General features: G+C 71.5%; 46 protein-coding genes, 1 rRNA gene, 5 pseudogenes and 1 riboswitch. Of the genes and pseudogenes, 15 read left to right on the forward strand and 37 right to left on the reverse strand.

Annotation, left to right across the window (positions count from 1 at the left end; all coding sequences use genetic code 11):
• Window positions 1-243: pseudogene (locus tag JFN87_RS11725) on the forward strand (hypothetical protein); the annotation flags it as partial.
• Window positions 244-318: 75 nt separating this feature from the next.
• Here JFN87_RS11725 and JFN87_RS11730 read toward each other — a convergent pair.
• The 7 genes from JFN87_RS11730 to JFN87_RS11760 form a co-directional block, all read right to left on the reverse strand.
• Window positions 319-759, reverse strand: coding sequence for a hypothetical protein (locus JFN87_RS11730; protein WP_209339934.1), 441 nt, complete (start codon window positions 757-759; stop codon window positions 319-321).
• A gap of 82 nt (window positions 760-841) precedes the next feature.
• Window positions 842-1,516, reverse strand: coding sequence for a uracil-DNA glycosylase (gene ung, locus JFN87_RS11735; protein ID WP_209339973.1), 675 nt, complete (start codon window positions 1,514-1,516; stop codon window positions 842-844).
• A 160-nt stretch (window positions 1,517-1,676) separates the two neighbouring features.
• Entirely contained in the window at window positions 1,677-2,438 is a 762-nt protein-coding gene (locus JFN87_RS11740; protein ID WP_209339935.1) for an SDR family oxidoreductase, read from the reverse strand.
• A gap of 13 nt (window positions 2,439-2,451) precedes the next feature.
• Window positions 2,452-3,213: a 3-oxoacyl-ACP reductase FabG gene (gene fabG, locus JFN87_RS11745; protein WP_209339936.1), complete on the reverse strand. Its 762-nt coding sequence runs from the start codon at window positions 3,211-3,213 to the stop codon at window positions 2,452-2,454.
• 234 nt (window positions 3,214-3,447) lie between these two features.
• A complete protein-coding gene (locus JFN87_RS11750) occupies window positions 3,448-3,831 on the reverse strand; it encodes a DUF3037 domain-containing protein (protein WP_209339937.1) in 384 nt (127 codons plus the stop codon).
• Window positions 3,828-4,676, reverse strand: coding sequence for a HipA family kinase (locus JFN87_RS11755; RefSeq protein ID WP_209339938.1), 849 nt, complete (start codon window positions 4,674-4,676; stop codon window positions 3,828-3,830). The genes JFN87_RS11750 and JFN87_RS11755 overlap by 4 nt, the downstream gene beginning before the upstream one ends.
• Window positions 4,677-4,782: 106 nt before the next feature.
• On the reverse strand, window positions 4,783-5,097 hold the full coding sequence (locus JFN87_RS11760) for a tyrosine-type recombinase/integrase (protein WP_372449219.1): 315 nt from the start codon (window positions 5,095-5,097) through the stop codon (window positions 4,783-4,785).
• Between the two features lie 126 nt (window positions 5,098-5,223).
• On the opposite strand from JFN87_RS11760, the pseudogene JFN87_RS34630 reads away from it, so the two are divergent.
• Window positions 5,224-5,340: pseudogene (locus JFN87_RS34630) on the forward strand (helix-turn-helix domain-containing protein); the annotation flags it as partial.
• A gap of 568 nt (window positions 5,341-5,908) precedes the next feature.
• Here JFN87_RS34630 and JFN87_RS11765 read toward each other — a convergent pair.
• The 8 genes and pseudogenes from JFN87_RS11765 to JFN87_RS33625 form a co-directional block, all read right to left on the reverse strand.
• Window positions 5,909-8,158 (reverse strand): hypothetical protein, encoded by a 2,250-nt coding sequence (locus JFN87_RS11765; protein WP_209339939.1) that lies wholly within the window; start codon window positions 8,156-8,158, stop codon window positions 5,909-5,911.
• Window positions 8,158-9,012, reverse strand: coding sequence for a hypothetical protein (locus JFN87_RS11770; RefSeq protein ID WP_209339940.1), 855 nt, complete (start codon window positions 9,010-9,012; stop codon window positions 8,158-8,160). Before JFN87_RS11770 ends, JFN87_RS11765 begins: the two co-directional genes overlap by 1 nt.
• Window positions 9,013-9,037: 25 nt before the next feature.
• Complete coding sequence (locus tag JFN87_RS11775; RefSeq protein ID WP_209339941.1) at window positions 9,038-9,880, reverse strand: vWA domain-containing protein; 843 nt, start codon at window positions 9,878-9,880, stop codon at window positions 9,038-9,040.
• A 476-nt stretch (window positions 9,881-10,356) separates the two neighbouring features.
• Entirely contained in the window at window positions 10,357-10,527 is a 171-nt protein-coding gene (locus JFN87_RS33620; RefSeq protein ID WP_245179247.1) for a hypothetical protein, read from the reverse strand.
• Window positions 10,528-11,361: 834 nt separating this feature from the next.
• Entirely contained in the window at window positions 11,362-13,578 is a 2,217-nt protein-coding gene (locus tag JFN87_RS11785; protein WP_209339942.1) for a GDSL-type esterase/lipase family protein, read from the reverse strand.
• Window positions 13,579-13,779: 201 nt separating this feature from the next.
• On the reverse strand, window positions 13,780-14,724 hold the full coding sequence (locus tag JFN87_RS11790) for a VOC family protein (protein ID WP_209339943.1): 945 nt from the start codon (window positions 14,722-14,724) through the stop codon (window positions 13,780-13,782).
• Between the two features lie 8 nt (window positions 14,725-14,732).
• The gene (locus JFN87_RS11795; RefSeq protein ID WP_307865410.1) at window positions 14,733-16,319 is read right to left on the reverse strand and encodes a cytochrome P450; all 1,587 of its coding nucleotides are present in this window, start codon (window positions 16,317-16,319) and stop codon (window positions 14,733-14,735) included.
• Window positions 16,299-17,072: pseudogene (locus tag JFN87_RS33625) on the reverse strand (terpene synthase family protein); the annotation flags it as partial. The pseudogene JFN87_RS33625 and the gene JFN87_RS11795, both read right to left, overlap by 21 nt.
• 268 nt (window positions 17,073-17,340) lie before the next feature.
• On the opposite strand from JFN87_RS33625, the gene JFN87_RS11805 reads away from it, so the two are divergent.
• Window positions 17,341-18,132, forward strand: a complete 792-nt coding sequence (locus tag JFN87_RS11805; protein ID WP_209339946.1) for an aldehyde dehydrogenase family protein — start codon at window positions 17,341-17,343, stop codon at window positions 18,130-18,132.
• Here the strand turns inward: JFN87_RS11805 and JFN87_RS11810 are convergent.
• Both JFN87_RS11810 and JFN87_RS11815 read right to left on the reverse strand, forming a co-directional pair.
• Window positions 18,126-19,322 carry an MFS transporter gene (locus tag JFN87_RS11810; RefSeq protein ID WP_209339947.1) on the reverse strand — a complete coding sequence of 399 codons (1,197 nt, stop codon included), beginning with the start codon at window positions 19,320-19,322 and terminating at the stop codon, window positions 18,126-18,128. The two genes, JFN87_RS11805 and JFN87_RS11810, sit on opposite strands and share 7 nt — an antisense overlap.
• A gap of 84 nt (window positions 19,323-19,406) precedes the next feature.
• A complete protein-coding gene (locus JFN87_RS11815; RefSeq protein WP_209339948.1) occupies window positions 19,407-21,446 on the reverse strand; it encodes a heavy metal translocating P-type ATPase in 2,040 nt (679 codons plus the stop codon).
• 94 nt (window positions 21,447-21,540) lie between these two features.
• Here JFN87_RS11815 and JFN87_RS11820 point away from each other — a divergent pair, with 94 nt between their 5' ends.
• From JFN87_RS11820 to JFN87_RS11840, 6 genes and pseudogenes are all read left to right on the forward strand, one after another.
• Window positions 21,541-21,954, forward strand: a complete 414-nt coding sequence (locus tag JFN87_RS11820) for an ArsR/SmtB family transcription factor (protein WP_209339949.1) — start codon at window positions 21,541-21,543, stop codon at window positions 21,952-21,954.
• A 59-nt stretch (window positions 21,955-22,013) separates the two neighbouring features.
• Window positions 22,014-22,265: pseudogene (locus tag JFN87_RS33630) on the forward strand (hypothetical protein); the annotation flags it as partial.
• Window positions 22,262-22,441, forward strand: a complete 180-nt coding sequence (locus JFN87_RS11825) for a hypothetical protein (RefSeq protein WP_209339950.1) — start codon at window positions 22,262-22,264, stop codon at window positions 22,439-22,441. The pseudogene JFN87_RS33630 and the gene JFN87_RS11825, both read left to right, overlap by 4 nt.
• Window positions 22,442-22,444: 3 nt before the next feature.
• Window positions 22,445-22,585: pseudogene (locus JFN87_RS11830) on the forward strand (N-acetylmuramoyl-L-alanine amidase); the annotation flags it as partial.
• Between the two features lie 116 nt (window positions 22,586-22,701).
• Window positions 22,702-23,835 (forward strand): lactonase family protein, encoded by a 1,134-nt coding sequence (locus tag JFN87_RS11835; RefSeq protein ID WP_209339951.1) that lies wholly within the window; start codon window positions 22,702-22,704, stop codon window positions 23,833-23,835.
• A gap of 109 nt (window positions 23,836-23,944) precedes the next feature.
• Window positions 23,945-24,442 (forward strand): Rieske (2Fe-2S) protein, encoded by a 498-nt coding sequence (locus JFN87_RS11840; protein ID WP_209339952.1) that lies wholly within the window; start codon window positions 23,945-23,947, stop codon window positions 24,440-24,442.
• Between the two features lie 36 nt (window positions 24,443-24,478).
• Here the strand turns inward: JFN87_RS11840 and JFN87_RS11845 are convergent, their stop codons facing one another.
• Window positions 24,479-25,813, reverse strand: coding sequence for an aminotransferase class I/II-fold pyridoxal phosphate-dependent enzyme (locus JFN87_RS11845; RefSeq protein ID WP_209339953.1), 1,335 nt, complete (start codon window positions 25,811-25,813; stop codon window positions 24,479-24,481).
• Window positions 25,814-25,848: 35 nt separating this feature from the next.
• Between JFN87_RS11845 and JFN87_RS11850 the strand changes: the two genes are divergently transcribed.
• On the forward strand, window positions 25,849-26,571 hold the full coding sequence (locus JFN87_RS11850; protein WP_372449220.1) for a pyridoxamine 5'-phosphate oxidase family protein: 723 nt from the start codon (window positions 25,849-25,851) through the stop codon (window positions 26,569-26,571).
• On the forward strand, window positions 26,571-27,227 hold the full coding sequence (locus JFN87_RS11855) for an FMN-binding negative transcriptional regulator (RefSeq protein WP_209339955.1): 657 nt from the start codon (window positions 26,571-26,573) through the stop codon (window positions 27,225-27,227). The genes JFN87_RS11850 and JFN87_RS11855 overlap by 1 nt, the downstream gene beginning before the upstream one ends.
• A gap of 78 nt (window positions 27,228-27,305) precedes the next feature.
• Here JFN87_RS11855 and JFN87_RS11860 read toward each other — a convergent pair whose 3' ends face one another.
• From JFN87_RS11860 to JFN87_RS11880, 5 genes are all read right to left on the reverse strand, one after another.
• Complete coding sequence (locus JFN87_RS11860; protein ID WP_245179253.1) at window positions 27,306-28,274, reverse strand: DMT family transporter; 969 nt, start codon at window positions 28,272-28,274, stop codon at window positions 27,306-27,308.
• Between the two features lie 271 nt (window positions 28,275-28,545).
• A complete protein-coding gene (locus JFN87_RS11865) occupies window positions 28,546-29,589 on the reverse strand; it encodes an EamA family transporter (RefSeq protein ID WP_209339957.1) in 1,044 nt (347 codons plus the stop codon).
• A gap of 49 nt (window positions 29,590-29,638) precedes the next feature.
• On the reverse strand, window positions 29,639-30,178 hold the full coding sequence (locus tag JFN87_RS11870; protein WP_209339958.1) for a Clp protease N-terminal domain-containing protein: 540 nt from the start codon (window positions 30,176-30,178) through the stop codon (window positions 29,639-29,641).
• A 156-nt stretch (window positions 30,179-30,334) separates the two neighbouring features.
• Window positions 30,335-31,003: an O-methyltransferase gene (locus tag JFN87_RS11875; protein WP_209339959.1), complete on the reverse strand. Its 669-nt coding sequence runs from the start codon at window positions 31,001-31,003 to the stop codon at window positions 30,335-30,337.
• A gap of 173 nt (window positions 31,004-31,176) precedes the next feature.
• Complete coding sequence (locus JFN87_RS11880; protein ID WP_209339960.1) at window positions 31,177-31,812, reverse strand: PadR family transcriptional regulator; 636 nt, start codon at window positions 31,810-31,812, stop codon at window positions 31,177-31,179.
• 138 nt (window positions 31,813-31,950) lie between these two features.
• Here JFN87_RS11880 and JFN87_RS11885 point away from each other — a divergent pair, with 138 nt between their 5' ends.
• Complete coding sequence (locus tag JFN87_RS11885) at window positions 31,951-32,784, forward strand: PhzF family phenazine biosynthesis protein (protein WP_209339961.1); 834 nt, start codon at window positions 31,951-31,953, stop codon at window positions 32,782-32,784.
• Window positions 32,785-32,818: 34 nt separating this feature from the next.
• Here the strand turns inward: JFN87_RS11885 and JFN87_RS11890 are convergent, their stop codons facing one another.
• On the reverse strand, window positions 32,819-33,622 hold the full coding sequence (locus JFN87_RS11890; RefSeq protein WP_372449221.1) for a CPBP family intramembrane glutamic endopeptidase: 804 nt from the start codon (window positions 33,620-33,622) through the stop codon (window positions 32,819-32,821).
• Window positions 33,623-33,733: 111 nt separating this feature from the next.
• A complete protein-coding gene (locus tag JFN87_RS11895) occupies window positions 33,734-35,266 on the reverse strand; it encodes a glutamate-cysteine ligase family protein (protein WP_209339962.1) in 1,533 nt (510 codons plus the stop codon).
• 654 nt (window positions 35,267-35,920) lie between these two features.
• Here JFN87_RS11895 and JFN87_RS11900 point away from each other — a divergent pair.
• The gene (locus tag JFN87_RS11900) at window positions 35,921-36,523 is read left to right on the forward strand and encodes a hypothetical protein (protein WP_209339963.1); all 603 of its coding nucleotides are present in this window, start codon (window positions 35,921-35,923) and stop codon (window positions 36,521-36,523) included.
• 353 nt (window positions 36,524-36,876) lie between these two features.
• Window positions 36,877-37,083 carry a DUF5999 family protein gene (locus JFN87_RS11905; RefSeq protein WP_209339975.1) on the forward strand — a complete coding sequence of 69 codons (207 nt, stop codon included), beginning with the start codon at window positions 36,877-36,879 and terminating at the stop codon, window positions 37,081-37,083.
• Window positions 37,084-37,197: 114 nt separating this feature from the next.
• Here JFN87_RS11905 and gcvP read toward each other — a convergent pair whose 3' ends face one another.
• Window positions 37,198-40,083 carry an aminomethyl-transferring glycine dehydrogenase gene (gcvP, locus tag JFN87_RS11910; protein WP_209339964.1) on the reverse strand — a complete coding sequence of 962 codons (2,886 nt, stop codon included), beginning with the start codon at window positions 40,081-40,083 and terminating at the stop codon, window positions 37,198-37,200.
• A gap of 177 nt (window positions 40,084-40,260) precedes the next feature.
• Window positions 40,261-40,357, reverse strand: a riboswitch (glycine riboswitch).
• A 157-nt stretch (window positions 40,358-40,514) separates the two neighbouring features.
• On the opposite strand from gcvP, the gene JFN87_RS11915 reads away from it, so the two are divergent.
• Window positions 40,515-40,913, forward strand: coding sequence for a PRC-barrel domain-containing protein (locus tag JFN87_RS11915; protein WP_209339965.1), 399 nt, complete (start codon window positions 40,515-40,517; stop codon window positions 40,911-40,913).
• 43 nt (window positions 40,914-40,956) lie between these two features.
• Here the strand turns inward: JFN87_RS11915 and JFN87_RS11920 are convergent, their stop codons facing one another.
• The 11 genes from JFN87_RS11920 to rrf form a co-directional block, all read right to left on the reverse strand.
• On the reverse strand, window positions 40,957-42,321 hold the full coding sequence (locus JFN87_RS11920; RefSeq protein ID WP_209339966.1) for a DNA polymerase IV: 1,365 nt from the start codon (window positions 42,319-42,321) through the stop codon (window positions 40,957-40,959).
• Window positions 42,322-42,374: 53 nt separating this feature from the next.
• Complete coding sequence (locus JFN87_RS11925) at window positions 42,375-42,941, reverse strand: MerR family transcriptional regulator (protein ID WP_209339967.1); 567 nt, start codon at window positions 42,939-42,941, stop codon at window positions 42,375-42,377.
• Window positions 42,942-43,152: 211 nt separating this feature from the next.
• Window positions 43,153-43,626 carry a bifunctional nuclease family protein gene (locus JFN87_RS11930; RefSeq protein ID WP_006123076.1) on the reverse strand — a complete coding sequence of 158 codons (474 nt, stop codon included), beginning with the start codon at window positions 43,624-43,626 and terminating at the stop codon, window positions 43,153-43,155.
• 53 nt (window positions 43,627-43,679) lie between these two features.
• Complete coding sequence (gene ftsR, locus JFN87_RS11935; protein ID WP_209339968.1) at window positions 43,680-44,426, reverse strand: transcriptional regulator FtsR; 747 nt, start codon at window positions 44,424-44,426, stop codon at window positions 43,680-43,682.
• Between the two features lie 14 nt (window positions 44,427-44,440).
• The gene (locus JFN87_RS11940) at window positions 44,441-45,325 is read right to left on the reverse strand and encodes a double zinc ribbon and FHA domain-containing protein (RefSeq protein WP_245179255.1); all 885 of its coding nucleotides are present in this window, start codon (window positions 45,323-45,325) and stop codon (window positions 44,441-44,443) included.
• Between the two features lie 148 nt (window positions 45,326-45,473).
• The gene (locus JFN87_RS11945) at window positions 45,474-46,235 is read right to left on the reverse strand and encodes a DUF881 domain-containing protein (RefSeq protein WP_209339976.1); all 762 of its coding nucleotides are present in this window, start codon (window positions 46,233-46,235) and stop codon (window positions 45,474-45,476) included.
• Between the two features lie 5 nt (window positions 46,236-46,240).
• A complete protein-coding gene (locus JFN87_RS11950; protein WP_030901291.1) occupies window positions 46,241-46,573 on the reverse strand; it encodes a small basic family protein in 333 nt (110 codons plus the stop codon).
• A complete protein-coding gene (locus JFN87_RS11955; RefSeq protein ID WP_209339970.1) occupies window positions 46,570-47,487 on the reverse strand; it encodes a DUF881 domain-containing protein in 918 nt (305 codons plus the stop codon). The genes JFN87_RS11950 and JFN87_RS11955 overlap by 4 nt, the downstream gene beginning before the upstream one ends.
• Window positions 47,488-47,580: 93 nt before the next feature.
• Entirely contained in the window at window positions 47,581-50,076 is a 2,496-nt protein-coding gene (locus JFN87_RS11960) for a mannose-1-phosphate guanyltransferase (RefSeq protein WP_209339971.1), read from the reverse strand.
• 108 nt (window positions 50,077-50,184) lie between these two features.
• Complete coding sequence (gene clsA, locus JFN87_RS11965; RefSeq protein WP_209339972.1) at window positions 50,185-50,793, reverse strand: cardiolipin synthase ClsA; 609 nt, start codon at window positions 50,791-50,793, stop codon at window positions 50,185-50,187.
• A gap of 143 nt (window positions 50,794-50,936) precedes the next feature.
• Window positions 50,937-51,009: ribosomal RNA gene (gene rrf, locus JFN87_RS34635) — 5S ribosomal RNA — on the reverse strand; the annotation flags it as partial.

The raw sequence follows: 51,009 nt of genomic DNA on the forward strand, positions 1-51,009 counted from the left end.
GGTGCCCTTCCGATCTCGGCCGGCCCGGGCCCCGCCCCCGTGCACCGCAGCGACGGGACGCCGCACACCTCCGGCTCAGGACGTCTCCATGCCGGCGGCCGGGACCGCCGGCAGGCCGAGCCCCCGGTGGCGCCGGCGCTCCCGGACGGCGCCTCCGGCGTCTGCGCGCTGGGCGAGGCGTACGGCCACTGGCCCGCGGGCAGCCCACAGGCCCGGATCTGCCACCAGGCGTACGGGCACTGAGCCCGTCCGGCCCCGCTCGGACCTGGCCGGATCCCCTCGGACCCGTCCGGTCCCGCTCGGACCCGTCCGGCCCCCTCAGGCCGGGGAGAGCTGCCGCGCCACCCGCGCGATGGCGGCGCGCACCCCGTCGCCGTACCCGTCGTCCGCCAGCACGTGCGCCGAGGCCCTGGCCCGCTCCAGGTGGAGCCGTGCCGCGTCGGGACGGTGCAGCTTCACGTAGTCGGCCGCAAGGTCCGCGTGGAGGGCCGGGCGCAGGGCCACGACCTCCGGCGCCTCCCCGTCGGCTGCCGTCAGGGCCCTGAGGTCCCAGGCCAGCTCGTCGCCGGGGTCGTCCTGGGCGTCGGCGATGTAGTGCGCGAGCGTGCAGCGCTGGAACGCGTCCCCCGCCTCCCCCAGCTCCGCCCACAGGTCGCCCATGCGGTTGCGCGCCTCCTCGCGGTCACCGCCGTGGAGCAGGATCACCGCCTGGCCGATCCTGGTCATGAGCGACTCCCCGGACGACTGCCGCTGCTCCATGCGTGGCCCCTCCACCGCTGCGTAATGAAAATCCGACAAAACGCTCAATGAAGACGCTAGTCGCGGTCGGCCGTGATCGCCTTCAGGCTCGGCCCAGGTCGGGGATGCGCCAGTCGATCGGCGTGTGGCCCTGGGCGGCCACCGCCGCGTCGATCCGGGTGAAGGGCCGGGAGCCGAGGAACTTCTTCGCGGAGAGCGGTGACGGGTGGGCACCCTTCACGACGGCGTGCCGCGACTCGTCGATGAGCGGCAGCTTCTTCTGCGCGTACGCGCCCCACAGCACGAACACGGCGGGGTCCGGCCTCCCCGAGACGGCCCTGATGACCGCGTCCGTGAACTTCTCCCAGCCCCTGCCCTTGTGCGAGTTGGGCTCGCCCTCGCGCACCGTGAGCACCGCGTTGAGCAGCAGGACGCCCTGCCGCGCCCAGGGCATGAGGTGGCCGTTGTCCGGCACCGGGTGCCCCAGGTCCTCCTTCATCTCCTTGTAGATGTTCCTGAGCGACGGTGGCGTCCGCACGCCCGGCCGTACCGAGAAGCACAGGCCGTGGCCCTGGCCCGCGCCGTGGTACGGGTCCTGGCCGATGACGACCACCTTCACGTCCTCGTACGGCGTGGCCGCCAGGGCGGCGAACACCTCGTCCTCCGGCGGGTGGACGGGACCGTTGGCACGCTCCTTCGCCACGAACTCCATCAGCTCGGCGAAATACGGCTCGCTCAGCTGCCCGCCCAGCGCTCCGCGCCAGGACTCGGGCAGCATGTCGGTTTCGGTCACGTCAACATCCTCCGGGGTTCGCCAACTCGTCGGCCGTTCACGAACCTACCGGGCACCACTGACAACGGCGGCGGCCGGCCCGCCCTCACGGGACGGCCAGCCGCACACGGCACGGCACACGGCACACGGGCGCGGTGCCTGCCGCTCACACCCCCGCGTTCAGGAACAGCCCGCCGTCGACGACGAGCGTCTGCCCGGTGATCCAGCCGGCCGCGTCCGAGCTGAGGAAGGCGGCCGCGCCGCCCACGTCGTCCGGCGCACCGAGACGCCCCATCGGGTACCCGGCGGCGGCCTCCTCCTCGCGGCCCTCGTAGAGCGTCCGCGCGAACTTCGTCTTCACGACGGCCGGCGCGATCGCGTTGACCCGGACGACGGGCGCGAACTCGTGCGCCAGCTGCATCGTCAGGTTGATCATGGCGGCCTTGCTCATGCCGTAGGTGCCCATGAACGGCGACGCGCCGAGCCCCGCGATGGAGGCGATGTTCAGGATCGTGCCGCCGTGGTCCTTCTGCCACGCGTGCCACGTCTTCTGCGCGAGACCGAGCGCGGACAGCACGTTCGTCTCGTACGTCTTGGCGGCGACCGCCAGGTCGAGGTCGGCCAGCGGCGCGAAGACCGGGTTCGTCCCGGCGTTGTTGACGAGGTGGTCGATCCGCCCGTACGCGCCCATCACGCCCTCGACGACGGCGGCCTGGTGCGCCGGGTCGTGCGCCTTGCCGGCGATGCCCATGGCCCGGTCGGCGCCGAGCCGCTCGACGGCTTCCCCCAGCGCGTCCTCGTTGCGCCCGGTGACGCACACGCGGTCGCCGCGCGCGACGAGTGCCTCGGCGATGGCGTAGCCGATGCCCCGGCTCGCGCCGGTCACCAGGGCGACCTTGCCGCTGTCGGGTGCCTGCTGCTGTGTCATGGCTGTCCTCGGTTCAGTTGAGCGGGCCGCCGGCCACGTACATGACCTGCCCGGAGACGAACCCCGCGTCGTCGCCGGTGAAGAAGGCGATGGCGTTGGCGACGTCCTCGGGCCTGCCGGCGCGCTGCACGGGGATCTGGCTGACGGCGGCCGCCTCGAAGTCCTCGAAGCTCATGCCGACCCGGGCGGCCGTCGCGGCGGTCATGTCCGTGGCGATGAAGCCGGGCGCCACGGCGTTCGCGGTGATGCCGAACTTGCCGAGCTCCTTGGCGAGCGTCTTGGTGAAGCCCTGCAGCCCCGCCTTGACCGAGGCGTAGTTGAGCTGGCCCCTGTTGCCGAGCGCGGAGGACGACGAGAGGCTGACGATGCGGCCCCAGCGGGCGTCGACCATGTGCTTCTGGCACGCGCGCGACATCAGGAACGAGCCCTTGAGGTGCACGTTCATCACGGTGTCCCAGTCGGACTCGGACATCTTGAACAGCAGGTTGTCCCGCAGGACACCCGCGTTGTTGACGAGGATCGTCGGGGCGCCGAGCTCCGCGACGACCCGCCCGACGGCCGCCTCCACCTGCGCGCTCTGCGAGACGTCGCAGCCGACGGCGAGCGCCTTGCCGCCCGCCTCCGTGATCGCGCCCACGGTCTTCGCACAGGCCGCCTCGTCCAGGTCGAGTACGGCGACGGCGCGGCCCTCGGCCGCGAGCCGCACGGCGGTCGCGGCGCCGATCCCCCGCGCCGCCCCGGTAACGACGGCGACTCGCTGCTCGGTGGTGGACATCCCTGTTCTCCTCGCCCTAGGAAACCTCATCGACTGAGCGACCGCTTAGTCTCTTGGCAGGACGACGCTAGAAGCCCTGGCACGCGGTGTCAACGGGCCGGGCCAGTGGCGGTCGCCTCACGGGCCGCGGGTACCGCCGAACGGTCCTCGCGGCGCCCGCGTGCCGACGTCACAGCGGTCGGTTGATCAACTCATCGATGCGTCGACGCGTCGACAAAGCGGCAATCGAGATGATCAGCGCACCAGCAGATCGAGCAGCCGCTCCGCCTCCGCCTTCGGATCGGCCGTCAGCCCCGTGTGGACGGGCCCCGGCTGCACGACGGTGGAGCGCGGCGCGATCAGCCATCGGAACCTGCGCCCCGCGTCGTCCCGCCCCGCCTGGCCCGCCGAGGCGCCTCCGTCGCACACGGACTCGACGGCCGCGAGCGCGGCCCGCACACCCGCCAGGTCGACCGACGGATCGAGCGCCGTCACGCGCGCCTCGTCCAGGTGGGTCCTCGCGGCGATGAAGGACTGCGCCCGGCAGTACACGATCACCCCGGCGTTGCAGCACTCGCCGCGCTCGACGCGCGGAACCACGCGCAGCAGCGCGTACTCGTAGACGTCCCGCACGCTCATCGGCCGCCCTCCCGTCCGCGCGGGCCCCGGGCGCCGTCGTCCGAACGGCCGGTGAGCCATCCGGGCGCACGCGAGAGACCCTTCCTGGTGGGCGCGTCCATGACGATGCGCTCGTGGATGGTCGCCGCCCGGGCCAGCAGCGGCGCCGCGTAGGCACGCCGCAGCTCACCGGTCGTCGCGAAGCCGGGCTCGTCGACCAGCCACTCGTCCGGCACGGCCGCGGTGACCTCCGCGAGCAGGTCCTCCGTCACCAGCGGCGCGAGCGCGGCGGCCGCGGCCGCGACGTCCGGCGAGAACGGCGCGAGCGCGTGGTCGGATGCGTTGTAGGGCTTGGCCGCGGAGGCCTGCGCGGTGGGCCAGTTGTGGTGCCAGATCATGGTCGCGCCGTGGTCGATGAGGTAGAGGTCTCCGTGCCAGACGAGCATGTTCGGATTGCGCCAGGAGCGGTCGACGTTGTTGATCAGTGCGTCGAACCAGACGACACGGCCGGCCTCTTCAGGCCCGACCTCGTAGGCGAGCGGGTCGAACCCTATGGACCCCGGCAGGTAGTCCATGCCGAGGTTCAGCCCGCCGCTCGCCTTCAGCAGCTCCTGGACCTCCTCGTCGGGCTCCGACAGGCCGATGACGGGGTCGAGCTGCATGGTGACCAGCTCGGGCACCCGCAGCCCGAGCCGGCGGCCGAGCTCGCCGCAGACGACCTCGGCCACGAGCGTCTTGCGCCCCTGGCCGGCCCCGGTGAACTTCATGACGTACGTGCCGAGGTCGTCGGCCTCGACGATCCCGGGCAGCGACCCGCCTTCACGCAGGGGCGTGACATAGCGGGTCGCGACGACCTCTCTCAGCACTTTCCCAGGCCACCCATCTCTTCAGCCTTACAATCCACGGAATGCTCTCCCGGGGTGCCGGGGCGCGAATCGCCCGTCAACGACGCTGGGGAGAATCTGGGGAGTTTCAGCTGGCGCTCTGGTCTCCCCGCTCCCCAAGCATATTGTCGAGGGTGCTGCGCCCCTTGCTGCCAGCTTCCGGCATGAAGTGAGCATAGTAACCGAGGGTGATCGCCGGAGACGAGTGTCCGAGCCACCGAGCCAGGGTCACGACGGACTCACCGGCTTCCAGCATGATCGAGGCGTAGGTGTGCCGAAGCACATGGAAACCGTCCTTCGGGGCCGCCGCCCACTGCCAGGCTTTCGCCCCCTCAGCACGCGGCGGGATGACTCCGGCCTTCGCCAAGGCGGGCTTCCAGGCATAGGTGTTCCATGTGTTCACCGAGACGGGGTTGCCGAAGCGCGTGGTGAGTACTGAACTTGATCGGGTGATGTCGGGCTGTTCGCCAGACAGCGTGAAGGTGACCTCGGTAGTCCTCCTTCGGTGAGATATGCGTAGGGCGGCGGCTTGACCGACATCGGGAGAGACGCGCGGGAGCGGGTCCGGCGCCAGGCCGTGACGTGCTTTGAGGTTGGCGGGAAGAACCGGGAGATCGCTGCCATGCTGCGGGTCTCGCGTCCCTCGACGGGTTCTGTCCTGCCCACGACGGCACCATGGAACCTGTCATTGGTCGGGACCCGGAACATAGGCACGAGCACAGGCTGCCGCCGACAGGGCCGCTGGATAAACGCGGCCGTGCGGGCATCGGCTCGCGAAGGGAGGGAAAGCGCGCACGTCAGCGGACCGTATGGCGCACCTTGACCGGGTGATGGGGCGCTTCAGCCCCGTCAAGTGTGCTCGGGGAAGCCGGGCAAGTTCTCGACCTCGGTTGTAGTGGTGAACGCACCGCCGACGAAGATGGCGCCGCCGAAGACGAGCGGCTTGAGCTCTGGCGCGGGCGGTGTAGAGGGCGGGGTGAATCCGGCGCGGCCGGAGTTACTGAGCGCTGGAGCAGCCACCACACGGGCACTTGGAAGAACCACCTACGACTGTGACTTGCGTAGTGAGGCGAACGAGGCACCAGGACCGCTTCCTGCATGTTCGTGCAGATCTCACCCGTAGTTTCTGGGGCTCCTGTGTACCTGGTACCGCTATCTACCTTGCCCGCGCGCACCCAACTCTGCCCACGCTGCATACTCCTCTTGGGCCTGGTTCAGTGGCCCGTCAACAGGAATGTGACGTATTTCCGGACACCGAGGTTGCGCCGGGTCTCCGTCCGTGCGGTGCTGAGTTCGCCCGTCACCCTCGCTCGCTCCGCCTCGGCGCCGCTCAGCTGCTTCTGACGTTGCAACAGGTCAGCACGCTTGCGCTGGGTCTCCATAGCACGCTGCTGGCGGTCGGCCGTGAGCCGCTGCCGTGCGTCGGTGATCTGCTTTTGGAGGACGTCCCTGTCCTGCTGGGCCTTGCTCTCAGCCTGCTTTATCTCCCGGTCGTACTGCGTCCGCAGCGTGGCGATCTCTGCGCGGATCCTCGTCAGGGCTGACCCAGGCAGCTTCGCGGGTGCGGATGCCCTTGCCCGTTGCTCCAGGGACCGGCGCCATGCGTCGAGGGCGTTCGCCCGTGCTTCGCCCACGCCGGCCACACGGACGTGGTGGCCGCCTGCGCGGACGAAGTAGGCGACACGGCTCCCGGAACCCTGGCTTTGGGAGTAGGACACCCCCGTGAAGTCGGCCGCGGTGCGGATTCCAGCCTGCACCAGAGCCCCGACCGTCTTGGCGCCCATGTTCGACAGTGACCGCGCTTCCTGAATCGAAGTGGCGCGCAGCTTCGCTTCGACGTGCTGGCGTACCGCCGGTTCCAGCGCGGCGGCGATCTTGTTCTGCTCTCTGGCGGGAAGCTCCGCCTTGCGCTGGCGGGACTGGTCGGTGCGGCGGTTCAGATCCATAGTGATGCGAGCCAGTCCGTCGCGCAGGTCGGTCTGCAGGGTCTGCATGCGCTTGTCAGTGGCTGCGCCGTCCTTGGCAGTGGCGGCATCCAGCTTCTGGATCTCCTGCTCCAGCCGCCTGTGGGCGCCGGCCGGATCCTTGAGTTCGCGGGCCCGACGACGTAGTCCCCGGACCCGTTGGCGGGCGGTTCGATACTCCGGCCTGAACCGTCGGCCTACGCCGATCATGGCAGCCGAGGCGAGTAGGGCGGCCCCCTGCGCGGCAGGCAGGTAGCCCTCCGGCTGTCCGACAGTGACCGCGAGCACGGTTGGGGCGGCGGTGCCCAGTACGGCGGTGGCCGCGGCCGCCAGGTCGCGAGGGCGGCGCCCGGTGAAGCCCGCGGAGGCGGGGGCCGGCGCGCTAGTCGGCACCGCACTTGCAGGGGCGGACGCCACGCGACCCACCAGCCAGGCTGGGATGCCACCGGAAGGCGCATTTGCCTGGGCGGCGGCACTCGTCGTACCGCCGGTCGCCGTCGGAGCCGCGGCGTTGCCCTTGCGCTTGCGGGGTGGGGCGGGGAGCGTGAGCGCGTCGGCGGTCAGGCGGGGCAGCGTAGAGCAGGGTTGCCCAAGGAAGCCCCGGACGTGGGCGGACTCCACGCGGAGCCGTTGGTCGGAGTGGCCGAGGAGCAGGGGCCAGGCCAGTGACGTCGCCGGGTCCTTGAAGTCGGGCTCGGAGAGGATCAGGTACTCGCCCTGGCTGTCGTGAAGCTGAGTCCACAGGCTTGAGTCGGTAGCGACGGCGAGCAGGGAAAGGTGGATGAGCCAGGCCGAGAAGCGGTCCATGGCGGGCCCGAAGTCGGCGGTGCCGCGTTGCGGCGACTGGTAGTTGCGGTGGCCGTTCTCCGTCGCTGCTTCGCCCTTGAGAGCGGGGACGTACATGCCGTCGTAGTCGACAAGCCTAAGTGTGCTGTCGTCCGCCACGAGGATGTTGCCGTGCTGCAGGTCTCCGTGGGCGATGCCATGGTCGTCCAAGTCGCCCACCATCGCGAGGAAGCGGTCGGCGAGGGCGTGGACGGCAGCCGGGTCGTGGCGGTGATGATCGATCCAAGACATGAGGTCGGTGCCCTGCACCCACGCCATCCGGACCACCGGGAACCAGTCGCCGAGGGCCAGCACGCCCTGCTCCAAAAATTCGAAGCGCACAGGCCACGGTTGAGAGAGACTGCCCGTGTCGAGCGCGCGCAGAGCAGTGCTGATCGCTGTGTAACGGGCACCGATGGCGTCGGTGTCCCGGGTGAAGCACTTGAGCGCGTAGCGCTCCCCGTCCGGCGCGGTGACGGAGAAGACGCTGGCAAAGTTGCCGGAGATCGCCTTGGGACCAAGGACAGGACTCTGCTGGACGGTTCCGTGCTGGAGATCAGGATCGCGGAAGCAGAGTTCGGGGTGTTGCAGGGCCTCAGCGTAGTTTGCGCCCGTAGGGTATTTCCGGACCCCACCGGTTCCGGTGGTGGAGCGACCGCCGGAGGACACAGCCATCACGCCTCCGTTCTCACCTGTATCCGGATAAGGGTCACGTCGTCGTTGCGCATGAGCCCGCGCGCCCGCTGGTCCTCCACCCACTCCGTGAAGGGCTCATTGCCCAACTCGGCAAGCGTGGCCAGCACGGTGCCTGGGGCGCGGTGCCCGCGGTGAGGGGACAGCAGCCAGGCGGCCAGCGCGTCGCTGACCAGCAGCACTTCGTCGCCTGGCGCCAGGGTGCCGTGGGCGAGCTGCAGCCGCTGGGCCACCAGAGCCGTGTCGTGGTTGCGGCTCCCGAGGAGCTGGGGAGTGATGCCGAAGCCCTCGACGTCCTCGAGGGGGAAGGCCCGCCGGACGACACCGTCCCGCACATGGAACAGGCAGCTGTCGCCCAGGGCGAAGGCGTGCCAAGACCAATCGGTCCTACCGCTACGGGGGACGGTGGCTCGAACCTCCGCCCCCAACACGGTCGCGAACGCACCCTTCTCCAGACCGGGTTGCTCGTACCAGGTGATGGGCCGGCCACGGGCGTCACGCTCCGCCCGGTACCACTCGAGGTACGCCTCCCAGCGAGGCGCGGACCGCTCCATGAGGTCGATGACGAACGTGTCCACGTCGTCCCACCAGTCACGGCCGAGGGACATCGACTCGACGGCGTCCGCGACGACGCGCTCCGCCCAGGCGCCAGCGAGTAGGCTTTCCGAGGCGCCGTCGGACACTGCCGCGTACAGCGGGAGGACGGTACGTCCCTCGTCGTCGGCCCGCGCGTCGCCGAACCAGGACAATCCCGCGTCCTCGCACTCCTTGAGCGTGTTTCCCGCCTTGGGTACCCGCAGTAGCTGGCATTCCGGCAGAGCCGAAACGTCCTCCATGGTCAGCGCAGCTCCGTCTCGGTGGTCAGCGCAGCTCGGTGGCGCGGGTGCCGATGTCGAGGAACTCCACGATCGAGGTGATGTCCGCGTTGTAGACGAAGCCCCGGGTGGTCTCGCTGACACGGTGCCCCTGTGAGGCCGCGTAGGAGCGCATGTGGCTGGGCAGCACGCTGGACATCTGGAACAGCAGCCGTGCGTACGTGTCTGGCAGCCCCTCATCGCTGTCCGGGAAGGTGACCGGTGTGCCGCCGGTGCCGGACACGTGGAGGTTGAACAGGAGGACCGCGCCATCGGCGGTGGCGTGCGAGGCCAACGCGATGGCAGCGCTGGTGGGGTCGCCGTCGGTGGACTCGCCGTCGGTTAGGTTGAGCACGATGGGCGGGAAGCCGCTCGGGTGCGCCTCCACCCAGTTCGCCACGAGGATGTCAGCGTAGCCGAGGGCGCGTGTCATGGGCGTACCGCCGTTGGTCACCGGGTCCATCCAGACCGGGAACTGCACCGAGGTCTCGACCAATCCGCCGGCGCCATCGGGCATCTTCTTGGTACGGCTCTCCACCCGCGCGGGGTTGTTGGCGACCTCGCTCAGCGGAACGAGGTCGCGCCCGGCCAGCGCCCCCTGGAATGCGGAGCCCACGTGATTGTGTCCGTACCCGATCACGGCCACGTGGAAGTAGTCCCGTACGCCTTCCTCTTTGGCACACTTGACGGACAGTTCGGTCAGCAGCCGATTGATCGCGTCGGAGACGACCTCGGCTCTCTGCTGCGTGACATCACCGGCGCCCATTGGATCGCTCATGGAGGCGGACTGGTCCACGAGGAAGATGAAGCACCCCGGATTGGTTCGGCTGATCTCTGCGGTGTACGACACTGCGCCCCTCTTGCTGTGAAGGGGATCACCATATCGAATGACCAGTACTTTCGCACTGCCTTCACAGTCTCGGTGTCGGGGAAGTGATCGGCACTCACATGCCGTTCCACCAGCCGCCGGCAGGAGCCCCCGACGGTCTGCTTGACGACGTTTGGATCCAAGTGCTGCTCGGCGCCGTGGAGGACGTTTTCGATGTCTCCGAAATCGAGGCTAGTGCCTTCACCCAGGGCAGATTCCCATGATCAATGACATACGAGGCAGTCTGCCGGTTACGCCTCGTGTGGCCACTGGGGCTGCGCGGCACTCGGAGTGATGAACACCGCAAGGCAGCGGAACTCGCCACTTGAGCCCTCCAGTTGGGTGTATTGACGCCAAGCGAGCGTGTAGGCGCCGGGCAGCACTCGGGTGTTGTCCGGGAAGGAGCCGCTGGCCCACAGCAAGGTGCCGCTCAGTTCGCGCCCGTGGTGGATGCGGAACTATTCGTCCCTGATGGGCAAGCTGCGTTGCCTGGGGCGCCACAGGGCCGCCTCGTTTGTGATGAGCAGGGCCAGCCCGTTCTGGTTCTCGCAGTCGCAGAAGCGCTCCAGCCTTGCTACGTCCCGCAGGAAGTCCCTACGTGCGACGTCCGGGGCGCTGTGTCCGCGCAAGGCGTACTCCTCAGGAGGCGTTCCTGCTGTACCCGACCGTTGTCGGGTCACATACTTGAACTCGATTGCTGTACAGCTCGCCGGTCCCGGGCACAGTAGGTCCAGGTACTCCGAGGCGTTGCTTCGGCGCACCGGGATCTCGAGACGGCACCTGACCTCCGGTGCGACCTCGCCTACAACGAGGGCGAAACTGTGCTGGAGATCGGCCTCGGAGTGGAACACCGGCCGCCGCGCGCGTAGATACTCCAGGACTTCGTCCAGCGTGGCGCTATCCGCGATCGTCTCCAGGGTGGTGGGCGGGGCGGGGGTGTTGGAATCGGCGTGGCCATGACGCCATTGAAGACTGTGCAACCTGCCCACGTCAGCTGACAGGCGGCTACCGTCGACAGGACGTAGGCCACATCGCTGGACGCCGAAGCGCTCAGGATCCGACGAACGCATCTTCGAAGGGGTCCGATACCGAGGATGCCGTCGGCCGGCAGCGATCTCCTAAAGAAGGTTCGTACGACCAAACCCGGGCTTGCTCAACTACTGGGTGCAGCGGCGGCGTGCATCGTGACCGCCGGCTATCGAGTCCTTCTTCGGGAGCACGTTCCGCACGCGGTACGGCCTCCTCTGATGCTGGTCAGGGCGAGGGTAATGGCCGTGCTGCACCTACAGTGGCAGCGCCAAAGGTCGGTGGTCTTCCCCGGATAGGGCTCCAACGGCTCGAACCCGGCGGCGCATGACTCCGCGGCGGCGCAGCCGCACACGTGGCCGACAGCCGAGCGGGCCCTGGCCGAAGCAGCAGCCAGGACCCCTCGTGTGGTCGGTCCGCCGTGAGCGGGGGGAACGCTACCCCGCCTGGTGGACCGTCACGGCGAACAACTGGAGCCGCGCCTGGTCCGGGAGCGTGATCGACCGCAGCGTACGGCTCGGGTCGAGCGGGAGCGTGCGGGCGTAGATGTCGACGGCAGGGCCGTCGCGCCCGGCGGCGGCCTTGTAGCGGTACGGTGCCGCGACGGCGACGTCCTCGCCCGCCTGGGGGCCGGAGGCCCAGTCGCTGACGTTCAGCGGCAGCGACGCGGTCGTCCCGTCGGTGTACGTGACGGTGGCGGTCGTGCTCACCGCCCCGCCGCTCGCGGCGGCCAGCAACCGCACGTCGCCCGCGCGAAGGCCGGGCAGCGGTAGCGTCTGGCCCTTCGCCGTGACCGTGTTGTCCACCCCGTCGGCGCCCGACGGAAAGGCGAACGGCGACCCGGCCAGCACTTCGGTGTCCGCCGCGGGGAGCGTCTCGGCGGCGTAACTCCAGCCGAGTCCGTCGAAGTCGCCGTCGCCGGGGTGCGCGGCGGTCGCGATCGAGTCGTGGTCGTAGGCGGAGGTGAGGTCCACCGTGCAGGCGTCGTCGCTCTGCGCGCACCCCACGTGCTCGACGTCGAGAGTCGCCCGGGCGTGGGCCCGTCGGCCGTCACTCGTACGTACGGTGAAGGTGACGTGGTGCGTGCCGGGCTTCGTCGTCGCGGGCACCTCAAGGTCCTGTGCGAGGTCGACCTGTGCGTAGCGCCCCTGGCTGGGTACGGCGAACGAGCTGTGCCGGCTCTTCCCGTCGAGGGTGACGGCGACGCTTCCGCGGACCGTACCCGGGCCCTGGGCGGTCACCCGCGCGGTGAAGGACACGGTGGCCGCGCTGCCGGCGATCGTGACGGTGCTGCTGGGCGCGGCGGCCACCGACAGCGAGTGTTCCGGCCGGCCCTGCGGCGCCGGGCGCACCCGCGCCGGCCGGCCGAGCGCCTTCAGGTCGATGGAGTCGGCCATGGCCCGGTAACCGGCGTCGCCGGGGTGCAGGTGGTCGCCGCTGTCGTACTTCGGCAGCATGCGGTGCGGGTCGGCGGGGTCGCGCACGGCGGCGTCGAAGTCGACCACCGCGTCGAATACGCCACTCGACCGGATCCAGTCGTTGACGCCCTGGCGGGCGGCCTCCTCGTTCGCGTCGTACGTGCCCCAGCCCTCGAAGGGCGTGATGGTGCCGCCCAGCACCCGCAGGCCGGCGGCGTGCGCCTGGTCGGCGATCTGGTGCAGACCCGCGATGATCTCGGCCGGGTCGAGCTGGTGCGGCGTCTGCTGGATGTCGTTGATCCCCTCCAGCACGATCATCGTCTGCGCCCCTGCCTTTCGGACGACGTCACGGTCCACGCGGGCCGTCGCGCGTACGCCGGCGCCGTCGAGCAGGACCCGGTTGCCGCTGATGCCCGCGTTGAGCACGCCGAACCCGGCGGCCGGGCCGTGGCTCGCGTTCAGCCGCACCGCCAGCCGGTCCGGCCAGCTCACGTTGGCGTCCGCCGTGGAGTGGACCCCGTCCGTGATGGAGTCACCGAGGGTGACCACGGCACCGGCGTGGGCGCGGGTCGGCGCCACATCCACCTCGGTGACGTAGAACCAGGACTGCGTGGTCGACGGCAGGCCGGCCGCCGAGGTGTCGGCGGCGTGGTCCGTCCCGTCGGCCGAGAACCAGGACGTCGTGTTCGCGAAGGAATGGAAGGTCATCGGGTCGGACGGGTCCGGCGTGAAGGTGGTGACGAAGAGGTTGGCGGCCGCGGCGAGCGGCAGGGGAACGGGGTCGCTGTAACGCTCCTCGCCCGCCGGGATCGTCACGGACCGGCTTCCGCCGAAGGTCACGTTCCGCAGGGTGCCGGGCGCGATAGCCGCGCTCCCGGGCAGTCGCTGGAGCGCCACCGTGGTGTGCGCGAACTGGACGGGCTTGCTGCCGAAGGCGTTGGACAGCTTCACCCGCACGCTCTGTCCCGCGATGCTCGTGTGGACGAGGTTGCGGATCGTGTATCCGGCGGAACCGGTGCCACTCGATCCACTGTCGGCCGCGGCCGCCCACGTACCGACCCAGTTCCCGCTCCGCGGGGGCTTGTTGACGGGTGTGTGGGCAGCGGTCGGTGCTGCGGTTACGGGTGCGTGTGCGGGTGTCGTTATGGGCGCCGCGGCCGCGGCACTGGCCGCGGCGGACAACGGCAAGAAGGCTGCCAGCAGGAACAGCACTGCCAGCGTCGCATATCTGCGCATGGACACTCCCTCCGAACTCGTGAGGCCTGTCTCTCCCGGGTGCATGGGTGTGCGGCGGGCCCGTCGGCCGCCATGGAGCGGAAATGGCAACGTTGTCATGAGCCTGACGGCCTGAAGGTACCGCACGGCGGACGAGCCGCCAAGAAGGCCGAACGGGACTATTGCCGACGGCGGTTCGCGCGGGGGTACCCGCCCGCCCGCTCACTCGAGAGGGTGGAACCCGGCCGCTCGCTCGATGGCCAAGTCGGGAATGGTCAGGAGCTCCACACTGATCCCGCCGGGGCCGGTGAGGTAGCTGGCCGCCGCGGACCCGATTCTCAGTTCACCGTGCACCGTCGCGCTGCTGTCCCGCGCCCGGGAGAGCAGTCGCCGGTAGTCCTCCGTGTGCCGCGAGCCCAGGGCGATGTTCAGCAGCCCCTGGTCGCTGATGAGGTAACCCTCGGGCCTGTCCCGCGAATCCGGGTAGGACACCAGTTCAAGCAGGAAGTGGCCGGCTCGAAGAAGCAACGTCTCCTGCGGTGGTTCTCCCAGCCACAGGGGCTCGTGGGAGGCGTCGTGCAGTGGTTGCCCGGCCTCGGCGAACCCGAGGGCCTCCTCGAAGAAGGTACGGGTCTGCCCGATGTCCCGGACGACGAGGCGTGCGAAGCGGACGGCCACATCCGCCTCGGGCCGCGCCACGCCGGTGAGTTCTGCGCCGGGCAGGTGGACGTCCGACTCCATGATCTCCAGCAGAACACCCTCCGGGTCGCGAACGCCGACCCTTCTGCCCGGTGCCGACCCGGTGACCGGGGTGGCCGGTGGAGTGCCTGCCTCCCCGAGCCGGTGCACAACCTTGTCGAAATCCGCCACCCACAGCCCGATCGCCGCCCAGCCGAGGTCCGACGGGTGGGCGTCGGGGCGGCGTGGCGCCGGACGGGGCTCGTGGTAGCGGAAGAACTCCAGTTGGAAGAAGTCCTGCCGTCCCACCATCCAGGCCATGTCGAGACGGCAGACGGGCAGCCCCTGCATCGCCGCTGCCTCGGGGCCTCCCTGATCCGTGCTGCCACCACTGGGCAGGAAACCCAGTACCTCCTGGTACCAGGACATTGTCCGTCGGAGGTCCAGCACGCTGAACGCGACTTGGCACACGGCCATTTCGTTTGTCATGGGAAAGGTCACCTGGGTTCTGCGGTCATGGGCAGGGCCGACGGATTGAGGACGATGCGCAGCGCGGGACGGACCGCTGTGGCGTTGGCCGGCCGTAGCCGCCAGCGGGACGCGACCACAGCGAGCACGATCGTCGCTTCCGTCATGCCGAAGACATCGCCGATGCACTTGCGCCGGCCACCACCCATGGCCACGAACGCCTCCCTCTGCCGGGAGGTGACCGCTTGTGGAAGCCACCGGTCGGGCAGAAAGCGGTCGGGTTCGGGGAAGGTGTCCTCGTCGCGATGCAGGAAGTAGGGGGAGAAGAGAATCTCGGCGCCACGTTCAAGCTCGTGGCCGCCCAGCCGTACCCGCCTGGTGGTCGTACGGCTCAGCAGCCACCCGGGCGGATAGAGACGAAGCGCCTCGGTCAGCACCCGCTTCGTGTAGGGCAGGTCCTTGAGGTCGCTGAGAGCCGGTACACGCCCACCGAGCACGGCATCGAGTTCCTTCCACAGCCGGTCCTCCACGTCCGGGTGGCCGCCCAGGAGATGGAAGGTCCAGGCCAGCAGGCTGGCGGTGGTCTCGGTGCCCGCGGTGAGGACCGTGCGGACCTGGTCCTCGATCTCGCCGTCCGTCATGCCCAGGCCTGTGGCGGGATCGCTGACCGCCATGATGTGGGAGAGGAGGTCGTCCGGTGGTTCCTCCAGGCTCCGGTAGTGCTTGACGATCTCTTCCATGGCGGCGGCGAGGGTCCGCTCGGCCCTCTGGTAGCGCCGGTTCGACGGGAGCGGAAGCCGGTGGACCGGGGGCAGCGGTACGACGGTGCGGCGGAACAGTCCCCGCACCAGCTCGGGGATGGCATCGGCCATCGCGGTGACCGAAGTGCCGTACGGTTCCGCGGAGATGAGGGTGCGGCACGCCACGAGGATCGCCGTTCGGAGCATCTCGGCGTCGAGGGCGACCGTGCCACCGGGCGTCCAGCTCTCTGCCATCTCACGCGCACACTGCGCCATCATCGGCACGTACGCGTCCAGATGGGTGCGCGCGAAGGCCACTTGCATCATCGGGCGCTGGCGGGCATGGTCGTCGGCCGTGCAGGTCAGAAGCCCGTTGCCCAGCAGGCCCCGGATGGCGTTCATCACCGGGCCTCCCTTGTCGAACGAGCCGTCGACGTTGCTGAGCACGGTACGGACCAGCTGCGGAGTGGTGACGAGGTGGGCGGCCCGGTTCCCGAGCATGATGCGTGTGACGGGGGCTCCGTCGCGGTGTGCCGACCCGAACAACCGCAAAGGATCGCGCAGCAGTTGGGGCACATGCCCGAGCCCTGGCAGGGCCCCGGGTGCCACGGGAGCCTTCCGTGTGGTCACAACACCGCTCACGATGACACCTCCTGGAACGCACCGTCGGAGAACTTCTTCGCGTACGTGTGGGTGTAGCGCTCGGCGTGCTGGTCCCAGTCGTAGGCCCCGCATCAGTGTCTCCAGGGCGTCCCGCTCGTAACGCATGAGGGCGGCACGGTCACGGCTGTCCAGCCCCACGGAGTCGGCGAGGGCCGGCAACGTCCCCCGGAGCTCCACGAACCGCCTTGTACGGTCCGACACCATGGCGCACATCCGCTCGATGGCCCCCTGGCGTGTCAGGCCTTGCTCACGCTCCAGCAAAAGCACCAGATTCACGTCGCCCGCCATTTCCTCCTTCTCGACGGACACGATGCCGTTGTCCAGGACGACGACCTCGATGGCCAATCGCCGCATTCTCTCGGCGACCGGGCTTCGCAAGGCTTTCGCCGGACATTCGTAGTGTCCGGCGCGCTCGGCGATATCGAGGACCGGAAGGGCGCCTATCGTCCGCCTGCGCACCGCCAGATGCTCGGAGAAGCGCGGAAGTCACCGCTGTCGGCGCGCGGAGGCCTCGTCGACATATCCGTTGAGATACGCACGCCAGTCCGCGGCAGCCCGGGCACGCCACGAACCGGACATTCCCATGGTGCTGCGCGCCCACAGGTCCGCGAACGCGCGAGCGAGCGGATGTTGCGGGACATCCGAACCGCGGAACGCCGAGGCGACGTCCCGCACCAGGCCGCGTACCGCTTTCGGGTCCCGTCCGACGGGCCCGTCGAAGAAGTCGTCGAAAAGGAAGAACCAACTCTGCTGATCCACGCCCAGGTCGAGGTCGTCCCCGGTCGCCGAGGGATGGAACCGCGCGGCCACCTCGGCATAGGAACCCATCAAATGCCGCTGGGACGCGGCGGAATCCGGTATGAGGCCGTGCAGCCGCGGCCACGCGAGGTGTTCACGCCGCGCCCGCGCGAGGTCGGGACTGACGCGACTTTCAAAGGGTATGTCCAGCTTGATGCCTTGGGGCATGAACCGTCCTAACGGAGAACAGGTGGCGCGACGCGCCTGCCAATTCAACGAGAAGAGTCACGGTGCAGGTGCACACTCCTCCCTCTGGCGTGGTTACGAAACTCTGACATCGACGTTCGGTGACCACCCGGCGACCATGCGCGGGCCGCCACAGGACCGCGTGAAAGTGACCGGTAAGATCGCCGGCTTTGCGCGACACCCATTGTTGGGAGCGGTGTGAGAAGTCGCCGAGGCGCGCCACCGCACGGACGGCAACGGGGAGCATCCGGTGCCGTCCGTGATCTCCTTCACCGGCTCCACCGAGGTCGGCCGCCACATCGCGGAGGTCGCGGGCCGCAACCTCAAGAAGCCGATCCTCGAACTCGGCGGGAACAGCGCGCTCATCGTCCTCGCGGACGCCGACCTGGACCTCGCCGTTGACGCCGCCGTCTTCAGCCGCTTCACCCATCAGGGCCAGATCTGCATGTCCGCCAACCGCGTTCTGGTGCACCGCGACGTCTATCCGCGGTTCGCGCGAAGCTACGTGTCCAAGGTGCGCTCGCTGAGGGTGGGCGATCCACGGGACGACGGCACGGTCCTGGGGCCGCTCATCAACAGGCGGCAGTCGGAGGCCCTCGACCGGCTGGTCAGGCAGGGTATCGAGGAGGGAGCACTGCCACTACTGCGCGGCCGCGTGAACGGCACCCTCTTCGAGCCTGTCGTACTGGGCGATGTGACCACCGACATGGCGGTCGCGCAGGCCGAACTCTTCGGCCCCGTGGTGTGTCTCATGCCCTTCGACACCGAGGAGCAGGCCGTCGCGATGGCCAACGACACACCGTTCGGCCTCAGCGGAGCCGTTCACACGCGCGATCTCGATCACGGCGCCGAGCTCGCGAAGCGCCTCGACACCGGCATGGTGCACGTGAACGACACATCCATCGACGACCAGCCGCTCGTCGCCTTCGGCGGTGAGAAGAACTCCGGGTACGGACGCCTCAACGGTGAATGGAGCCTGCACGAGTTCACCACGCACCAGTGGATCTCGATCAACCGCGGACGGCGCCGCTACCCCTACTGAGTGGCGGAGCCCGGACGGCTCGGGCCCGTCCCGCGGGTGGCGAGGGAGGCTGCGGCGGTCAGGACGGCGAGGGCCGCGAAGCCACCGCTGAGGACCGTGGCGGCGGCCGCGCCGGCGACGATCAGCGGGCCTCCCGCGTCGCCGAGTTCGCGCCCGAGTTCGGCCGCGCCCATGGTCTGGCCGAGCCGCTCGGCCGGTGTGGCCGCCACCAGGGCGGAGAAGCCGAGCGGTGTGACCACCCCCGTGCCCAGACCGATCAGGACGGCCGCGATCAGCACTCCGGCAGGCCCGGGGACGACCGCGGCGGCGAGCCCCACCGCCGTGACGGCGAGGCCCAGGCCGATACCGGTGCCTGTGGTGATCCGGCCCTGGTCGAGGGCGGCCCCGGCGCGCGGCTGCACGAGTGCGGCGCAGGCGGCGAGCAGGGAGACGGCCGCGCCGGTGGCGGCCGGCCCGAGATGGGCGGCCGCACCGGCGACCGGCAGGAAGCCGACGCCCACCGACAGGGAGGCGGTCGCCAGGGCCAGGGCCGTCGTCGGGCGCAGGAAGCTGCCCTGGCCCAGCCGCTTCGCGAGGTCGAGGACGGTTTGGCGCGCCTTGGGCAGCGGCGGGACGGCGGGTACCGCGAGGGCAGCCCAGACGGCCACGGCGGCGGCCACCGCGGTCATGACGGTGTAGAGCAGCGTCAGCCCGCCGAGCGCGACCAGGACGCCGCCCAGGAGCGGCCCGGCGGTGTAGCCGACGCTCTTGAAGAAGCCGTACGAGCCGAAGGCCCGGCCGCGTTTGGCCGCCGGGTTGAGCCTGGCGACCAGGGTCGAGGCGGCCGGGGAGAACGCGGAGGCAGCGGCACCCTGGCCGAGCCGTGCCGCCCACAGCAGCCCCGGGTCCTGCGCGAGAGCGAACAGGACGGAGGCCGCCGCGAAGGCGATGAGCCCGCCCAGCAGGACCGGGCGGGCGCCGATGCGGTCGGACAGCGTTCCGAAGACGGGCTTGAGGAGCAGCTCGGCGCCGTCGTACAGGGCGAGCAGACCGCCGAGGACGAGCAGGGAATCGTGATGGCCGGTGGTGTAGTGGCCCAGGTTCGCCGCCACGCCGTGCGCGCCGAAGGCGGTGGTGAAGCCGGCCGCGTACAGCGGCCACAGCCGTCCGCGCGCAGGTACGGCCTCGATGCTCGGCGTCTGGGGCGGCATGAACGGATCCTTGACTCGACGGACTCGACGGACTCGACGGACCCGATGGACGGTGCGGGTGCGGGCGGGCGCGGGCGCCGGGCCTCAGGCGCCGTCGGCAAGGGATTTCCGCCAGGCCGCTTCGCGCAGCAGTCGCAGGCCGTTGAGGCCGACGATGACGGTGGAGCCCTCGTGCCCGGCGACGCCGAGGGGCAGCGGCAGGGTGGCGACGAGGTCCCACACCACGAGGCCGGTGATGAACACGGCCGCGATGACGAGGTTCTGGACCACCAGGCGCCGGGCTGTGCGGGAGAGGGCCACGACGGCCGGGATGGTGGCGAGTTCGTCGCGGACCACGACGGCATCGGCGGTCTCCAGGGCGAGGTCGGAGCCGGCCTTCCCCATGGCGATGCCGGTGTGCGCGGCGGCCAGGGCGGGGGCGTCGTTGACACCGTCGCCGACGACCAACACCTTGCGCCGCTCCCCTCCCCCGTCCCCTTCCCCTCCCCCGTCCCCTTCCCCTCCCCGCTCCCACTGCCGGACGGCGGCGGCCTTGTCCTGCGGCAGCAGTCCTGCCCGTACGTCACTGATGCCGACTTCGGCGGCCAGGCGCCGCGCGGCGCGCGGGTTGTCACCGGTCAGCAGTACCGGCGGGCGGCCGGTCAGGGCGGTGAGGGCGGCGACCGTGGTGGCGGCGTCCGGCCGCAGCCGGTCGGCGATCGCGATCATTCCGGCCGGCGCGCCGTCGCACAGGACCAGCACCGCGGTGCGCCCGGCGTCCTCCAGCTCCCGCGCCAGTGCCTGCGCGGGACCGGTCACGCAGGGCACGAGACGGGCCGGCGAGCCGACCTGGACCTTGCGGCCGTCCACGGTGGCGCTCACGCCCTGGCCCGGGGCGGAGCTGAAGTCGGTCACCTCGGGCAGGGCGAGGCCGCGCTCGTCTGCCGCGTCCAGGACGGCGCGGGCCAGCGGGTGCTCGCTGGGGTGCTCGGCGGCGGCCGACAGGGCCAGCAGCGTCTCCTCGGTCAGGCCGGAGCCGGGCAGCGGATGGACGTCGGTGACGCGCGGAGTGCCCTCGGTGAGCGTGCCGGTCTTGTCCAGGGCGACGGTGTCGATCTGGCCAAGACGTTCCATCACGACGGCGGACTTGGCGAGGACGCCGTGGCGGCCGGCGTTGGCGATGGCCGAGAGCAGCGGCGGCATCGTGGACAGCACGACCGCGCACGGCGATGCCACGATCATGAAAGTCATCGCCCGCAGCAGCGAGGACCGCAGGTCGGAGCCGAAGGCGAGGGGGATCGCGAAGACCGCGAGGGTGGCGATCACCATGCCGATCGAGTACCGCTGCTCGATCTTCTCGATGAACAGCTGGGTGGGGGCTTTGGTACGGGAGGCCTCCTCGACCATCTGCACGATCCGGGCGATCACCGAGTCGGACGGGTCGCGTCGCACCGTCACGCGCAGCGCGCCGGCGCCGTTGACGGTGCCGGCGAACACCTCGTCACCCGGCTGCTTGGCCACGGGCAGCGGCTCGCCGGTGATGGTGGCCTGGTCGACTTCGCTGCGGCCGGTGACGACCAGGCCGTCGGCGCCGATCCGCTCGCCCGGGCGGACCAGGATCGTGTCCCCCACCACCAGGGTCTCCGCCGGGACCGTCTCCTCGCCCCCGACACTCCCGTCGGTTCCGTCGCTCCCGTCGGTCCTGAGCCGGGTCGCGGTGGCGGGGGCGAGGTCGAGCAGACCGCGTACCGAGTCCGCCGTACGGGCGGTCGCGACCGCCTCGAGCGCGCCGGAGGTGGCGAAGATGACGATCAGCAGCGCGCCGTCCAGGACCTGGCCGATGGCCGCGGCACCGAGGGCGGCGACCACCATCAGCAGGTCCACGTCCAGCGTCTTCTCCTTGAGGGCCTTCAGGCCCTCCCAGCCGGGCTCCCAGCCGCCGGTGAGATACGTGGCGGCGAACAGCGGCCCCCACGTCCACGCCGGCGCGCCGAGCAGGTTCAGCGGCAGGGCGATCAGGAACAGCACCAGCGCGGCGAGCGCCCAGCGGGCCTCGGGCAGCGCCAGCACTCGCGTGCGACGGCGAGGGGCCGGAGAGGACTCCGCGGGCGGCGACTCGGGCCGCTGATCCAGGACACAAGACATGACGAAACAACCCTTCACGGGCGAACAGCCGCAACACCCCGACCATACCGGAACATCTGAACAGGTCTTCAAGCGTGCCGCGTATGCTGAACGCATGGGCCACGGAGCGGACACCGACAGCAGCGCCACCACGCGGGAACGCCTCGACACCGTCGGCGCCGACGACGTCGCCGCGACCCTCCAGGCCCTCGCCACGCCCTCGCGGCTGCGCATCCTGGCCCGGCTCCAGCAAGGCCCCTGCTCGGTCGGCGACCTCGCGAACGCCGTGGGCATGGAGCCCTCCGCCTGCTCCCACCAGCTACGCCTGCTGCGCAACCTCGGCCTGGTCACGGGCGAGCGCCAGGGACGCTCGATCGTCTACGCGCTCTACGACAACCACGTCGCCGAACTCCTCGACCAGGCGCTCTACCACGTGGAACACCTGCGCCTCGGCGTGCGCGACACCCCGGCCGAACTGCGGGACGGCACGGCACGTGCCGGGAGTCTCGCGCGCGGAGCCACCACCTGACGCCTCGACCGTTTCCGTCAACACTCCGGCAGAAAACGCTCGCGCGACGCGACACCCCCAACAGCATCTTCGAGGACCACCACGGCGGCCTCTGGTCGACGTTCTTCCGCAACCCCAACGCCGGCCACTGCTCCGACCCGTCACGCGCCGCTGATTCCGCCGTGCCCGGCGTCGTCCGGCTGGAGTGGACCGGCCCGCAGGGCGGCCGGCTGCTGGTGCGGCGGCGGCGCCGTGGGCTGCCGCCGGCGGCTGACCCGCGTCCGCGCCCTGTCGCCACGACCACGTTCTCCTACGGGAAAGGAACACCATGACCTGCCCGACCGCACCGAACGACGCGGCGAATTGGGACGCCTTCTCCGAGTACGGGCACACGAAGGCGCCGGACACCACCACCGAGCAGCGCGCCTTCACGGCCTGGCTGAAGTCCATCGACATGGGTACGACGACCGCTCCCACACCGTTCCCACCGGAGCAGCAGTACGCGTAGGGGGACCGCACGCACATCCTGGGCCACCACGAGGTGCCCGGCACCATCCACACCGACCCGGGCGCGAACTGGGACTGGGACCACTACCTGGAGCTGGTGCGAGCCGCGCACTCGCGCCGCGACGAGCGCGTCAGACATCCGTAAGACCTGGTCACGGTAAGGGCGCGGGGTCCGCCGACACGAAATGTGCGACGGGGCCGAGCGGGTCCCGTCCGGCCCGGGTGACTGGCGCCGCCGCTCTTGTCCCGAGGAAACACTTCATGAGAAGACAGCCCGCCGCGGTCCTGGCCGGTGCCTCCGCCGCCGCTCTGGCGTCCCTGGCCCTGTTCGCGGCACCCGCCTCCGCGCACACGCCCCACCACACCACCTCAGCCCGGGGCCACTCGGGACACGGCGTCGTGTTCGTGCAGAACGACGACGTCGAGGGGAACGCCGTCGTCACCTACGACCGGGCCGCCGACGGATCGCTGACGAAGGCGGGTACCTACGCGACGGGCGGCCTCGGCGGCCAGGAGGAGGGCACCGGGCCCGACCACCTCGCGTCGCAGGGCTCCCTCGCGTACGACAAGGCCCACCGGCGCCTGTACGCCGTCAACGCGGGCAGCGACACGCTCACCGTGTTCGCCGTGCGCGGCGACCGGCTGGTGCGCGAGCAGACCGTGTCCACCGGGGGCTCCTTCCCGGTGAGCGTCACCGTGCACGGCGGCAGCGTGTACGTGCTGAACGCGCTGGACGGCGGCTCCGTACAGGGCTACCTGACCATCGGTGGACGTCTCGTGCGCGTGCCGTCCTGGCACCGCGGCCTGGGGATCGAGGGCGACGGCACGCCCGGCCAGGTGTCGTTCACGCCCGACGGCTCGAAGATCGTGGTGGCGGGCAAGGCCGACAACACGCTGGCGGTCTTCCGCGTCGGCCTGCTCGGGATATCGGCCAGGCCGACGTCGACGACCCTGCCATCGGGTGGCGTGCCGTTCGCGCTGGCCTTCGACGCCAAGGGCCGTGCGGTGGTCGCGGACGCTGCCGCGAACTCGCTCGACACCTTCACCGTGGGGCGTAACGGCTCGCTGACGAAGACGGACGAGGCCGCGACCGGCCAGAAGGCCACCTGCTGGGTCGTCAGGGACGGCGACTACTTCTACACCGGCAACGCGGCAAGCGGCACCATCTCCGGCTTCGCGCAGCACCACGGGCGGCTGACGCACATCGGGGACACCACGTCGGGCGCGGGCACCGTCGACCTCGCGGTCAGCTCCGACGGCGCGTACCTCTACGCCCAGGTGGGCGCCACGGGCAGCGTGACGGGCTTCCGCGTCCACGCGGACGGCTCGCTCACGAACGTCGGCTCGGTGACGGTGCCGAACGCGGTCGGCGGCGAGGGTATCGCCGCCTCCTGACCGCGATCTTTCGCTCTCCGGTGAACGCGGCGCGGCCGGGCCCCGTACCAACGGGTGGCCCGGCCGCGACCGCGCCGGCCGCATTCGCCACGCGAAGGGGAGCACCACCATGACGGGTACGCAGACAGCCGAAGGCGGCGTGACGCGCAGGACCGTGGTCGCCGCGGCGGGAACGGCGGGACTCGGCGCGGCACTCGTCGCGTGCGGCGGCGGTTCGAGCAGCGCGAACGGCACGAGCAGCGCAAGCAGCGCGAGCGGCACTAGCGGCGCGAGCAGCCCGAGCGGCTCCTCCGGGCCGTCGGACGAGGCGTCCGGCGGAGGCGACGTGCTCGCGAAGACGGCGGACATCCCGGAGGGCGGCGGCAAGATCTTCGCCGACCGGAAGGTCGTGGTGACCCAGCCGAAGGCGAACGAGTTCAAGGCGTTCTCCGCGGTCTGCACGCATCAGGGCTGCACGGTGGCGTCGATCACCGACGGCGTCATCAAGTGCCCCTGTCACGGAAGCGAGTTCAGCATCGCGGACGGCAGCGTGAAGGGCGGCCCGGCCCCCAGCCCGCTGCCGCCGGAGCAGATCAAGGTCTCCGGCGGCTCGATCTCCCTGGCCTGAGCCGCGTCGCCTCCCGCGTACGCGCGCCGCGCCGCGTCAGCCGAAGATGCGGGCCGGCGCGGGGCTCACGGCCGCCGCCACCGCGTCGGCGACCGGCTCGATGTCGGCGGCCGTGAGGGTGGAGACCGTGATCCTCAGGCCCTGCGGCGCCGCGATGCGAAAGCGCGCGCCGGGCGCGACGACGAGCCCCGCGTGCAGCAGCCGCGCCACCGCGCCCGTCTCGTCGGCCACCGGCACCCACACGTTCATCCCGCTGCGCCCGTGCGCCGCGACGCCGCGCGCCGCCAGGGCGCGCACAAGCGCGTCGCGGCGCTTCCCGTAGGCGGCGGCGACGGCCGGCACGTCCACAGCGGCCGACTCCCACAGCTCGACCACGGCGCGCTGGAGCAGGCCGCTGACCCAGCCGGGCCCGAGGCGCTGGCGCCCCATCACTCGGTCGACGGTGAGTTCGTCCCCGGTGAAGACGGCCAGGCGCAGGTCGGGACCGTACGCCTTGGCGACGGAGCGCACCAGCGCCCAGTGCGCGGTGGTCCCGGCGAGCGGGTGCAGCGGCAGGTCGACGATGGCGTGGCCGTGGTCGTCCTCGATGAGCAGCACGTCGGGCCTGCTCGCGAGGAGGGCGCGCAGCTCGGCGGCGCGCGCCTCGGTCACGGCGGCGCCCGTCGGGTTCTGCGCGCGGTCGGTGACGACGACGGCGCGCGCGCCGGCCGCGAGTGCGCGTTCCATGCCGGCGGTCAGCGGGCCCGCGTCGTCCACGCCCATGGGCAGCGGCCTCAGGCCGAGCGCGGGTACGAGGTCGAGGAGGCTGCCCCAGCCGGGGTCCTCCACCGCCACCGTGTCGCCGGGTTTGAGGTGCGCGGCGAGCACCCGCTCGATCACGTCGAGGGAGCCCGACGCGACGCCCGTGGGCCCTGCGGGGACGCCGTCCGCGTCGAACCCCGCGCGTGCCAGGCGTGCGAGGTCGGGGTCGAGGGCGGATCTGTGCCCGTAGAGCCGCGGGTGCGCGGCGTTGGCCCGCGCGGCCGCGGCCAGCGCGTCGTGCAACGGCGGCAGCAGGGCCGCGTCGGGGTTGCCGTCGGAGAGGCCGCGCGCGCCCGGCGGCACATCCACCCCGAGCGAGCCGCGCGACGTGCTGGCGGGCCTGTCGCGGACGCGGCTGCCGCGACGCCCCGCGGTCTCGATGACGCCGCGCTCCCGCAGCGTGCGGTAGGCGGCGGCGACGGTGTTCGGATTCACGCCGAGGCGCGCCGCCAAGTCCCGCATGGGCGGCAGCAGTTCGCCGGGGGCCAGGTCTCCGGACGCCACTCCGCGCTCCACGCTCGCCGCGATTTCGGCTGCGCGACGGCCTTCGATTGGGTATTCTCCTAGCACAAAGCAAATTATGCACTAGTGCAATGGAGGACGCAATGCCGGACGCGGACGCCGAGGCCGCCCCCCGCCCGACCGGATACCCGCCGACCACCCGTACCGTCCCGACGCGTTCGAAGGAGCGGGCCAGCTACGACAGGGAGCTGGTGCACCGCCTGCTCGACGAGGCGTACGTGTGCCACCTGGGATTCGTCAGGGACGGCGCGCCCGTGGTGCTGCCGACGCTGTACGCGCGGGTCGGCGAGCGCCTCTACGTGCACGGATCGACGGGCTCGCGGCCCCTGCGCGCGGCCGCGGCGCGCGGCGAGGACGCACATAAGGACACGCGGGAGGACGCCGGCCTGCCGGTCTGCCTGACCGTCACCCGGCTCGACGGCCTGGTCCTCGCGCGTTCCGCGTTCCATCACTCGATCAACTACCACTCGGTCGTGGTGCACGGCGTCGCCCGTCAGGTTCACGACGAGGCGGAGCGGCGGGCCGCGCTCGACGCGATCGTCAACCACGTCGTGCCCGGCCGCGCGGCGGACTCCCGTCCGGCGAACGACAAGGAGCTCGCGGCGACGGCGGTCATCAGCCTCGACCTGGAGGAGGTCTCCGCGAAGATACGCACGGGCGGGCCGAACGACGAGCCCGAGGACATCGGCCTGCCGTACTGGACGGGCGTCGTGCCCGTCACGCAGCAATATGGGACGCCCGTCCCGGCGGACGACCTGGACCCGGCCGTACAGCTGCCCGGCTATCTGAAGGGGATGGGCGCCTGATGCTGATCCACCCCTGGGACGAGCCGCCCGAGGACCGCGTCTGGCGCGAGTGGCTCGCGGAACACGACTTCGGGGAGCTCGCCGTCAACGGAGCGGCGGGCGAACCGCCGTTCGTCCAGCCGCTGCACTTCGCCTACGACCCCGCGGTGGGCGCGCACGGCGAGGTCGTCACGCACCTGGCCAGGCCCAACCCGCTGTGGTCCGCGGTCCAGTCACGGCCGACGGTGCTGCTGAGCGTGGTCGACGACTACGTGTTCGTGCCGGGGCCCTGGCAGGCGCCCGACGGCACACCGCCGGAGCACGGCGTTCCGACGAGCTTCTACACGGCGATCCAGCTGACGTGCGAGGCGCGGGTGGTGGACGACGCCGAGGAGAAGGCGGCGCTGCTGAACCGGCAGGTCACCCACTTCCAGGGCGAGGGCGTCTCGGTGCCGGTGCGTGCGGGTGAGCCGCCGTTCGGCAGGATGCTGACCGGCATCAGGGTGCTGCATCTCGAAGTGACCGCGGTGCGCGCCAAGTTCAAGTACGCGGCGCACAAGCCGGAGGACGTCAAGGAGCGTACGGCCGCGGGCCTGCGGGCCAGGGGCGCGGCGCACGACGCCGAGGCTCTCGCCCACCACACCCGTCATCGGGCGCGGCTCGACGCGCGGTCCTGACGCGCGGTCCTGACGCCCGGCCGCCACCGGGCGGCTCGGGGACGCGGCGGCCGGCCGCGCCCCCGAGCCGTCCAGCCGTCACGCGGCGGGCGCGCTCCGGCGCCACAGGCGCGAGGCGCGGGCCTCCGCGGCCGCCAGTCCCACCACCGCGGCGAGCAGCAGCAGTGTGCCGGCCACGGTCGCGCCCGTCAGCCGCTCGCCCAGCAGCCACACGGCGATCGCCGCCGCACTCACCGGTTCGAGCAGCATGATCACGGACACGGTCGCGGCGCGCACCACGGCCGCGCCCGTGAAGTACAGCGCGTAGGCGAGCGCGGTCGGCACGGCCGCCACGTACACCAGCAGCCAGACCACCTCGGGAAGCCGTTGGGTGTGCGGCAGCAGCCCGCCGCCGGTCATGAGCGCGAGCGGCAGCAGCACCGCCACGCCGATTCCGCAGGCCCAGGCCGTCGTGGCGAGCACGTCCGAACGCTCGCCGCCTCGGCCGAGCCACCGGGTCAGGAGCGTCATCGCCGCGTACGCGGCCGCGGAGAGCACGGCGAGCGCCACCCCGGCGGGCCGGACCGCGGCCGAACCACCGCTCCCGCCGCCCAGGGTCAGCACGCCGAGGCCGGCGAGCGCGCCCAGCACGGCCGACAGACCGCCCGCGCCGAGCCGCTCCCCCATCAGCGTGCGCGCGCCGAGCGCGATGAACACGGGCCCGGCGCCCAACGTGACGACGGTCCCGACGGCGAGCCACGTTGACCGTACGGACGCGAAGTAGGCGGTCTGGAAGACGGTGAAGGCGACGCCCGACCCGGCGATGCGCAGCGCCTTGCGTCGCCATGGCTCGGCGGGCACGCGGGCAGACCCGGTGCCGCCCCGGCGGGCACCGCCCCGCACCCGGCCGCGTCCGCGCAGGGCGAGCGCGGCGAGCAGCAGCACGAGGCCGCCCGCGCACCGCCAGAACGACAGGGCGATCGGCCCGAGGTCGCTGACGCGGTAGACGAGCGTGCCGGCCGCGCCCGCCGTGCCCCACGCCAGGCCGGCGACGGTCAGGAACAGCAGGCCGCGCCCGGTGGACGCGGACGGGGGAACGGGCGACGCGGAAAGGGAGAAAGAGGACGCCGAAGGCGTGGAGGGAGAGGTGGAGGGAGAGACGGAGGGTGAACTCGACACGTGTGTACTCCGTGGACGAAGAGCGGTGATCGGTCGCTTGCTCCGGCACGCGGGCAGCGACGAACCGCCCGGGGCGCGCCCGGGCCATCTCCTCGTCGGTGTGTTGCGCCCGCGTCAGGCGACGGGCGGCGGCAGCACGGTCGAATGCATGGTCGGCAGCCTACGTTCCGTGTCCGCCGCCGGACAACCGCTCCACCGGCGCGGCCGGTCCTTCCGCACCGCCGCCGTGCGTCTCGGCACCGTCGGCCGCCGGGCCCGCGCCCCGCGCCACCTCGGCCCCCGGTGCCTTGCCCGGCGTGCTCGACTGCGCGACGAACGCGCCGACGAGCACCACGAACCCGCCCGCGAGCTGAGGCGGCGACAGGTGCTCGCCGAGCAGCACCCACGCCAGCACGGTCGCGACCACCGCCTCCAGGCATGCGACCACCCCGGCCACCTGCGGCGAGAGCCTGCGCACCGAGACCACACCGGTCATGTACGCGAGAACGGTGGCGACCAGCACGATCCAGCCGAGCAGGAGGACTGCGGGCACCTGGGTGCCGTCCATGGCCGCGCTCCCGCCGAGCACCTGCCATCGCATCCGCCAGGGCCGCGCCACAGCCGTCAGCACCAGCGCGCCGCACAGCAGGCCGTACGCGATGACGCCCAGCGGGTCGGCCGCGTCGGCGCCGTCGCTGCCGTGGTCCGACAGCACGAAGTAGGCGACCTGGCAGCAGGCGGCGCCGAGTGCGAGCAGCAGTCCGAGCGGGTCGAGGCGCAGCCCCGCCCACACCTCCACCACGCACGTGAGCCCCGCCACCGCGAGCACTACGCCGAGCGCCGCGGCCCGTGTCACGGCGCGCCGCTGGACGAACCGCACCCAGAGCAGCACGAGCGCGGGCGCGAGGTACTCCACGAGCAGGGCGACACCGACGGGGATGCGGGAGAGGGCGGCGAAGTAGCACGCCTGCACACCGGCGACCGCGAAGAGCCCGAATCCCGCGAGCAGCGCGGGCCGGCGGCGCACCAGCGCGCGATGGCGCCAGGCCACGGGCGACATCACCAGGGCCGCGCCCGCGACGCGCAACCACACGACGTGCAGCGGGTCGAGGCCCGCCTCGATCAGCGGCTTGGCCGCCACGCCGGAACCGCCGAACGCGACGGCGGAGACCAGCGCGAGGCCGAGGCTCGTGCCCCTGCCGGTGGGGTTCTGGGTGACACGCATGGCGCCATCATGACAGCAGACGTCAGGAGCGTCAGTACGGTGACGCCTGTCAGAACGGCGGCCACTCCCCGGCGTCCACACCCGGGGACGCGGTGGACCGGCCGAGCCGGGCGGCCAGCTCGGCCGCGTCGGTCCCGGCGCGGGTGAGCACCTCCACCGCGCGGGACTCCGGGTCGGCGGCGAGAGCCGCCAGCAGGTCCGTGCCGCTCGCCGCCTTCGCGCCGCGGCGCGCCGCGCGCTCCAGCGCACGTTCCATGGCGCTGAGAGCGGGCGGCGACCAGCCGCCCGGCGCGCCGGGCACCACGACCGGCACGGCGCCCGAGTCCTCGACGGTGCCCTGCCAGCGCAGCCCGTAGCCGATGCTCCGCTGCACCAGGTAGCCGAGGACCCGGGCGATCCCCGGGCCGCTGGCGAACGCGTCGCGCACCTCCGGGTCGGACTCGATCAGCGAGTGCAGCAGGTGCGCGGTGTCGATCTGCCCGTCGCCGTCCCGATGGGCCCGCCTGCGCGCGCCGGAGACCACCGACGCCAGTTCCACCGTCAGGTGGGCATCGAGATCGGCACGGAGGGCGGCGGGCGCTTCGGGCATCCGCGGGCTGGGAGGTAGCACACTGCCACCACACCACCTCGATGGCGTGAAAACATCCCCGGAGAGGTCCATCCGCACGTCCGTCAGTGGGTGGGCAGGCCGGGGCGCGGAGTCATCCCTGCGAAGGAGATCGCGGAGTACGGCCCCCGAGGGGCGTCACGCGATGACGCGCGCCAGCAGGAATCCGTCGTGCCCCTTCGTGCCGACGGTCTGGACCGCGGTGGCGGACAGCCGCGGGTTGCTCCCGGCGAGCTCGACGAAGGCGCGGATGCCCCGCACGGAGGGGTCGGTGGAGTCGCTGTCGGCGACGGCCCCGCCGCGTGCGACGTTGTCGCCGATGATCACGCTTCCGCGGCGGGTGAGCTTGAGCACCCACTCCAGGTAGCGCGGGTTGTTGGGCTTGTCGGCGTCGATGAAGACCAGGTCGAACGGCTCGGCCCCCTCTGCGGCGAGCGCGGCGAGCGTGTCCAGCGCCGGCCCGAGCCGTACCTCGGTGCGGCCCGCCAGGCCCGCGTGGGCGAGGTTGCCGCGCGCGACGTCGGCGTGCAGCGAGTCGGCCTCCAGGGTGACGACGTGGCCGTCCTCGGGCAGGGCCCTGGCGAGCCAGATGGTGCTGTAGCCGCCGAGGGTGCCGATCTCCAGGATGCGCCGTGCGCCGTGCATCTGGGCGATGAGCTGCAGCAGCTTGCCCTGGTTGGGTGCGACGTTGATGGGCGGCAGTCCGGCCTTTTCGCTCGCGTCCAGCGCCGCCCTGAGCGCCTCGTCCTCTCCGACGAGGTGGTCGGTGAAGTAGTCGTCGACAGCGGTCCACTGCGGCTGCGCCATGTGTCTGCTCCGTCGGTTGCGTCGGTGCCCGAGCGACGCCTGATGGCCCGCCCCCGGATGAACCGTATACGCGCTCGGCATGCGGAAGAGCCCCGCGGCCAAGGCCGCGGGGCCCTTTCCCCCGTCCATCCCCCGTCGCTCCCCCGTCGCCGGTGGCGGTGGGCCGAGGAGGGTCAGTCCTCGTCGCCGTCGGCGAGGATCAGGTAGAGCTTCTTGCGCGTCTCGTTGATGACGGCGAGTGCCTTCTGCCGCTGCTCGGTGCTGCCGGTCTTCCAGACCTGGCCGAACGCCTCCATCAGGCCGAACCCGGCCTGGCGGATCTCGTTCATGGTCTCCCAGTCGATGCCGCGGCCCGCGTCCTCCCACGGTGCCTCGGGGACCCCTTCGGCCTCCGTGCGGCCCGTTTCGGTCAGCGTGAACAGGTTCTTGCCGCCTTCACTGCGGCTCTCGATGAGCCCCTCGTCCTCCAGCATCTGAAGGGTCGGATAGACCGAGCCGGGACTGGGCCGCCAGGCCCCGCCGCTGCGCTCGCCGATCTCCTGGATCATCTCGTAGCCGTGCATCGGGCGCTGTTTGAGCAGCGCGAGGATCGACGCGCGTACGTCGCCGCGGCGCGCCCTCCCCCGTCCGCCGCCCCGCCCGCCCCCGCCGAACGGCCCTCCGAAGGGAGGCCCGAACTGGCCGAAGGCGGCGCGCAGTCCTTCGATGCCCCCGCGCCCGTGCGGTCCCGCGCCCCAGGGTCCTGGCCCGAAGCCGGGGCCGTGCTCGTGTCCACGTCCGTGTCCGTGGTGCTGCTGTGCTCCGTACATGGTGGTTCTCCTTCTGACACAAGATCTAGACGTACGATCTTTGATCGGTCGCGATGCGTCAACGATATATCGGAAACACGCTTACGACAACCCTCCGGCCGTGGCGGCGTCACGGGCGCGCCGCCTACGGTCGGTGCCATGCGCATCCGAATCGTCGACGCCTTCACCGATCGCCCCTTCAGCGGCAACCCGGCAGGCGTGGTCCTGCTCGACCACGACCGCTTCCCCCCGGACCCGTGGCTGCGGGACGTCGCCGCCGAGGTGAACCTGTCGGAGACCGCCTTCGCCCATCCGCTGCCGCCCGGCGGGGCCGCCGACTGGGCCCTGCGCTGGTTCACCCCGGCCACCGAGGTGTCGCTGTGCGGCCACGCCACCCTGGCCACGGCACACGTCCTGCGCACGACGGGGCGCGCCGCCGGCCCCGTACGGTTCGCGGCGCGGCCCGGCGTGCTGCCGGCGCATGCGCACGAGGACGGCTCGTACACGCTGGACTTCCCCACATCGACGCTGACGCCCGTCGCCGCCCCCGACGGCACGGCGGAGGCGCTGGGCGCGGAGCCGGTGTCGGTGCACGACACGGCCGGCCACATCGGGGACCTGCTCGTGGAGCTGGCCGACGAGCGCACGGTGCGCGGGCTGACGCCCGATCACGACGCACTGGTCAGGCTCTCGGACCGCGGGGTGATCGTCACGGCCGCCGCCGCGGACCCCTCACGCGGCTACGACTACGTCTCGCGCGGCTTCTTCCCCGGCGTGGGGATCGCCGAGGACCCGGTCACGGGCAGCGCGCACACCGCCCTGGCACCGCTGTGGTCCGGGCGGCTCGGCAGGGACGTGCTGACGGGGTACCAGGCGTCGGCGCGCGGCGGTCTCGTGCGCACGACGCTCAGCGGCGACCGGACGCTGCTGACCGGCCGGGCGGTCACGGTGATCGACGGCGAGCTGCTGGCCGCGCCGCCGGAGCCGCGCTGACGGCGCCCAGGGGCGCGGATGCCGGCGCGGGCGCTCAGAGCGTCGGCAGCCAGCTGACGTGCCCGGCGAGCAGCGCGTACCCGACGAAAGCGCCCACGTCCATCAGCGAGTGGGCGACCACCAGCGGCCCCACCCGCCCCCACCTGCGGTAGAGGAGCACGAACACGACGCCCATCGCCATGTTGCCGACGAACCCGCCGAGCCCCTGGTAGAGGTGGTACGAGCCGCGCAGCACGGCGCTCCCCGCGAGCGCGGCCAGCGGCGACCAGCCCATCCTGTCCAGCCGCCGCAGCAGGTAGCCCACCACGACGACCTCTTCGAGGACCGCGTTCTGCACGGCGGAGACCACGAGCACCGGGTACTTCCACCACACGCCGGGCAGCGACTCGGGCACCACCGTCAGGTTGGCGCCCGAGCCCTGCGCGAACAGGTAGAAGACGATGCCGACGCCGCCGACGCACGCGGCGATCGCCGCGCCCCAGCCGAGGTCGAACCAGGGCCTGCGCCGGTCGAAGCCGATCGCGCGCAGGCTGCTGCCCTCCCTCATCAGCAGGTACGCGACGAGCGCGACGGGCACGAGGGCCGTCGCGATGCCGAACAGCTGCCATGTGAGGTCGAGCCACGGCCGTCCTGGCGCCGCCGAGGCGTTGAGGTGCGCGGCCTGCTGATTCAGCGAGCCGCCCTTGGTGACGGAGCCGACGAAGCTGATGAGGGCGGAGACCCCGCTCGCGCCGAGGGAGAGCGCGAGGACGATCACGGTCTCGGTGCGCAGCACCTTGTGCGTGAGCGTCGTCTCGCCGGTGCTGGGATCGGTCACGGACACTGCCTCCACCTGCACACCGGCCTCCGGGGTCACGCGTTCGCGTCGCACGCCGGCGCGGGTGCCGACGTGCACAAGTTACGCCCGGCGGCTGTGCGCCCACCGCCGCGACCCGGCGGCAGCCGTGGGCTACCCGGTGGGCAGCCGCCCCGTCTCCGCCGGCCCCGGGAAGCCGACGGGCCAGGTGTGCACGGGGCTGCCGTGGTGCATCAGCTCGCAGTACCTGCGGGTGGTCGCCGCGAAGGCCGCGTCGCGCTCGAGGCCCGCGTCGAGCGCCCGGTGGAACGTCCCGACCTGCCACGCCGCGCCGTTCATGGACCGGTTGCACCGCTCCTCGATCACGCCGAGGTAGAGGTCGCGGTCGGCGGGCTCGATGTTCCAGGCGTCGAGTCCGGCCGCGGCGAGCGGCAGCAGTTCGTCGCGTACGAGGTCGACGGCGGGGCGTGTGGCGAGCCCGGCCGACCTGGCGCGGCGCGGCCAGCGCAGCTCGGCGCCGATGCCGTGCCGGCAGGCGTCGTCGAAGTTCTCCGCCGCGGCCGAGAACGGCATGCGCCGCCACACCGGGCGCGCTTCCTCCGCGAGCGCGCGCACGAGCCCGTAGTAGAAGGCGGCGTTGGCGATCACGTCGGTGACGGTCGGGCCCGCGGGCAGCACGCGGTTCTCCACGCGCAGGTGCGGCACGCCCTCGGAGACCTCGTAGACGGGACGGTTCCAGCGGTAGATCGTGCCGTTGTGCAGCGCCAGTTCCTGGAGGGCGGGCACTCCCCCGTCGTCGAGCACCTTCTGCGGGTCCTCGTCGGACATGATCGGCAGCAGCGGCAGGAAGTACCGCAGGTTCTCCGCGAACAGGTCGTACGGCGAGTCGATCCAGCGCTCGCCGAACCAGGTCCTCGGGCGCACGCCCTGGACCTGGAGCTCGGGCGGGCGCACGTCGGTGGCCTGGGTGAACAGGGGAGGACGCGACTCGTGCCACAGCTCCTTGCCGAACAGGAACGGCGCGTTGGCGCCGAGCGCGATCTGCACCGCCGCCACGGCCTGCGCCGCGTTCCACACGTCCGCGAACCGCTCCTGCGTCACCTGCAGGTGCAGTTGCACGGACGTGCACGCCGCCTCGGGCGTGATCGAGGGGGACGTGGCGACCAGCCGCTCCTCGCCCTCGATGTCGAGGAGGAAGTCCTCACCGCGCGCGGCCCGCATCTGGTCGTTGAGGAGGGTGTAGCGGTCGACCGCCGACAGGCTCCCCGAGCCGACGTCGTGATGGCCGAGGGTCGGCAGGATGCCGATCATCACGATTCCCGCGTCGACCTCCTCGGCCTTGCGGTGGGCATATCCGAGCCCGGCGCGCAGCTCCTCGGCGAGCTGGTCGAGAACGCGGCCGTGCAGCCGGTGCGGTGCGATGTTCACTTCGAGGTTGAACATGCCGAGCTCGGTCTGGAAATCGCGGCTCGCGATACGGCTGAGCACCTCGTGGTTCATCATCCGCGGCAGACCGTCGGAGCCCGCGAGATTGAGTTCGATCTCCAGGCCGATCAGATTCCTCGGCTTGTCGAAACGCTTCTCGGCGAGCAGCCTGCCGAGCACCGAGAGGCACTGACGCAGCCTCTTGCGGTACTGCTCGCGGCCTGCCAGGTCAAAGCCGGCCGCCTCGACCTTCTCACCCATCGACGTGCCCTCCTCGGCGTGCATCGCCCGCGACCGGCGCGCGCGTCTCGCTCGATAATGCCCACCCGCGTCGATCCCTAACGCCCGCCGCGCGCTGCTCGCGGCCGCTAGACTGACCGCGGGTACGGCCGCATGGCACATTCGCGGCACACGTGCGTCGCGTGCATGCGCGGGGCACGTTCCCGGAGAGCGCTCCGGAGATCGCACCCTTACGGCATACGGTTGGGGCCGTTAGCATAAACATGCAGGCGGTCCCACGGCGGGAAACGGGTGCCAGGAAAACGCATGTGCCTCCGGCATAACGGCCTGGCATGAGAGTGCCGGTACGACCGCAATAGGGCGCAAAAAGACGGGGACGCGTTTCGGCCGTCCGCGGGAGCGGGGTCGCCGCAGGCCAGCGGCGAGGCGTTCATATTACGTCCAGCCAAAGGCCTCGGAAATCCGGCCGAATAGCGGCTTGCGCGTAATACGGGCGACGGCTAGAAGAAACATTGTGTGAACACGCGTCGTATAAACTTCGCGGACGAGGTGGAAAGCGGGCGCAAGGCGCCAGAACCCGGATCACCCTCCGAGCCCGCATGCCGACAGAGCCGTCCCGCACCTCCGTACGCGACCCGCGCTGCACCCTGTCTCCTGAGCGAGAGGCAACCCACTATGCCGCTGCACGTTCCTCCTGTACCCGCACCCGCCCTGCGCAGCGTTCTCACCGCCCTCGGCTCCCCCACCGCCGTACGAGAGGCCCCCACCCCCGCGCTGCGTTCCGCGGCCGGGCCGCTGAGCCCTGAGCTTTCCCTGCCCCTGCACGTGCTGGACGCGCCGGCCGGACTCGCCGGCGCGCAGAGCGCGCCGGGCACCCGCCTGACGGGCTGGCGGTTCGTCATCCACGCGGGCGACCGCCCGGTGGCCGCCGCCGACACCGTGCTCACGGCCGACGGCTGGGCGTTCTCCCGGTTCTTCGAGGGCCCCTACGTCACGGCGACGGAGCGCGCCCTGCGCCAGGCGGAAGCACTCCAGACGGCCTACCAGCCGCGCCTGCTGTCCATTCCCGGCCTGTACATGCTGACGCTGTGGCTGCACGCCGACGCGGCCGCCGACCCCGCCGCCGGCGGGGTGTCCCCCGACGACCTGATGGTGCCCCTGGCGCCCGCGCCTCCCGGATTCGCGGCGCACCGGCCGCATCACGCCACGGAACTGCTGCCCCTGATCGGCCTGCGGCTCGCTCCCGTACCACCGCCCCTGCTCGGCACGCCCGTCTGACGCGCGACACTGCGCGACCCGCCCGCCCCGCGGCCCCGCCGCGGGGCGGTTTCGCGTGCCGCCAGGGCGGCCGCCGCGTCCAGGGCCACCTGCGCGCCCGGGTCACGGTTCGCCAACCATCGCGCCGGAGCGGTAAGTTGTGCTGCCCGTCCCACCGGTGAGGGCGCGCTCGTCCGCGGCACGGTTCTGGTCCGTCGGCAACGTACTGCGCTGAAATACCCCCGGATCGCTCTCCGGAGGAGAACACTGGGTCCGGACAACGAAGGACGGGGGACGCCATGGATTCCACGCAGGGCGGGCGATCGCAGCAGCGGCGCCCGGCAGTCACCACAACGCAGCGAAAGAACCCGCACATGTGCCAGCACCAGCCAGCCTGTCCCACCTCCGACTCCGCCGATCGCGAGGCGGCCCGCCCGGTGGCGAGCCACCCCGAACAGGGCTGGAGCCTGCTGTGCAACGGCGTCGTGCTGTTCGAGGACACCGGTGAACTGCTGCCGGACGGTCAGGTGATCGGCCCGCACAGGCCGGCGCGTACCGATCGGATCGTCACGGCAGCCTGACGCGGCGCCGATGACCGTCCGCGGACACGCGCGGGCGCACGCGAGGGGGCCCCGGCCCGGAGCGGCATGCTCCGTGCCGGGGCCCTCGCTGTCATACGGCCGCCGCCGCGCCGCTCAGTGGTCGTACGCGTCGAGCGGGGGGCACGAGCAGACCAGGTTGCGGTCGCCGAAGGCCCCGTCGATGCGCCGTACCGGGGGCCAGTACTTGTCGGCCGCGGAGACGCCGGCCGGGAAGACGGCCTCGTCCCTGCCGTAGGGGTGCGACCAGTCGCCGCCCAGCGCGGCCGCGGTGTGCGGCGCGTTGCGCAGCGGGTTGTCGTCGGCGGGCCACTCGCCGGCCGCCACCTTCTCGATCTCGGCGCGGATCGCGATCATGGCCGCGCAGAACCGGTCGAGCTCGGCGAGGTCCTCGCTCTCGGTCGGCTCGATCATCAGCGTGCCGGCGACGGGGAACGACATGGTCGGCGCGTGGAAGCCGTAGTCGATGAGGCGCTTGGCGATGTCGTCGACGGTGACGCCGGTGGCCTTGGTCAGCGGCCGCAGGTCGACGATGCACTCGTGCGCGACCAGCCCGGCGGGGCCCGTGTAGAGCACCGGGTAGTGCGGTTCGAGCCGCTTGGCGACGTAGTTGGCGGCCAGCACCGCGACCTGCGTGGCGCGGGCCAGGCCCTCCCCGCCCATCAGCCGCACGTACGCCCACGAGATCGGCAGGATCCCGGCCGAGCCCCATGGCGCCGCCGAGACCGGGCCCACGCCCGTGTCGGGGCCCGCCGCGGACTGCAGCGGGTGGTTGGGCAGGTGGGGCGCGAGGTGCGCGCGCACGCCGATCGGACCCACGCCGGGGCCGCCGCCGCCGTGCGGGATGCAGAACGTCTTGTGCAGGTTCAGGTGCGAGACGTCCGACCCGAAGCGGCCCGGCTTGGCGAGGCCGACGAGGGCGTTGAGGTTGGCGCCGTCCACGTACACCTGGCCGCCCGCGTCGTGCACCGCGGCGCAGATGTCGCCGATCTGCTCCTCGAAGACGCCGTGCGTCGACGGGTAGGTGACCATGAGGACGGCCAGCTCGTCGCCGTGCTGCTCGATCTTCGCGTGCAGGTCGTCGACGTCGACGTCGCCGGAGCCGCTGGTCTTCACGACGACGACCTTCATGCCGGCCATCACGGCGCTCGCCGCGTTGGTGCCGTGCGCGGAGGACGGGATCAGGCAGACCGTGCGGCCGGTGTCGCCGTTCGCGCGGTGGTAGGCGCGCACGGCGAGCAGGCCCGCGAGCTCACCCTGCGAACCGGCGTTCGGCTGGAGGGAGACCGCGTCGTAGCCGGTGACCTCGGCGAGGCGCTCCTCCAGCTCGCGGATGAGCGTGAGGTAGCCCTGCGCCTGCTCGGCGGGCGCGAAGGGGTGCAGTGCGCCGAACTCCGGCCAGGTGATCGGCTCCATCTCGGTGGTTCCGTTGAGCTTCATCGTGCAGGAGCCGAGCGGGATCATGCCGCGGTCGAGCGCGTAGTCACGATCGGACAGGCGGCGCAGGTAGCGCAGCATGGCCGTCTCGGAACGGTGCTGGTGGAAGACCGGGTGGGTCAGGAACTCGTCGTCACGCAGCAGGTCGCCCGGCAGCGCGTCGGCGGCCTGCTCGTCCAGCGCCTCGATGTCGGCGTGCACGTCGAAGGCGGCCCACACGGCGGCGAGCTGGGCGCGGCCCGTGGTCTCGTCGCAGGCGGCGGAGACGTGGTCGCCGTCGACCAGGCGGAGGTTGACGCCGCCCTCGCGCGCGCCGGCGACGATCTCCGTGGCCCTGCCCGGCACGCGCACGGTGATCGTGTCGAAGTAGGCGTCCTCCGTGACCTCGGCGCCGCCGGCCCGCAGCCCCGCCGCGAGGACGGTCGCGTACCTGTGCGTGCGGCGCGCGATGTCCCGCAGGCCGTCGGGCCCGTGGTAGACGGCGTACATGCCGGCCATGACGGCGAGCAGCACCTGCGCGGTGCAGATGTTGCTGGTGGCCTTCTCGCGGCGGATGTGCTGCTCGCGGGTCTGCAGCGCGAGCCGGTACGCCTTGGTCCCGTCGGCGTCCACGGAGACGCCCACGAGGCGTCCGGGCAGGCTGCGAGCGAACCGGTCGCGGACGGCCATGTAGCCGGCGTGCGGGCCGCCGAACCCCATGGGGACGCCGAAGCGCTGCGTCGTGCCGACGGCGATGTCCGCGCCCAGGTCCCCGGGCGGCGTGAGCAGCGTGAGCGCGAGCAGGTCGGCGGCGACCGTGACGACCGCGCCGAGCTCGTGCGCCCGCTCGATCACGGGGCGCGGGTCACGCACGGCGCCCGAGGCGCCCGGGTACTGCAGCAGGACGCCGAAGACGCCGCGCTCGGCGACGTCCGCGGGAATGCCCTCGCTCAGGTCCGCGACGACGACCTCGACACCGGCCGGTTCCGCGCGGGTGCGGATGACGGCGACGGTCTGCGGCAGGGCGTCCGCGTCGACCAGGAAGACGCCCTCCTTGACCTTGCCGACGCGCCGCGCGAGCGCCATCGCCTCGGCGGCCGCCGTGCCCTCGTCCAGCAGCGACGCGCCCGAGGTGGGCAGCCCCGTCAGGTCGGCGACCATCGTCTGGAAGTTCAGCAGCGCCTCGAGGCGGCCCTGGGAGATCTCGGGCTGGTACGGCGTGTACGCGGTGTACCAGGCGGGGTTCTCCAGCACGTTGCGGAGGATCACCGGCGGGGTGTACGTGCCGTAGTAGCCGAGGCCGATCATCGGGGCGAGGACCTGGTTGCGGTCGGCGAGCGACCTCAGTTCGGCCAGCACCTCGGCCTCGGTGCGTGCCTCCGGCAGGTTCAGCGCCTCGGCGCTCTTGATCACGTCGGGCACGGCGGCCGCGGTCAGCTCGTCCAGCGAGCCGTAGCCGACGTGGGCCAGCATCTTGGCCTGGGATGCGGCGTCGGGTCCGATGTGGCGGTGCTCGAAGGGGGTGCCGCGCTCCAGCTGTGCGAGCGTCATGCGGTGGGCGGTCATGTGCGGAGGCCTCCTGGTCGACGCGACCTGCGTGGGGTGCCACTCGGCAGTGGCACCCGGACGGGCTCCCCCTCTGTCATGGACCTGAGAGCTTCACCGGCCCGCGACGTGAGCGGTCCGGTTTTCACCGTCGGTGAGGGCGGATGCCGTCGCGTCCGTCCTGCTTTCCAGAGTGACCTCGTCCGTGCGGTACGGGTGCCTGAGAGATTCCGGGGAGGATTTGCTCCTTCGGCGCCTCCGGCGGGCTGCCGGGGGACTCTCCCGCGCGGGGTCAGTGGCCGCCTGCCAGCCTACCAGCGGCGCTCCGGAAGGGGATTTCCGGCCGAAGGCGGCGGTCCACGGTGCGAGACGCCGAGTGGACGCACCCGCGGAAGTGCCGTTTCGTAGTATTCAGGAGCAGTTGCGAGCGGTTGCGACCTGTTGGAGGGACCGTGGAGACAGACATCGATCCGCGCAGCCTGATCGGCCGCAAGGCGCTCGACCGCGAGGGACACAGGATCGGCACGGTCGACGAGGTGTACCTGGACGACGCGACCGGCGTGCCGGAGTGGGCCGCCGTCCGCACGGGGCTGTTCAGCAGGGACGCGTTCGTCCCGCTGGCGCCGAGCGCCCTGGTCGGCGACACGCTGCGGATCCCCTTCGAACGCGCGCTGATCAAGCAGGCGCCCGACTTCGGGGTGGGCCGCCACCTCTCGCCCGAGCAGGAACTCCAGCTCTACCACCACTACGGACTGACGCTGCCCGCCGCCGGGCCGCCCGAGCCGCCCGCGTCCATGACGGACAAGGACGCGGAGCGCGACTTCGGCAAGGTGGCGGGCAAGGACGACTGAGGGCGGCGCGGAGCCCCGCGGGTACCGCGGTGCGTGCGCCGGGCTACCCGGCGCCCGGTATCAGCGGCAACGGGTCCGACGGCTCCAGGTCGGGGTCGTCCAGCCAGAACGTCCGCACACGCCCCACCGCGGAGCCCGGCTGCTCGAAGCGCACCGTCACCCGCCGCGCCCCGCTGCCCTGCACCCAGCCGGGGCCGAAGGACGCGTGCCGCACGTCGTGGCCGGCCGGGTAGCGGCGCGGCGCCGCCTCGGCCATGTCCGGGGGTGGCGCGGCCGGCGGCGGCTCCGGGGCCGCCGAGGGCTCGTCCTGGACGACCGCTTCCGTCACCGCGCCCGTGCCCGACTGGGCGAAGAGGTCCTCCTGCGTGTAGTCGGCGAGGCCCGTCACGCCGACGCCCAGCAGCCGCACGCCGCCCGTCGTGTCCACCGCGTCGAGCAGCCGCCCCGCTGCCTCCCGCACCACCGCTCCGTCGTCCGTGGGCCCGCGCAGCGTCTCCGAGCGCGTGAGCGTCGAGAAGTCGTAGCGGCGCACCTTCAGCACGACCGTCCGCCCCGAGCGTCCGGCCCCGCGCAGCCGCTCCACGCAACGCTCCACGAGCCGGTCCACCTCGGCGCGCACCCGCACCCTGTCGTGCAGGTCGACGTCGAAGGTGTCCTCCACGGACACCGACTTCGCGTCCCGGTCGGAGACGACGGGCCGGTCGTCGAGCCCGAGCGCCATCCGGTACAGCGACAGTCCGTGCGCCCTGCCGACGAGCCGCACCAGCTCGTCCTCCCCGGCCTCGGCGAGATGGGCGACGGTCGTCATCCCGGCACGCCTCAGGTGGTCCCCCGTCGCGGGCCCCACGCCCGGCAGGGCCCGCACGGACATGGGCCCGAGCAGCTCGCGCTCGGTGCCGGGCTCGATCAGCAGCAGGCCGTCCGGCTTGGCGCCCTCGGAGCCGATCTTCGCGAGCATCTTGGAACCGGCGAGCCCCACCGACCCGCTCAGCCCCGTCACCGCCCTGATGTCCGCGCGCAGCCCCTCCCCCGTGGCCCGCGCCGCGGCCGCGTCGAAGGCCGTGCCGCCGGCCTCGAGGTCGACGAACGCCTCGTCCAGGCTGAGGGGTTCCACCAGCGGTGACAGCCGCCCCAGCAGCTCCATCACCTGGCCGCTTATCGCGCGGTAGAACAGGAACCGCGGCACGAGGTACGCCGCGTGCGGGGCGAGCCGCCTGGCCTGCGCCATCGGCATCGCCGAGTGGACACCGAACCTGCGCGCCTCGTACGAGGCCGTCGCGACGACCCCGCGGGGCCCGAGGCCGCCGACGACCACGGGCTTGCCCCGCAGGCTCGGCTTCGACGCCTGCTCCACCGAGGCATAGAACGCGTCCATGTCCAGGTGGAGGATGGTCGGCGCGCGTCTCATGTCCTCGATGCTGCCGCAAGGGTCTGACAGTCGCGCCCCCGCTCAGGTGCGGCTCAGACCGCCCGGTCGCGGCGGCGCCGCGCGAGTTCGTCGGCGGGGTTGTTGCCGACGAGCGTCTCGCCGGTGTCGATCCGCTCCCCGTGGAGCTGGGAGAGCGCGCACTCGACGTCACGCCACACCACGCCCACCGCGATGCCGAAGACGCCCTGGCCGCACTGGAGCAGCGAGACGACCTCGTCGGGAGACGTGCACTCGTGGACGGTCGCGCCGTCGCACATGAGGGTCATGCGGTCGAGGTCCTGGAAGCCGCGCTCCCGCAGGTGCTGGACCGCGGCCCGGATGTTCTGCAGGGCCACGCCCGTGTCGAGGAACCGCTTGACGATCTTCAGCACGACGACGTCGCGGAAGCTGTAGAGCCGCTGCGTGCCGGACCCGTAAGCGGGCCTGACGCTCGGCTCCACGAGCCCGGTGCGCGCCCAGTAGTCCAATTGGCGGTACGTGATCCCCGCCGCCGCGCAGGCCGTCGGTCCCCGGTACCCGACACCCTCGTGGGTGGGGTCGACCGAACTGCCGTGAAGCCGGTACGGGCTGACCGCCGTACCGTCGCCGCTGCTTCTCACGCCGACCTCCGTCCTTGACCTGCCTTCACGAAGGTAGGCAGTCACCCGGGGTGCGTCAACGATCGCCGCACTCGCCACGCCGAGTGATAATCACCCTGAGGGTGGTTTAGCGTGCCCCGAAACAGGGAAAAGGTCGTGGATTTGCCTGGGTGTGGACGGGCCGGGGCGGAGTCACCGCCGCCCCGGCGAAGTCACTGCCGACCCGGCGGCCTCACTGGCTGTTGGTCCCGAAGTCCTCCGGCGAGATCTGGTCGAGGAACTCGCGGAACTTCTCCACCTCGTCCTCCTGCTCGTCGGGGATCGCGATACCGGCGTCGTCCAGCACGCCGTCGCTGCCGTAGATCGGCGTCCCCGTGCGCAGGGCCAGCGCTATGGCGTCGGACGGCCGCGCGCTCACCTCGACCCCGCTGGCGAAGACCAGCTCCGCGTAGAACACGCCCTCGCGGAGGTCCGTGATGCGCACTTCCGTGAGCTCCTGGCCCACCGCTTCGAGGACATCCTTGAACAGGTCGTGCGTCAGCGGTCTCGCCGGCGCCATGCCCTGCTGGGCGAAGGCAATGGCGGTCGCCTCCCCAGGTCCGATCCAGATGGGGAGGTAGCGATCGCCTCCCACTTCGCGCAGGAGCACGATCGGCTGGTTGGAGGGCATTTCCACCCGGACACCCACAACGTCGAGCTCGTTCACACAGCAACCCTAGGACGTGCCCGGCAGGTTTGGGTAGTCGGGCACCGGCCGGATCAGTGTGACTGTCCGCTCAGCGCCGTTTTGACCAGGGCCGCGTGGAGCCGCACCGACAGCCCCGCGAGCTCCCGCGTGGTGGCCTCCGCATGGGCCCTGGTCTGCGGATTACGGTGCCTGCGCAGCGGCGCGACCACCTGCTCGACGAGCCCGGCCTCGCGCTCCGCGGCCGCTTTCATGACCCGCAGATGGCGCGGTTCCAGCCCGAAGCGTCCGAGATCCGCCACCAGCCTGGCCACGGCCACGGAATCCGCGTCGTAGGCGCCGTCAGGGCCGGCGGCCACCAGGCCGTAGGACTCCCACTCGGCGAGCTCGCGCTCGGCCACGCCCAGCGCGGCCAGCAGCTCGGCGCGCCCGACACGGGCCGCGGTCGGCTCCTCGGCGGCCGCCACAGCGGGCGCGGGCCAGTCGTCGTCGCGGTCGCGCTGGGGACCCGGCAGTGCGACCCGCTCGCCGCGGCCCAGCGCCTCCAGGTGCTCCTTGATGACCTTCAGCGGCAGGTAGTGGTCGCGCTGCATGCGCAGCACCAGCGCGAGCCGCTCCACGTCCTCCGGGGAGAACTTGCGGTAGCCGGACGGCGTCCTGCGCGGCTCCACGAGCCCCTCCGCCTCGAGGAAGCGGATCTTCGAGATGGTGACCTCGGGGAACTCGTCGCGCAGCCTCCCGAGCACCGACCCGATGCTGACGAGCTGCTCCCCCGCGCGGGCGGTGCCGTGGCCGGCACCGCCCTGAGGCGTGGGCGACATGGCCCTTCTCCGGCTCACGCGCCCCGCTGGCTCGGGTAGAAGACCAGTCGGTACTTGCCGATCTGGACCTCGTCGCCGGTCGCCAGCAGGACCGAGTCGATCCGCTCACGGTTGACGTAGGTGCCGTTGAGGCTGCCCACGTCGGAGACGGTGAACAGGCCGTCCGCCCCCCTGCGGAACTCCACGTGCCGGCGCGACACCGTCACGTCGTCGAGGAAGATGTCGCTCTGCGGGTGGCGTCCCGCCGTCGTCAGCTCGCCGTCCAGCAGGAAGCGGCTGCCCGAGTTGGGCCCGCGGCGCACGATCAGCAGGGCCGAGCCGAACGGCAGCGCCTCGACGGCGGCCTGCGCCTCCGGGCTGAGCGTCGGCAGCTGCGTCTGGCCCGTGGACTCCGGGTCGTAGGCCTCGAGACCGGAGATGGAGATGGTGGACGTCGTCTCAGCGGCGCGCTCGGCCGGAGCGCCGGCCCGCAGCGGCGCACCGCAGTTGGAGCAGAACCTGCTGGATTCGGCGTTGCGGTGGCCGCATCTCGAACAAACCAGGGCCGACATGGCGGGGTCCTCCTGCCGTGGCTGCCCCGCCCGTGGGTCGGTCGCGAACGAGGCGGTGGGAAAGTCTCCACCCGTACTTGAGGTTGACGGTTCCCCGAAACCTATGCGCCCTTGCCCGGCGGGGTCAACCGGCGACGCGCCGTAGCCGCCCGCCCCGCCCTCCTGACCGCCCACCTGGTCGCGGAAGAGCGGGCGGTCGCCGCCCCGCTCCTCACCCTCGCCCTGCGCCTGCCGCGCCGCGCGATGGCGGGCATTGCCGCCCTCGTCGCGGGAGCTCCTGCCGAACAACTTCGCAAACAACTTCACGGGCGATTCCCCTTGACCGAAACAGACCCGCCCGTGGGGCAGGACGACATATCACTGAACATGCCTGCCGACCCGGACATCTTGACAGCGTCCGTACACAACGAACAGTTTCCACCACACATCGCGCTGATCATGCGTCGACCCCCCGCAACCTCCTGCCCGTAGCGAACCTCCCACATGCACGCGCGGCTCACCGGGAGGACGACCGAGCGTAGTCAGGCTGCTTCGCCGGTCGCAAGGCGTCCACGACGACCTTGTCGGAGCCGGTCACCGTGGCCGTGGCCTGCTCCTTCTCCAGCGTCTGTACCACGCCGCCCGGGATGCCGAGCGCGGGCTTCAGGTCCTGCGGCCGGCCGATCGCCGTGAACCGGTACGGCGACGACACCGCCTTGCCGTCCACCTGAATGCTGCCTCCCGTTCCGGTGAAATCCGTATCCGCGACCACGCGCACGCCGTTGACCTCGATGGCCTCCGCCCCCGCCGCGCGCAGTTCCTCCACGGCGTCGAGCAGCATGTCCGCCCCCACGGCGTGGTGCGGGTCGCTCACCGTGAGCGTGATGCCGGGCCCCTGCGCTCCCGCGGTCCCCGCGAGGATGCCCAACTGCTGCTCCTTCTCACGTGTCTGCTTGCGGGCCTCCTCCGCCCGGTCAGAGCTGCTCTCCAGTCCCGTGCGCTGGTCCACGAGATCCTGCTTCTCGTCCTCAAGACGCTGGGTTCGGTTGTCCAGTTCATCGAGGATACGGACAAGATCCTCCTGACGTGCCCCGCGCAGCGCGCTGTTGTCGCTGTGCGACCTGACCTGGACGGCCAGTCCGAGGCCGAGCACGAAGAGCAGAACGGCGACGGTCAGTTGGGCGCGGGTGACGCGCGGCGGCCAGAGGCCGGCCGCCAGCCGCTGCCGTCCGGTGGGCCGCGGGGCGTCGGGTCCTTCAGGGGTGCGAGGCGTGCTCATCGGCGTCACGCCCGGAAGATGTGCCGGCGGATCGCCGCGGCGTTGGAGAAGATCCTGATGCCGAGGACCACGACGACACCGGTGGACAGCTGGGCGCCCACGCCGAGCTTGTCGCCGAGGAACACGATCAGCGCGGCCACCACGACGTTCGACAGGAACGACACGACGAAGACCTTGTCGACGAAGATGCCGTCGAGCATGGCGCGCAGGCCGCCGAAGACCGCGTCGAGCGCGGCGACGACGGCGATGGGCAGGTACGGCTCGACCACCGCGGGAACCTCGGGACGGACGAACAGCCCGACCACGACTCCGACGACGAGGCCAAGTACGGCGATCACGATGTGCCCTCTTCTGTCTTCCCTGTTGCGCTCTTCAATGGCCTGGCCGCGCGCAGGACCAGACTCGGGGCGGCCGGAACCCGCACGTCGTCCTGCGCGGACAGGGACACACGGATACCGAAGTCGCTCGCCAGCGTGTCCAGATACGTGCCGTCGGCGCTTCCCTTGAACCTCGCCGCCAGTTTCCCGCCGTCCCCCACGGCGAGCACCGTGTAGGGCGGCGCCAGCGGCCTGTTGTCGACCAGTATGGCGTCACCGGCCGCGCGGATGGCCGAAAGCGACGTGAGCCGCTGGCCGTTGACGGAGACGGCCTCGGCGCCCGCGGCCCACAGTCCGTTGACGACGCGCTGCATGTCCCGGTCGCGCACCCGTCCCGTGTCGGAGAAGCCCGCGTTCTCCCGCGGGTTCGCGCCGCCCCCGGACTCGGTGTCCTTCGCGTCGTCCACGACGAGCTTCACGCCGGGTCCGTGCACATCCGTGGCGCCCGCCAGCACGGAGAGCAACGGGGCGCGGCCGCCCCCGTGTTGGCGCAGCGCCGCCTGCTGGCGCTGGGCGACGTCCCGGCGCAGGCCGTCGACGTCGTGCTCCAGGTCGTCCGCGTGAGCCGTCTCGCTGCCGACCCGGTCGATCAGCTCCTGCCGCTCCTTGGCCACGACGGGCGCCGCGTGGTGCGCCTGCGCCGCCCCGAGCGTCACCACGAGCGCGGCGAGCACCAGCCCGGCCCCGAGCCACAACCGGCCCCGCACGCCGCGCGGCAGGCCCCCGGCCCCCGACGTCCTGCGGGCGGACGCCTCGGCGTACCCGTCGTCGAGCGCGTGGTCCATCACGTTGGTCAGCAGCGACATGGACGCGTCGGGGCGTGGACGCCCCGCGGCGCTGCTCCGTGTGGGGGACTGCTCCGGCATGCCGCACATCGTCGCATGTCGCGACGGTCTCCACCGAACGGCCCCTGACCACGTGCGCTCACGTGGTCAGGGGCCGCCAGGCGGCCGCCTGCGGCGGGCGGGTCAGTGCCCCGCGCTGTCCACGATCGTCGACCACTCGTCGAGCAGCGCCTGCGCGGAGGCGTCGTCCGGCCCCTCCGCCCACAGGTGCGTCACGGCCTCGGCCGGGTCGGGCAGCACCATCACCCAGCGCCCGTCGGCCTCGACCACGCGCACCCCGTCCGTGGTGTCCACCTGCCGGTCGCCCGCGGCCTCCACGACCGTGCGCATCACGAGGCCCTTGACGGCCCACGGCGTCGCGAGGTCGCGGCGCAGCACGTGCGCCCGCGGGATGCGGGCGTCGATCTGGCTGAGCGTGAGCTGCGTACGGGCGACGAGGCCGATCAGGCGCACGAAGGCCGCGGAGGCGTCCAGCACGCTGCTGAACTCCGGCACGAGGAACGCGCCGCGTCCGTCGCCGCCGAAGATCGTGGTCTCCTCGCGGCCCACGCGTGTCAGGTCGTCGGGCGACGTCGTCGTCCACTCCACCTGCGTGCCGTGGTAGGCGGCCACCTGTTCGGCGATGCGCGTCGTCGTGACGGGCAGCGCCACGCGCCCGCTGCGCCGCTCGGAGGCCACCAGGTCGAGCAGGACGAGCAGCGCCCTGTCGTCCTCGATGATGCGGCCGCGCTCGTCGACGAGCGACAGCCGCTCGCCCACCGGGTCGAACCGGACGCCGAAGGCCGCGCGCGCCGAGGACACGATCTCCCCGAGCCGCACGAGACCGGACCTGCGCGACTCGGGCGTCTCCGTGGGCCGGGACTCGTCGAGCCCCGGGTTGATCGTCAGCGAGTCCACTCCGAGCCGGCCGAGCAGGCTGGGCAGGACGAGGCCCGCGCTGCCGTTGGAGGCGTCGACCACGACCTTCAGGTTGGCCTCGGCGATTCCGTCGGTGTCGACGCTGCGCAGCAGCGCGCCCGTGTACGAGTCGTACACGCTCGACGGGAACTGCAGGTCACCGATCTCGCCCGGGAACGCCCTGCGGTACTCCTGGCGCGCGTAGACGCGGTCGAGCTTGCGCTGACCTGCCTGCGAGAGGTCGGAGCCCCGCTCGTCGAAGAACATGATGTCCACGGAGTCCGGCACGCCGGGCGTCGTACGGATCATGATGCCGCCCGCGCTGCCCCGCGCGGTCTGCTGGCGCGCCACGGGCAGCGGCACGTTCTCCAGGTCGCGCACGTCGATGGCGCTCGACTGGAGCGACGAGATGACGGCGCGCTTGAGCGCACGGGCACCGCGGGAGTGGTCACGCGCGGTGGTGACGGTGGAGCCCTTCTTCAGCGTCGTGGCGTACGCGCCGGCGAGCCGCACGGCGAGCTCCGGGGTGATCTCGACGTTCAGGATCCCGGAGACGCCGCGCGCGCCGAACAGGTTCGCCTGTCCTCGGGACTCCCAGATCACCGACGTGTTGACGAACGCGCCCGCCTCGACCGTCTTGAACGGGTAGACGCGGACGTTGCCCTGGATGATCGACTCCTCGCCGACCAGGCACTCGTCGCCGATGACCGCGCCGTCCTCGATCCGGGCCGCCCGCATCACGTCGGTGTTCTTGCCGATGACGCAGCCGCGCAGATTGCAGTGGGTGCCGAGGTAGACGTTGTCGTGGATGACGGTCCTGTGCAGGAAGGCGCCTTCCTTCACGACCACGTTGGAGCCGATCACCGTGTGCTCGCGCATCTCGACGTCCGCTTCGACCTTCGCGTAGTCGCCGATGTACAGCGGACCGCGCAGCACCGCGTCGGGGTGCACCTCGGCGCCCTCGGCCATCCAGACGCCGGGCGAGATCTCGAAGCCGTCGATCTCCACGTCGACCTTGCCCTCGAGCACGTCCGCCTGGGCCTTCTGGTAGCTCTCGTGGGTGCCGACGTCCTCCCAGTAGCCCTCGGCGATGTAGCCGTAGACCGGCTTGCCCTCCTTCATCAGCTGCGGGAAGACATCACCCGACCAGTCGACGGACGCGTCGGCCTCGACGTAGTCGAAGACCTCGGGCTCCATGACGTAGATCCCGGTGTTCACCGTGTCGGAGAAGACCTGGCCCCAGGTGGGCTTCTCCAGGAAGCGCTCGACCTTGCCCTCTTCGTCCACGATCGTGATGCCGAATTCCAGCGGATTCGGCACGCGCGTCAGGCACACCGTGACGAGCGCGCCCTTCTCCTTGTGGAAGGCGATGAGGTCGGTGAGGTCGAAATCCGTGAGCGCGTCGCCCGAGATCACCAGGAACGCGTCGTCCTTGAGTGCCTCTTCCGCGTTCTTGACGCTTCCGGCCGTGCCGAGCGGCTTTTCCTCGTTGGCATAGGTGAGTTCCATGCCGAGTTCCTCACCGTCGCCGAAGTAATTCTTGACGAGCGAAGCGAGGAACTGCACGGTCACCACGGTCTCGGTCAATCCATGGCGCTTGAGCAACCTCAGCACGTGCTCCATGATGGGCCGGTTCACCACCGGCAGGAGCGGCTTGGGCATGCTGGAGGTCATGGGGCGAAGCCGAGTACCTTCACCACCGGCCATTACGACGGCCTTCATGTCGGAAGCGTCCTCCTCAAGAGACGGTCTCGCCGACGACACCCGTCCTGACAGAAAGACCTGAGACCAGGCAAGCGGCCTTGCAACGCTGCAAGGCACGACGACGGGTCAATCAGTCACAGCGTCGGCGCTGACTAGCCGGCGGACCTGAACCACATAGAGGATCCCTGCCCACCAATACAGGGTTGTACCCCATCCTGCGAACGCCCATCCGAAAACTTCGGCGAGTGACGCAAGCCACCCGCTTCCGTCACTGAGCAGCAGTAGCGGGAACGCGTACATCAAGTTGAAGGTAGCCGCCTTGCCGAGGAAGTTCACCTGGGGAGGCGGATAGCCGTGCCTGCGCAGAATGCCCACCATGACGAGGAGCATGAGCTCCCGTGCCAATAGGGCGGTCGTGAGCCACAGGGGCAGGATCTCGCGCCAGGTGAGCCCGACGAGGGTGGAAAGGATGTACAGCCGGTCGGCGGCGGGGTCGAGGAGCCGGCCGAGGCTGCTGATCTGGTTCCAGCGCCGGGCGAGCTTGCCGTCGAGGTAGTCGCTGATGCCGCTGAACGCCAGCACGAGCAGCGCCCAGCCGTCGGCCTTGGACTGCCCGAACTCGGGGCGCAGGATCAGCCACAGGAACACCGGCACGCCGACGAGGCGGGCCATGGAGAGGATGTTGGGGATGGTGAGTACCCGGTTCGTCTGGACGCGGGTCTCCTGGACCTCCACCCGGGGGCCTCCTGTGCGAATGAGCCGACGATGCCTCCTGACCCTACCTGTACGGGTGAACGCGCTGGGCAACGGGGGTGGGGCGAAACGCGAAAAGGCCCGCACCTGTGGTGCGGGCCTCCCCGACTTTCTTGCAACGTATTGTTCGGCGGCGTCCTACTCTCCCACAGGGTCCCCCCTGCAGTACCATCGGCGCAGTAGAGCTTAGCTTCCGGG

It is taken from the genome of Streptomyces montanisoli, from assembly GCF_017813245.1.
Lineage (GTDB): Bacteria > Actinomycetota > Actinomycetes > Streptomycetales > Streptomycetaceae > Streptomyces > Streptomyces montanisoli.

Bases quoted from the DNA above. Each gene is read 5' to 3' on its own strand.
- JFN87_RS11785 (WP_209339942.1), bottom strand. From the start codon at position 13,578: ATGCGCAGATATGCGACGCTGGCAGTGCTGTTCCTGCTGGCAGCCTTC.
- JFN87_RS11855 (WP_209339955.1), top strand. From the start codon at position 26,571: ATGCTGATCCACCCCTGGGACGAGCCGCCCGAGGACCGCGTCTGGCGC.
- JFN87_RS11820 (WP_209339949.1), top strand. From the start codon at position 21,541: ATGGGCCACGGAGCGGACACCGACAGCAGCGCCACCACGCGGGAACGC.
- JFN87_RS11825 (WP_209339950.1), top strand. From the start codon at position 22,262: ATGACCTGCCCGACCGCACCGAACGACGCGGCGAATTGGGACGCCTTC.
- JFN87_RS11905 (WP_209339975.1), top strand. From the start codon at position 36,877: ATGTGCCAGCACCAGCCAGCCTGTCCCACCTCCGACTCCGCCGATCGC.
- JFN87_RS11945 (WP_209339976.1), bottom strand. From the start codon at position 46,235: ATGAGCACGCCTCGCACCCCTGAAGGACCCGACGCCCCGCGGCCCACC.
- JFN87_RS11840 (WP_209339952.1), top strand. From the start codon at position 23,945: ATGACGGGTACGCAGACAGCCGAAGGCGGCGTGACGCGCAGGACCGTG.
- gcvP (WP_209339964.1), bottom strand. From the start codon at position 40,083: ATGACCGCCCACCGCATGACGCTCGCACAGCTGGAGCGCGGCACCCCC.
- JFN87_RS11870 (WP_209339958.1), bottom strand. From the start codon at position 30,178: ATGCCCGAAGCGCCCGCCGCCCTCCGTGCCGATCTCGATGCCCACCTG.
- JFN87_RS11790 (WP_209339943.1), bottom strand. From the start codon at position 14,724: ATGACAAACGAAATGGCCGTGTGCCAAGTCGCGTTCAGCGTGCTGGAC.
- JFN87_RS11810 (WP_209339947.1), bottom strand. From the start codon at position 19,322: ATGCCGCCCCAGACGCCGAGCATCGAGGCCGTACCTGCGCGCGGACGG.
- JFN87_RS11765 (WP_209339939.1), bottom strand. From the start codon at position 8,158: ATGGCTGTGTCCTCCGGCGGTCGCTCCACCACCGGAACCGGTGGGGTC.
- JFN87_RS11815 (WP_209339948.1), bottom strand. From the start codon at position 21,446: ATGTCTTGTGTCCTGGATCAGCGGCCCGAGTCGCCGCCCGCGGAGTCC.
- JFN87_RS11895 (WP_209339962.1), bottom strand. From the start codon at position 35,266: ATGGGTGAGAAGGTCGAGGCGGCCGGCTTTGACCTGGCAGGCCGCGAG.
- JFN87_RS11880 (WP_209339960.1), bottom strand. From the start codon at position 31,812: ATGTACGGAGCACAGCAGCACCACGGACACGGACGTGGACACGAGCAC.
- ung (WP_209339973.1), bottom strand. From the start codon at position 1,516: ATGCTGCCCGAGTCCTGGCGCGGAGCGCTGGGCGGGCAGCTGAGCGAG.
- JFN87_RS11900 (WP_209339963.1), top strand. From the start codon at position 35,921: ATGCCGCTGCACGTTCCTCCTGTACCCGCACCCGCCCTGCGCAGCGTT.
- JFN87_RS11750 (WP_209339937.1), bottom strand. From the start codon at position 3,831: ATGAGCGTGCGGGACGTCTACGAGTACGCGCTGCTGCGCGTGGTTCCG.
- JFN87_RS11740 (WP_209339935.1), bottom strand. From the start codon at position 2,438: ATGACACAGCAGCAGGCACCCGACAGCGGCAAGGTCGCCCTGGTGACC.
- JFN87_RS11885 (WP_209339961.1), top strand. From the start codon at position 31,951: ATGCGCATCCGAATCGTCGACGCCTTCACCGATCGCCCCTTCAGCGGC.
- JFN87_RS11865 (WP_209339957.1), bottom strand. From the start codon at position 29,589: ATGCGTGTCACCCAGAACCCCACCGGCAGGGGCACGAGCCTCGGCCTC.
- JFN87_RS11920 (WP_209339966.1), bottom strand. From the start codon at position 42,321: ATGAGACGCGCGCCGACCATCCTCCACCTGGACATGGACGCGTTCTAT.
- JFN87_RS11960 (WP_209339971.1), bottom strand. From the start codon at position 50,076: ATGAAGGCCGTCGTAATGGCCGGTGGTGAAGGTACTCGGCTTCGCCCC.
- JFN87_RS11770 (WP_209339940.1), bottom strand. From the start codon at position 9,012: ATGGAGGACGTTTCGGCTCTGCCGGAATGCCAGCTACTGCGGGTACCC.
- fabG (WP_209339936.1), bottom strand. From the start codon at position 3,213: ATGTCCACCACCGAGCAGCGAGTCGCCGTCGTTACCGGGGCGGCGCGG.
- JFN87_RS11955 (WP_209339970.1), bottom strand. From the start codon at position 47,487: ATGTGCGGCATGCCGGAGCAGTCCCCCACACGGAGCAGCGCCGCGGGG.
- JFN87_RS11875 (WP_209339959.1), bottom strand. From the start codon at position 31,003: ATGGCGCAGCCGCAGTGGACCGCTGTCGACGACTACTTCACCGACCAC.
- JFN87_RS11730 (WP_209339934.1), bottom strand. From the start codon at position 759: ATGGAGCAGCGGCAGTCGTCCGGGGAGTCGCTCATGACCAGGATCGGC.
- JFN87_RS11795 (WP_307865410.1), bottom strand. From the start codon at position 16,319: ATGTGCGCCATGGTGTCGGACCGTACAAGGCGGTTCGTGGAGCTCCGG.
- ftsR (WP_209339968.1), bottom strand. From the start codon at position 44,426: ATGTCGCCCACGCCTCAGGGCGGTGCCGGCCACGGCACCGCCCGCGCG.
- JFN87_RS11835 (WP_209339951.1), top strand. From the start codon at position 22,702: ATGAGAAGACAGCCCGCCGCGGTCCTGGCCGGTGCCTCCGCCGCCGCT.
- JFN87_RS11850 (WP_372449220.1), top strand. From the start codon at position 25,849: ATGCCGGACGCGGACGCCGAGGCCGCCCCCCGCCCGACCGGATACCCG.